We start from the raw sequence: 56,395 nt of genomic DNA, 5'->3' as shown, positions 1-56,395 counted from the left end.
GTGCCCGTGGCCGATGTCTCGTTGATCAGCGCCGAGGAATTCGCCGCGCTGCAGGCCCCTGCGCGCAGCCCGGAGCCGGACCCTGCCCCCGCACCGGCGCCCCCACCCCCGCCGGACCCCGAGCCCGAGCCCGAGGCCGCCGCCCCCGAACCCACGCCCGCGCCAGAACCCGCGCCTGAGCCTGAGCCAGAACCCGCGCCAGAGCCCGCCCCGCCTCCGACCCCGGAGCCGCAGGCCGAACCTGAACCGCAGCCCGAACCCGAAGCGCCCGCCCCGCCCGAAACCGGCGTGGTGCTTTCGCCCGCGCCTGCGCCCGGCAGCTCTACCCGCCCACGTCCGCGACCGGTGGACCGTGTCGCCCCCACACCAAGCGAAGCCCCCGACCCCGAGGCGCGTATCGACATCACCGAATCCGAGGCGATCACCCCCGATGCCGAGCGCGAGGCCGATGTGACCGAACCCGAGGCCGAGGCCACCGCCCTGCCCGAGGCCACGACCGAAATCGTGACCGAAGCCACCGAAACCGACACCGAATCGCTGGACCTGGCTGCCCGTGCGCCCCAGGTCAGCCCCCGCCCCGAAAGCCGCCCCACCCGCCCGCAGCCACCTGCGGCCGCACCAGAGCAACCCGCCCCGCAACAACAAGCGCAACAGCCCGCCGCCACCCCGGACCCGGAACCGGAACCCGAACCCGAGGCCCCCCGCGATGCCATTGCCGATGCCCTGGCTCAGGCGATGACCGGCGGCGCCACTGAAACCGGCCCCGCGCGCCCGGCCACCGGCGGGCTGACCCAGTCCGAAGCCGACGGTCTGCGCCTGGCCGTGCAGCAATGCTGGAACCTGGGCGCGCTGTCCACCGAAGCCATGGGCGTCACGGTGACGGTGGGCCTGTCCATGACCCCGTCCGCCCTGCCCGAGGTCGGCACCATCCGCATGGTCAGCGCCTCGGGCGGGTCGGACTCGGCGACATCACAGGCGTTCGAGGCCGCGCGCCGGGCAATCATCCGCTGCGCCGGTGACGGATATGGCCTCCCCCCCGAGAAATACGATCAATGGCGTGATATAGAGATCACGTTCAACCCCGAAGGGATGCGTATACGATGACAGATATTTCCATGCCCCCTGCCCTCCGGGTCCCGGTTATGGCGCGGCTGATACTGGCCCTGACCGCCGGGCTGGCGCTGATGCTTGGCGCGGCTGCGGCCTTCGCCCAATCCTCGGGGCCGCTCAGGATCGAGATCACCGAAGGCGTGATCGAACCCATGCCCTTTGCGGTTCCCGCCTTCGTGGCCGAAAACAGCGCCGGACAGCAATTCAGCGACCAGCTCTCCCGCGTGATCGCGGCCAACCTGAGCAACACGGGCCTGTTCCGCGAGATCCCGGCCTCAGCCCATATCGCGCGGATCACCAGCTTTGACGCGCCGGTGCAATATTCCGACTGGCGCGCGATCAACGCCCAGGCGCTGATCACCGGCGCGGTCTCGGTGCAGGGCAACCGCATGTCGGTCAAGTTCCGGCTGTTCGACATCGTATCAGGGCGGCAGATGGGGGACGGTCTGCAGTTTCAGGGCAGCACGGATGCCTGGCGGCGCATGGCGCACAAGGTCTCGGACGCGGTCTATAGCCGGATCACCGGCGAGGGCGGCTATTTCGACAGCCGGGTGGTGTTCGTGGCCGAATCCGGCCCGCGCGAAAACCGCGTGAAGCGGCTGGCGGTAATGGATCAGGACGGCGCCAATGTCGAATACCTGACCGACGGGCGCGCGCTGGTGATCGCACCGCGGTTTTCGCCCACCGGGGACCGTATCCTCTATACCAGCTATGAAACCGGCACGCCGCGCATCTATCTGATGGATATGGGCAACATGCGCCGGCAGGTGGTGGGCGACCAGCCCGGCACCATGACCTTCGCCCCGCGCTTTTCCCCCGACGGGGGCAGCATGGTCTATTCGCTGTCGGTCGGCGGGACCACGGACCTGTTCCGGCTGAACCTGTCCAACGGACAGCGCACGCAGCTGACCAACGCGCCTTCCATCGCCACCGCGCCCAGCTTCTCGCCCGATGGCAACCGGGTGGTGTTTGAATCCGACCGCTCGGGCACCTCGCAGCTTTACGTCATGCCGGCCAATGGCGGCGAGGCGCGGCGCATCAGCTTCGGCCAGGGCCGCTATGGCACGCCCGTCTGGTCCCCGCGCGGCGACCTGATCGCCTTTACCAAATCGCATCAGGGCCGGTTCCATATCGGCGTCATGCGCTCGGACGGGTCCGAGGAGCGCCTGCTCACGGCCTCGTTCCTTGACGAAGGCCCGACCTGGGCGCCCAATGGCCGAGTGATCATGTTCACCCGCGAAACCGCGGGGGGCGATCCGGCGCTGTGGTCGGTCGATATCTCGGGGCGCAACCTGCGCCGCATCCCCACACCCGGCCCGGCCTCGGACCCGGCCTGGTCGCCGCTCCGGCAATAACCAATGACAACGCGGTCAGGGCCGCCACCGAGCAGCCCGCCGCATCACGAGGGAAAGACAGAATGAACCTGACAACCAAAGTGCTGATGGTGGTGGCCGCACTGGCGCTTGCCGCCTGCAACAACCCCCGCGGCGGAAGCGGCCAGTGGGATGACGCCAACGGCTTCGGCCCCGGTGCCGGTGGCATCCAGAGCGGCGCGCTGGGCGATCCCAACGACCCCAGCTCGATCGCGCATTTCCAGCAGCGCGTGGGCGACCGGGTGTTCTTTGACACCGATGCCAGCACCCTCAACGACACTGCGCGCCAGACCCTGGCCGGGCAGGCGCGCTGGCTCAGCTCCAACCCGCAATACACCATTCTGGTCGAAGGCCATGCCGACGAACGCGGCACCCGCGAATACAACGTGGCCCTGGGCGCGCGCCGGGCGAATGCGGCCATGCAATACCTGGTCAGCCAGGGCATCAGCGCCAACCGTATCCGCACCGTAAGCTACGGCAAGGAACGCCCGGTCGAAGCCTGCCCCGAGCCGCGCTGCTGGAACCAGAACCGCCGGGCGGTGACCGTTGTGTCCACCGGTCTGGCGGGCTGAGGCTGCCATGCGCCGGGGCCTTGTGATCCTGCTGGCGGTGGCGGGGGTGGCACTGACCACCCCCGCGCGCGCTGACACCCTTGCCGACCTTCGGGTTGAGGTCGAGCGCCTGGCCACCGACATGGCCCGCCTGCGCGCCGAGCTTCTGCCGGGCGACGGCAGCAGCCCGCCCGCGGTCGATGGCGACACGCTGGAGCGGATCGACCGGATCGAAGCCGCGCTTTCGCGCCTGACCGGGCAGGCCGAGGAGCTGGATTTCCGCATCCGCCAGATCGTCCGGGATGCCACCAACCGCCTGGGCGATATCGAATTCCGGCTGGTGGAGCTTGAAGGCGGCGACCCCACGCAACTGGGCACCACCCCGCCGCTGGGCGGTGTGGACCTGTCGCTGCCGGGGCAGACCACCACCCCCGAAAGCGCCCCGGAAGCAGAGGCTGATGCGCCGCTGATGGCCGCCGACGAGCAGCGCACCTTTGACCAGGCGGTGGCCTTGCTGGAGGACGGCCGCGCCGATGAGGCCGCCGAGGCCCTGAAAGCCTTCCTTGAGGCCTATCCCGGCGGCCCCATGACAGAGCAGGCGCAACTGCGCCTGGGTGAGGCCCATCGCGCCCGTGGCGCCACAGGCGATGCCGCCCGGACCTATCTGAACCTCTTTACCGCCGCGCCCCAGGGCCGCCACGCCCCCGCCGCCCTGCTGGCCCTGGGCGAGGCGCTGGCCGAACTGGGCGAAACCGCCGAAGCCTGCGTGATGTTCGAAGAGCTCTCGGACAGGTTCCCCGGCAGTGACGAGGAGGCGCGCGGGCGCGAGGCCTTCGCGCGCCTGTCCTGCGGGTGAGCGCGCCCACCCGCCACCCGGGGGCGGCGGGCGGATGACCCCTGCAGACCCCAGCCCCCCGCAGGCCGCGCTGGAAACCGCGCTGCGCGCCGCGCTCGGCCCGCAGCCGGGTGGGCCGGTCGGCATTGCCGTCTCGGGCGGCGGGGACTCGATGGCGCTGATGGTGCTGATGGCCGAATGGGCCGCCCGGCACGGGATTGCCCTGGCCGCCGTCAGCGTGAACCACGGCCTGCGCCCCGAAAGCCGCGCCGAGATCGCCGCCGCGGCAGCCCTGGCCGCGCGCCTTGGACTGGCCCATGACACACTGCACTGGCAAGGCGCGCGCGCGCGCGGCAATCTCATGGATGCCGCCCGTCAGGCCCGGCGCAGCCTGATTGCGGCCTGGGCGCAAGAGCGTGGCGTGCAGGCGGTTGCGCTGGGCCACACATTGGAGGATCAGGCCGAAACCCTGCTGATGCGGATCGCGCGCGGATCTGGCGTGGACGGCCTGGCCGGCATGGCGCCCGCCCGCCGCTGGGGGGGCATCACCTGGCTGCGCCCCCTGCTGACCACCCGGCGCGAAGCCCTGAGGGAGGTGCTGCGCGGATGCGGTGCCGACTGGGCCGAAGACCCCACGAATGCCGATCCGCGCTTTGCCCGCGCACGCACGCGCCGCGCAATGGCCCAACTGGGGCTGGACCCCGCCCGGCTAGCCCGCAGCGCCGGGCAGATGGCCCAGGCGCGCGACGCGCTGTCGCAGGCCGCGCTGGATGCGGGCGGCGGCATCCTGCGCATGCAGGCGGGCGATGCGCTGCTGGACCGCGCCGGGCTGGAGGCCCTGCCCCAGGAGCTGCGCGAGCGGCTGGTGGCGCAGCTCCTCTGCGCGCTTTCGGGCCAGCCCTACCGCCCCCGTCTTCAGGCCCTGCGCCGCGCGCTGGCCGCCCCCACACGCGCCACACTCCATGGCTGCCTGCTCACCTGGCAGCCGCGAACCCTTCGCATTGCGCGGGAATGGAAAGCGGTTGCAGGGCTTTGCACCCCGGTCGATGCCCTCTGGGATGGACGCTGGCGGCTTCATCCGCCGCCCGGCACGCCTGCCACCGGCCACAGCATCCGCGCATTGGGCCGGGCCATCGACCGGCTGCCCGTGGCCGCCGCGCCAACTCTGCCGCAAAGCTCGCTCATGGCCTCACCGGCGGTCTGGCGCGGCACCGAACTGGTGGCCGCCCCCCTTGCCGATCCGGGGTCACGATGGCGTGCATCCTGCCGTCAGGGCCCGCTCGACCTTCTGCGCGGGGCATTATCGCATTGATCGCGGCGGCGTAATCTCTATGTTTGACACAACTGCCGGACCGCTCCGGCTTCCGCTCTTACAGGAGGCGCCCCGTGGGCAACGCGCGAAATTTCGCATTCTGGATCGTTCTGTTTCTGCTGATGGTCATGCTGTTCAACATGTTCAGCGGCGGCCAGGGCACCAATTCGGCCCGTTCGGTCACTTATTCCGACTTCATCGAACGCGTGCAGCAAGGCGATGTGAACCGCGTCACGCTCGATGGTGAGCAGGTGATCTTCGTTGGGGCTGACGGCCAGCAATACAGCACCATCAAGCCCGAGGACGCAGGCCTGACCCAGCGGCTTCTGGACAACAACATCCCCATCGAGGCCCGGCCCCAGCAGCAGTCCGGCTTCCTGTCGGCGCTGACCCTGTGGCTGCCCTTCCTGCTGCTGATCGGCATCTGGATCTTCTTCATGAACCGGATGCAGGGCGGCGGACGTGGCGGCGCCATGGGTTTCGGCAAGTCCAAGGCGAAACTGCTGACCGAAAAGCACGGACGCGTGACATTTGATGACGTGGCCGGCATCGACGAGGCCAAGGACGAGTTGGAAGAGATCGTCGAATTCCTGCGCAACCCGCAGAAATTCAGCCGCCTGGGCGGGAAAATCCCAAAGGGGGCGCTGCTGGTCGGCCCTCCGGGCACCGGCAAGACGCTGCTGGCCCGCGCTATTGCAGGCGAGGCCGGGGTGCCCTTCTTCACCATCTCGGGCTCGGATTTCGTGGAAATGTTCGTGGGTGTCGGTGCGTCCCGCGTGCGCGACATGTTCGAGCAGGCCAAGAAAAACGCCCCCTGCATCGTCTTCATCGATGAGATCGACGCCGTGGGCCGCTCGCGTGGCGTTGGCTATGGCGGCGGCAATGATGAGCGCGAACAGACGCTGAACCAGCTTCTGGTGGAAATGGACGGGTTCGAGGCCAACGAAGGCATCATCATCGTTGCGGCCACCAACCGCCCCGATGTGCTGGACCCGGCGCTGCTGCGCCCCGGCCGCTTCGACCGTCAGGTGCAGGTGCCCAACCCTGACATCAAGGGCCGTGAACGCATCCTGGGCGTGCACGCCCGCAAGGTGCCGCTGGGCCCCAACGTGGACCTGCGCATCATCGCGCGGGGCACTCCGGGCTTCTCGGGCGCGGATCTGGCCAACCTGGTGAACGAGGCCGCGCTTATGGCCGCCCGTGGCAACCGGCGCTTCGTGATCATGGAGGATTTCGAAAACGCCAAGGACAAGGTGATGATGGGGTCCGAACGCCGCTCCATGGTCATGTCCGAGGATGAGAAGAAGCTGACCGCCTATCACGAGGCCGGGCACGCGGTCGTGGGGCTGAACGTGCCCCAGCATGACCCGATCCACAAGGCGACCATCATCCCCCGCGGGCGCGCGCTGGGTCTGGTGCTGTCCTTGCCGGAACGTGACCAGCTTTCGGTGACCTACACCAAGTACAAGTCCAAGATCGCCATGGCCATGGGCGGCCGGGTGGCCGAGGAACTGGTCTTTGGCACTGAGAACGTGACCTCGGGCGCGGCCAGCGACATCCAGCAGGTGACCAAGATCGCCCGCGCCATGGTGACGCAATTCGGCTTTGACCCCGAACTGGGCCATGTGGATTACGCCAATGAACAGCAATCCTATCTGGGCGCCTATGGTGGCGGGTCCAACCACTCGGGCATGACGCAGAAGATGATCGACGACAAGGTGCGCGACATCATCAACGAGGGCTATGAGACCGCCAAGAAGATCCTCACCGAGAAGCGCGACGATCTGGAGCGTCTGGCGCAGGGGCTGCTGGAGTATGAGACCCTGACCGGCCCCGAGATTACCCGCGTGATGAGGGGGGAGCCTATCGGGCGCGATGATCAGGATGACGAACCCTCGGGCGGGACGCCATCGGTCGCATCCATCCCGAAGACCCGCCCGCGCAAGCGCGGCGAGGGTGACAGCGGCCTGGAACCCGAGCCGCAGAGCTGAGCGCCAGGATCATGAAAGACAGACAAACCCCGGATCGCAGCGATCCGGGGTTTTTTCGTCTCCGTTCGATCACTGACCGATGCCGATCCCGGCGGGCTTGAGCAGCATCCATACGGCCATGCCGATCATCATCAGGTTCTCGGTCAGGGATACGAACCCCAGCGGCACCTTGCTGTCGCCGCCGACACAGGCACATTTCAACGCGCGCCGGTCGATATAGACGGCCTTGACCACCGACACCGCGCCGATGGTGCCGATGAACAGCGCCACGGGCACCGATATCCACATCAACGCGCCCGCCGCCATCAGCACCCCGGCCAGCCCTTCGGCAAAAGGATAGACATGACCGTAGCGCACCCAGCGCTGCGCCAGCAGGTCGTAGTTGAGGAACATCGTGGCGAAGCCGTCGATATCCTTGAGTTTCTGGAGCGCAAGAAGGCACATGGAGAGGGCAATGAACCATTCGGCGGCGGCAATGGTGGCAAGCCGCCCCTGACTGGCCCAACTGACCGCCAGCGCCATGGCGCCGGCCATGGCAAAGAGCGCGATCACGGGCCGGTAGCTGACGGCCTCGGGGTCCGGGACGGGTTTGCCCAGATGGCGGAGGAGATCCTCGTATCCGCCGATCCGCTGGCCCTTGATGAAGACCTGCGGCGTGGTGTCGACATCATGACGGGCCTTGAAGGCATCGATCTCGGCGCGCGAAGTCAGCGGGTGGTCGGCCACCGAGAACCCCTCGCGGCGCAGCAGATCGAGGGTTTTCAGCCCGTGCGGGCAGAGATGATCCGACATTTTCATCCGGTAGAGCGTGGCTTCGGGAGCTGTTGCTGCTGGCACTGCTGTCTCCGATCATCGGTTGCGCAAGGAAAACGCAACGGCCACGTTGAGGTTCCAGCCCTGCCCTGTGCAAGGCAGCGACGCGCCCGTGGCAGGGGGCGCTCCCGCCCCCGGGCAGACGCGGCAAGCCGCGCAGCCCGGCGTTGGGCCGGGCGCGCTGGCGCGCGCGGTTGCCATATGCGGCAGGCGTGGCGCCCCGTTGCCAGGGTGCCGGGTTGCGCAGCGGCAACCGGCTGCGCTATCGCGGTGGCGTGACGAAGCCGGACACGGGGCTTCGGCGTTGTTGGGGACAAGATCAAGGAGAGATGCGATGCAGGATGACCTGAAGGAAACCGAACAGTTCGTGCTGACCCATACCATGCTGCGGATCAAGGAGCCGGTGCGGTCGCTGCAATTCTACGAGCAGGTGCTGGGGTTCCGGCTGATCACACGGCTGGATTTCGATGAGGCGCGGTTCTCGCTCTATTTCCTGCAGGCGCGGGGGCATTCCGAGCCTGCGGACGGGTCGGTGGCGGCGACATTCTCGCGCGCGGGGTTGCTGGAGCTGACCCATAACTGGGGCACCGAGGGCGATGACACCGAGATGCATTCGGGCAATTCCGACCCCAAGGGTTTCGGCCATATCTGTATTGCCGTGCCCGATATTGTCGCCGCCTGCGCGCGGTTCGAGCGCATGGGCGTGACCTTTCAGAAGAAGCTTGGCGAGGGCGGGATGAAGGAGATTGCCTTTATCAAGGACCCGGACGGCTACTGGATCGAGGTGGTGCAGCCGGATCTGATGGAGGAGCTGGTGGGAGACAGAAGACGCTGAACTGTCGCAGCGCGGCGGGGCTGCATTGGCGCCCGTGCTGCGCTATATGATCAGAACTGTCCACCACAGGTTCGCTGCCCATGACCCCGGAGACCTTCCGCAAGTTGAGCGCCGCGCTGCCCTTCTGGGTCAGCCTGGGGTTTCTGCCCCTGATCACGGCGGCCGCGCACTGGGGCGGCTGGTGGCTGCTGGCGATGCCGGTCTATGGCTGGGGCGTGTTCACGCTGATGGATTTCCTGACCGGGCTGAACGAGGACAACGCGGATGTGGAGACGCCGCTGTCGGATCTGTTCTGGTACCGGGCGATCACGCTGATCTGGTTTCCGGTGCAGTTTGTGGTGATCTTTGGCGCGCTGTGGTGGGTGTCGGTCACCGATCACCTGCACTGGTTCGAGGTGCTGGCGCTGTTCTTTGGCGTGGGGGTCATGTCCGGGGTGATCGGCATTGTGTATTCCCATGAGCTGCTGCACCAGCGCACCAGGCTGGAGCGCTGGCTGGGGGATTTGCTGCTGGCCTCGGTGCTCTACAGTCATTTCCGGTCCGAGCATCTGCTGGTGCATCATTCCTGGGTCGGCACCCCGCGCGATCCGGTGACGGCGCGTTTGGGCGAGGGGTTTCAGGCCTATTTCTGGCGGGTTTTGCGGGATTGCCCGCCTTCGGCCTGGCGGGCCGAGGCGGCAATGCTGGCGCGGCGCGGCCTTCCTGCCTGGCACGGGCGCAACCCGTTCTGGCGCTACGCCGCGCTGCAGGGCGGGTTTCTGGCGCTGGCGTTCTGGATCGGCGGCTGGGCGGGGCTGGGACTGTTTGTGTGGCAGGCCTTCATCGCCATCTGGCAGCTGGAGCTGACCAATTACATCGAGCATTACGGTCTGACCCGGCGGCATCTGGGCGACGGGCGCTATGAGCCTGTGCGTCCGCATCACAGCTGGAACGCGGCGCACCGGGCCTCGAACTGGCTGATGATCAACCTGCAGCGCCATTCGGACCATCATTACAAGCCCGAGCGCCGCTTCCCGCTGTTGCAGACCTATACCGAGGATGAGGCCCCGCAACTGCCCTATGGCTATCCCGCGCTGACCACACTGGCGATGATCCCGCCCCTGTGGCGGCGGTTCATGAACCCCAGGGTGCGGGCCTGGCGGCGGCGGTTCTATCCCGATATCGAGGATTGGTCAGACTATGACGCCCATGCCACGCCCCTGCCGCGCGGCGCGGCCTGAACGGGGATGTCGCAGGGGGCGCGCGCCCCGGCGCAAGGGTGGCGGGGGCGGGCTGGGGTCAGGGGCGCTTTCAGCCCTCCATGTCGAAGCCCAGGTGGCGGGCGACGGTGAAGATGTCCTTGTCGCCCCGCCCGCACATGTTCATCACCAGCAGGTGGTCGGCAGGGAGGGTGGGCGCGATCTTGATCACATGGGCCAGCGCGTGGCTGGGCTCCAGCGCCGGGATGATCCCTTCAAGCGCGCAGCAGCGCTGGAAGGCGGCCAGCGCCTCGTCATCGGTGATGGAGACATATTCGGCGCGGCCGGTTTCATGTAGCCAGGAATGTTCCGGGCCGATGCCGGGGTAATCCAGCCCCGCGCTGATGGAATGGCCTTCGAGGATCTGGCCGTCGGCGTCCTGCAACAGATAGGTGCGGTTGCCATGCAGCACGCCCGGGCGCCCACCGGTGAGCGAGGCGCAATGCTCCATGCGGTCGTCGACGCCCTTGCCCCCGGCCTCGACCCCGATGATGCGCACCGAAGGATCATCCAGGAACGGGTGAAACAGCCCCATGGCGTTTGAGCCACCGCCGATGGCGGCCACCAGCGAATCCGGCAGGCGGCCTTCGCGCTCCATCATCTGGGTGCGCACCTCCTTGCCGATGATCGACTGGAAATCCCGCACCATGGCCGGATAGGGGTGCGGACCGGCCACCGTGCCGATGCAGTAGAAGGTATCGCGGACATTGGTCACCCAGTCGCGCAGGGCGTCATTCATGGCGTCCTTCAGGGTGCCGCGGCCGCTGGTGACGGGCACAACCTCGGCCCCCAGCAGCTTCATGCGGAACACGTTGGGTTTCTGGCGCTCCACGTCATGGGCGCCCATGTAGACGATGCATTTCAGCCCGAAACGGGCGCAGACCGTGGCGGTGGCCACCCCATGCTGCCCGGCGCCGGTTTCGGCGATGATCCGGGTCTTGCCCATGCGCATGGCCAGCAGGATCTGACCCAGGACGTTGTTGATCTTGTGCGCGCCGGTGTGGTTCAGCTCATCGCGCTTCATGTAGATCTTCGCGCCGCCCAGATCCTCGGTCAGGCGTTCGGCGAAATAGAGCGGGCTGGGACGGCCGACGTAATGGGTCCACAGATCATCCATCTGCGCCCAGAAGCTGTCATCGGTCTTGGCGCGTTCGTATTCGGCCTCAAGCTCCAGGATCAGCGGCATGAGGGTTTCCGAGACGAAACGCCCGCCGAAGATGCCGAAGCGGCCCTTTTCATCGGGGCCGTTCATGAAGGAGTTGATCAGGTCATCGGGCATGGTGCGTCCTCCGCTGGGCTTATCTGGCGTTTAAAGCCGATATGGGTTGGGGTAAAGCCAAGGCGTTCGTAAAAGGCCCGCGCATCGGTGCGGGTGGCGTTTGTGGTCAGTTGCAGCAGCGCACAACCGGCAGCGCGGGCGCGGGTCTCGGCATCGGCAAACATGCGCGCTCCGATGCCCGCGCCGCGCATACTTGCTGCCACGCGCACGCTTTCGATCTGCGCACGACGGGTGGCGCCCAGCGACAGGCCGGTGATGAAGGTCAGCTGATAGGTCGCCACGGCCATGGCGTCGATCTCGCCCAGGATCAGATGGTTGTCGGGCTCATCCAGCAGCCGGGCGAAGGCGCGTTCATAGGCCGCGGAAGGCGCATTCTCCCGGCCCGCACCCAGCCGGTCATCGCGCAGAAGCGCCAGGATCGCGGGCAGATCGCCCTGCCCGGCCAGCCGGAATGTCAGATCGCCCAAGATGCGCGCCCCCGTGATGGTCTGGATCAGATGTAGCGGCGCCACCTGCGGGGGTAAAGCCGGGACCGGGCTCAGGCGCGGGTGGCGATGGTCAGCATGTAATCCGTCTGCATCCGTATGGTGCCATCCGAGGCCCGGTCATGCGCGGAAATCGCCGCAGCCAGATCCGCCTTCAAACCCGCGGTGCCTTCAGGGCCGACCACCTGCAGGGCCCGTATGGTCGGGCCGAAATACGTGGAAAACACGCTGATCGCATGATCGAGCGACCGGAAGAAAGCATAGCCGGTGCCGCGCTGGAAACGCAGCTCGCGGACACCATCGCCCAGCAGGTCGCGCACCCCGGCCTCGGTCCCCCAGACCAGCGGTGAGGGGGCGCCCTCGGGCGGGAGCGCGTGGCGGGCGTGGGCGCCGAAGAAATCCCGGCCGAAGCCTTCGGGCATCCAGTTTGCCAGCACAAGCCGCCCGCCGGAGCGGGTGACGCGCAGGGCCTCGGATGCGGCGCGGCGCTGATCGGGGGCGAACATGATCCCGAAGGCCGAGGTCACCAGATCGAAGGTGCCATCCTCGAACGCCAGGTTCTGCGCATCACCGGTACGGAAATCGATGTCGCTGCCTTCGGCCGCGGCGCGCCTGCGCGCGGTTTCGACAAGGTTTGCGGCAATGTCGATACCGGCGACAGTGCAATACCGGCGCGCGGCGATCAGTGCGATGTTGCCGCTGCCACAGGCAATGTCCAGGACCCGCGCGCCGGGGCGCGGGTCAGCGATGCGGACCAGGTCATCGGCAATCATCATCGTCTGGCGTGCGATCACGTTGAAATCGCCACTGGACCAGAGCGCGCGCCCGGCCTGTGTCATCTCCCGGAACTGCTCCTGCGAAACGTCCGCCATGGGTCTCCTCCTCCGCCGCACGTGAAAAGGCGCTATCATAGCATATCTGGGGGGTGTTGTGCGCCTGGCCGCTCCCGCGCGCGGCGCAGGGCGCATGGCGGCAGTTGACCCGGGCGCGGATTTGCTCAAATCACGTGTCATTCGCTCCGGAGGCCCCATGCAGCAGTCGCGCGCGCCCCTGATGACCCCCGTGCTGATCGGCGGCTGTGTCATCATCATGATCAGCTTTGCCATCCGTGCGAGTTTCGGCGTATTCCAGATCCCCATCGCCGAGGAATTCGGCTGGCTGCGGGCCGAGTTCTCCTTGGCCATCGCCATTCAGAACCTGGCCTGGGGAATCGGGCAGCCGATCTTCGGCGCGATTGCCGAGCGTTTCGGCGACCGCCGGGCCATTGTGCTGGGGGCGCTGGTCTATGCGGCTGGGCTGATTCTGTCAGCCTTTGCCGTCACGCCCGGGGCGCATCAGCTGCTGGAAATCCTTGTGGGATTCGGCATTGCGGGCACTGGCTTCGGCGTGATCCTCGCGGTGGTGGGGCGCACGGCATCGGACGAGAATCGCAGCCTTGCGCTGGGCATCGCCACGGCAGCGGGCAGCGCGGGCCAGGTGTTTGGCGCGCCGGTGGCGGAAATCCTGCTGGGGGTCTACAGCTGGCAGGTGGTGTTCATGATCTTTGCCGCGGCGGTGCTGCTGTCGCTGCTGGCGCTGCCGATGATGCGCAGCCCCGCCCCCGCCAGCCGCGGAGAGATCGAGCAAAGCATGGGCGCGGCGCTGAAACAGGCGTTCCGCGATCCCAGCTTCACGCTGATCTTTCTGGGCTTTTTTTCCTGCGGATACCAACTGGCGTTTGTCACGGCGCATTTCCCCGCGATGGTGACGGAAATGTGCGGCCCCATCGCGCCCGACGGCATGCTGGCGGGGTTCGGGATCACCACCACCTCGGCGCTGGGGGCGGTCGCGATCTCGCTCATCGGGCTGGCCAATATCGGCGGCACCATCACCGCGGCCTGGCTGGGCAAACGGTATTCGAAGAAATACCTTCTGGCATCGATCTACATGGCGCGCACGGTGGTGGCGGCGGCCTTCATCCTGGCGCCCATCACGCCGGGGTCGGTGCTGTTGTTCTCACTGCTGATGGGCGCGCTGTGGCTGGCGACGGTGCCGCTGACCTCGGGGTTGATCGCGCATATCTACAGGCTGCGTTACATGGGAACGCTCTATGGCATTGTCTTCTTCAGCCATCAGTTGGGCAGCTTTCTGGGCGTCTGGCTGGGGGGCGCGCTGCATGACATGTATGGCGACTACACGCTGGTCTGGTGGGTCGGTGTCGGCGTTGGGCTGTTTTCGGCCATCGTGCATCTGCCGGTGCGGGAGCGCGCGATGAACCTGCGCCCGGCCTGAGCGGGGCGCTTCCCGCGGGCGTGACGGCGCGGCGTCCGGTTGCGCTTGAACGTGCCCGGAAAAGCTGATTTTGTCCATCGGTCAAGACGCGCTTGCAGGCCCAGCATGACCAGACCTTCCACCCGACGCCCCCTGCCCGACCGCCGCGAGGACGCCGGCGCCCGGCAGTTTGTTTTCCTGCTGCTGGACCGGTTTTCGATGCTGGCCTTTGCCTCGGCGTTGGAGCCGCTGCGCCTGGCCAATCGCGCTGCGGGGCGCACGCTCTACACATGGCGGCTGGTGGGCGAATCGGGCGGCTTTGCCGAATGTTCCAACCGCACCCGCTTTGCGCTCGATCAGGGGCTGCAAGATGTGGACCATGACAGCATCATCGTTGTCTGCGGCGGGATCGATATCCAGCGCGCCACAACGCCCGCGATCATCAACTGGCTGCGCCGCCAGGCCCGGCACGGGGTCAGCATGGCGGGTATCTGCACCGGGGCCCATGCGCTGGCGCGCGCGGGGCTGCTGGACGGGCGTGAAGCGACCATCCATTGGGAAAACCATGACGGCTTTGCCGAGGAATTCGACGAGGTCGCCCTGAACAAGACCGTCTTTGTGATCGATGGCAACCGCATGACCAGCGCGGGGGGGACGGCCTCGCTGGACCTGATCCTGACCCTGATCGCCGATCACCATGGCAAGGACCTGGCAAACAGCGTGGCGGATCAGTTGATCTATTCGGCCATCCGCACCAACCGTGACACGCAGCGGCTGTCCATCCCCACGCGCATCGGCGTGCGCCACCCCAAGCTGGGCCGCGTGATCGAGATCATGGAATCCCATATCGAAGACCCGATCAGCCCCGCCGATCTGGCGCTGCAGGTCGGCATGTCCACCCGGCAACTGGAGCGCCTGTTCCGCCGCTATCTGAACCGCAGCCCCAAGCGGTATTACATGGAGTTGCGGCTGGCCCGCGCGCGCAATCTGCTGATGCAGACGGATATGAGCGTGATCAATGTGGCGCTGGCCTCGGGCTTCACCTCGCCGTCACATTTTTCCAAATGCTACCGCGCGCAATACAACACTACCCCCTACCGAGAGCGCGGCACCCACGATAGCAGCGCCGGAACCACCGCCCCCGGCGCCGGGCGCAGCCGCAAACCCGCGCCCGAGAACTGAGGCCCCGCGGCAGGCGCCGCCTCAGCCCCCTGCGCGGGGCTGCAGGGTCTCCACCATGCGCGCGAACCAGCTGGCCCCATAGGGCGTGGCATCATCATTGAAGTCGAATTTCGGGTGATGCACCGGCGGGCCGTCGCCTTGGCCCAGGAACAGATAGCTGCCGGGGCGCTTTTGCAGCATGTAGGAAAAATCCTCGGCCCCCATCACCGGTTCACAGGCATCGCTGTCGCCGCTGACGGCGCGGCCGGTGGCCAGCGCATGGGCGGTTGCATCGGGGTCGTTGACGGTGGCGGGGTAGCCGCGTTCATACTCCACATGCGCCTCTACCCCCATGGCGGCGGCAATGCCGGTGATGATCTCCTGCGCGCGGCGTTCGACCATGTCCTGCACGGCCGGGTCATAGGTGCGCACGGTGGCGCGGAACCAGCCGGTTTCGGGGATGATGTTGTCGGCACCATCGGCCCCGGCCTCCATCTGCGTGACCGACAGCACCAGCGCATCCGTCCCCTTGCGGTTGCGGCTGGCGATGGTCTGCAGCGCGCCGACCATGGCGACGATGGCCGCCACCGGATCGGCGCAATCTTCGGGGTGGGCGCCGTGCCCGCCGCGTCCGGTGATGCGCACGGTCAGCGTGTCCACCGCCGCCAGCATCGGCCCCGCGCAACCCATGAAGCGGCCCACCGGCGCCCCGGAAAAGGTGTGCAGCGCGTAGACCTGCGCAATGTCGAAACGCTCGATCATGCCTTCGTCGCACATGACGCCGGCACCGCCGCCGTCTTCCTCGGCCGGCTGGAAGATCAGGGCCACGCGGCCCGCGAAATTGCGCGTTTCGGCCAGGTAGCGCGCGGCGCCCAGCAGCATGGTGGTATGGCCGTCATGGCCGCAGGCATGCATCTTGCCCGGCACGGTCGAGGCATGGGGCGCGCCCGTGGCCTCGTGGATCGGCAGGGCGTCCATATCGGCGCGCAGCCCGATGGTGGGGCCATCCCCCTGCCCGTTGATGATCGCCACCAGCCCCGAGGTGGCGATCCCCTCGTGCAGCTCATCCACGCCAAATTCGCGCAGGAGCTCGGCCACGAAGGCCGCCGTCTGGTGGCAGTCAAAGGCCAGTTCCGGGTGCTGATGCAGGTGGCGGCGCCATTCGGCCATCTGGGGGGCAAATTCGGCAATGCGGTTGATCACGGGCATGGTGGACTCCGGGGCGGGCATGAAGGATACGGGGGGCAGTGTTGGACCTATCCGGGGGCAAGTTCAATGGAGGATGCAGGGATTTTCGCCGCCGACCCCATGACCCGGCTGCGCGCCATCATGCGCGCCCTGCGGGACCCGGAAACCGGCTGCCCCTGGGATATCGAACAGGATTTCGCCTCGATCGCGCCCTACACGATCGAGGAAGCCTACGAGGTCGCCGACGCGATCGAGCGCCAGGACTGGCCGGAGCTGCGCGCCGAGCTGGGCGATCTGCTGCTGCAGGTGGTCTATCATGCCCAGATGGCCGAGGACGCCGGGCATTTCGGCTTTGACGAGATCGCCCGCGGGATCGGTGACAAGATGGTTGCGCGCCACCCGCATGTGTTCGGCACCGAATCGCGCGACAAGAGCGCGGCGCAGCAGACCCGCGACTGGGAGCGGGTGAAGGAAACCGAGCGCGCCCGGCGCGGGGCGGGCGGCGTGCTGGATGATGTGGCGCTGGGCCTTCCGGCGCTGATGCGGGCGGTGAAGCTGCAGAAACGCGCGGCGCGGGTGGGGTTTGACTGGCCCGATGCGGGCCAGGTGCTGGACAAGATCGCCGAGGAAACGCGCGAGCTGGTCGAGGCGCGCGACAGCCTGCCCGCCGAGAAGGTGGCCGAGGAATTCGGCGATCTGCTGTTCGTCATGGCCAATCTGGCGCGGCATCTGGATGTGGACCCCGAAGCGGCCCTGCGCGGGGCCAATGCCAAGTTCACCCGCCGCTTCCGGTTCATCGAAGCGGCGCTGGCGGACGCGGGACGTCGCCCGCAGGACAGCGATCTGGCCGAAATGGATGCATTGTGGAATGCGGCGAAGGCTGCGGAGCGCAAGGCATGAGCATTGACGACAAGGTGCTGACGGAAACCGGGCTGGACGCGCGCGCGGGCGGGCGGGTTCTGCTGCTGGCCTGCGGCGCGCTGGCGCGCGAGATCCTGGCGCTGAAGGCCGCAAATGGCTGGGATCATATGGACCTGCATTGCCTGCCTGCGAACCTGCATCTGTGGCCGGAGCGCATCCCCGATGCCGTCGAGGCGGCGGTGGCGCGGTTCCGTGACCGCTATGCCCGCATTTTCGTCGTCTATGCCGATTGCGGCACCGGCGGGCTGTTGCAGGCCCGCTGCGCGGCGCTGGGGGTGGACATGGTGGCGGGGCCGCATTGCTATGCCTTCTTCGAGGGGGTGGAGCGGTTTGACGCCCATGCGGACTCGGAGATCACTGCCTTCTATCTGACCGATTTCCTGGTGCGGCAGTTCGATGCCTTTGTCTGGAAAGCCATGGGTTTCGACCGCCATCCCGAGCTGATCCCGATGATGTTCGGCAATTATGAAAAGCTGGTCTATCTGGCCCAGACCGATGATCCGGATCTGGACCGCCGCGCGCATGATTGCGCCGCGCGGCTGGGGCTGGCCTATGAGAGGCGCCTCACCGGATATGGCGATCTGGCAGGCGCACTGGCGGCGCAGGCCTGAGCGGGACCTGTGGCGGCGATAAAGCGCCCCCGAGCCGCGCCCACCCACCCACCCAACGCGCGCCTCGGGGGCGCTGCCCATGCAAAGGGCATGGGCAGGGGGAACCCTGGCGGCGGGTGCGTGTTGGCGATAAGCATGTGGCAGAAGGATGATGGCGATGATCTCTATGGCGTCCCTGCGCGCGGCACTAGTGCTGCTGGTGATACTGGCCTTCGTGGTCTCGCCCTATCTGACCGACGGGTTCAGCGGGTTCGACCCGGACCTGTTCCCCAACCCGCAGCGCAATCCGCCGGTGCAGCCTGCGGGCTATGCCTTTGGCATCTGGGGGTTGATCTATCTGTGGCTGATTGCGCTGGCGGTGACCGGCTTGCTGGCGCGGCGCGCGGACCCGGCATGGGACGCGCCGCGCGCAGCGTTGATCATCAGCCTGGGCGTGGGCAGCGGCTGGATCGCGGTGGCGAACGCATCGGCGGTCTGGGCCACGGTGCTGATCTGGATCATGCTGGCCGGTGCATTGGCCGCGCTGTGGCGGGTGCCGCAGGGCGACGGACTGGCGCGCTGGCTGGGCGCGGCGCCGGTGGCCATCTATGCGGGCTGGCTGACGGCGGCCAGCTGCGTCTCGGTTGGGTTGATGCTGGCGGGCTTTGGCGTGACCGGCCCGGTGGCAGCGGCGCTGCTGTCTCTGGCGCTGGCGCTGGCCATCGGGGTGGGCGTGCAGTTGCGGCTGGGACGCTCGGCGCTGTATGGGCTGACGGTGATCTGGGCCTTGGTGGGTGTGCTGGTGGCGAACCTGGGTGACACGCCTGTGGTCGCCCTGGCGGCGGGGGCGGGAACTCTGGCCATGGGCTGGGCCATCTGGCGCGCGGCACTGCCGGGGGGTTCCCTTGCCGGGGCGCGGTGGTAAAACGGCCGCATACCCCTTGTGCGGAGCCCAGCCCATGCCCACCGATTTTGATGCCACCCGCGCCCTGTTCGACCTGCCCGAGGGCGTGATCTATCTGGACGGCAACTCGCTTGGTCCGCTGCCCCGTGCCGCAAGCGCCCGTGTGGGCCAGGTGATGACCCAGGAATGGGGCAAGATGGTCATCACAGGCTGGAATCGCGCCGGGTGGATGGAGATGCCCAGCCGGATCGGCGACCGGATCGGGCAGCTGATCGGGGCCGAACCGGGGCATGTGGTGCTGGGCGACACGCTGTCGATCAAGGTCTATCAGGCGCTGGCCTCGGCGCTGGAGATGATGCCCGGGCGCCGCGTGATCCTGTCGGATACCGGCAACTTTCCCACCGACCTCTATATGGCCGAGGGGCTGTGCCGCACCCTGGGCGATGGATATGAGCTGCGCACCGTCCCGCCCGCCGATGTGGAAGAGGCCATTGACGGCTCGGTCGCGGTGCTGATGCTGACCGAGGTGGATTACCGCACGGGCCGGCGCCATGACATGGCCGCGCTGACCCGGCGCGCCCATGCCGCGGGGGCGCTGGTGGTCTGGGACCTGGCCCATTCCGCCGGGGCCTTTGCGGTGGATGTGGCAGGAACGGGCGCCGATTTCGCCGTGGGCTGCACCTACAAGTATCTGAACGCGGGCCCCGGCGGCCCGGCCTTCATCTATGTCGCCCCCCGCCATGCCGAGACCGCGCGCCCGGCCCTTTCGGGCTGGCTGGGGCATGAGGAACCCTTTGCCTTCGATCTGACCTATCGCCCGGCGCGCGGGGTGGAGCGGATGCGCGTGGGCACCCCGCCGGTGCTGCAGATGGCCGCGCTGGAGGCCGCTCTGGACGTATGGGACCATGTGGACATGGGCGAAGTGCGCGCGCGTTCGCTGGAGCTGCAGGACCGTTTCATCAGCGGCGTCGAGGCCGCCTGCCCCGATCTGGAGCTGGCCACCCCGCGCGACCCCGCAGAGCGCGGCAGCCAGGTCAGTTTCCGCCACCCTGAGGGGTATGCCATCATGCAGGCGCTGATCGCGCGCGGGGTGATCGGCGATTTTCGCGCGCCGGATATCCTGCGCTTCGGCTTCACGCCGCTCTATCTGCGCGCGCAGGATGTTGACGCGGCCATTGCGCATCTGGCCGCGGTGATGGACGGGCGCGAATGGGACCGGCCCGACTACCGCACCCGCGCCCGCGTGACCTGAGGTTCAGGCGTTCAGCAGCGCCATGGCCTCGGCGTGCAACTCGGGGCTGGAGGCCGCCAGCACCTGCCCCCCGGGAGCCGCATCGCCGCCCTGCCAATCGGTAACGATCCCTCCGGCGGCATGGATCACCGCCATGGGTGCGGCCACGTCATAGGGTTTCAGCCCGGCCTCGATCACCAGATCGATCTGCCCGGCGGCCAGCAGGGCATAGGCGTAGCAATCGGTGCCATAGCGGGTCAGCCGGGCCTGTGCGGCGACGCGGGCAAAGGCGGCGCCCTCGGCGGGGGTGCCGACCTCGGGGAAGGTGGAAAACAGCACCGCATCGGCCAGGGCGCGCGCGGGGCGGCAGCGCAGGGGCGCGGTGCCCATGGGGCCGGAGACCTGCGCCTGCCCCAGCCCGCCGATGAAACGCTCGCCGATATAGGGCTGGTCGATCACCCCCAGAAACGGCCCTTCGGCATCTGCCAGCGCGACCAGCACGCCCCAGGTTGGCGTGCCGCTCATGTAACCACGGGTGCCGTCGATGGGGTCGATGATCCAGGTCAGACCCGAGGTGCCGGAGGTCGGGGCAAATTCCTCGCCCAGGATGCCGTCTTCGGGGCGGGTGGCGGCCAGATGATCGCGGATCGCCGATTCTGCCGCGCGATCGGCGGCGGTCACAGGGTCGAACCGGCCCTGCGGATCGGCCTTGTCGTCGATACTGAGTGCCGAGGTGCGGAAATACTGCAAGGTCGGAGCCCGCGCCGCATCGGCCAGCGCCCCGGCAAGGTCGATCAACTGGCGGCGGATGGGCTCGGAAAGGTCATGGCGGGACAGGGGCATCCGGGACTCCGGTTACGGCAGGGAAAGCTCCCCCGCTGCCTAGCCGATCCGTCGCGCCACCGGAAGCCCCCGAAGCCGCATCCGGGCGTCAGGCCGCGTCAGTGCTGCCCAGCACCCGCGCCAGGTCCACCAGACGGCGACGCTGATGCTCGGGGATGGCATAGAACGCCCGGACCAGTTCCATGGCCTCCTTGCTTTCCAGCGCGATGCCGGCTGCGTTGGTCTTGCTGTGATCGCTCACCTCCAGACCATCGAAGAAAAAGGAGATCGGCACGCTCATGGCGTTGGAGATGTCCCAGAGCCGCGACGCGGACACGCGGTTGGTCCCGGTCTCGTATTTCTGGATCTGCTGAAACTTGATCCCGACAGCATCGGCAAGCTGCTGCTGGGTCATTCCCAGAACCCAGCGCTGCTGGCGGATACGCTTGCCAACGTGAATATCAACGGGATGCTTCATAACCTACCTCACCTTACCCTGCAACACATGCGCAGACACTGTACCGGCGCCGATTGGCGGTCATTGCCCACGAAACGGGAGCCACCATACCCAGCGCCATTGGGGCCCATGCAGCAGCATCGCCCAGTCGACTACACGGCCGACCGCATCGCCCCATCACTTCTCCAGCAATTTCCGTGCCAAAAGTAATTCGCCTCAACCGCTCTCCTGCACGTCAAGAAACCAAATTCCTGCGTTTACTGCAAGAATTTGCCATATTGACGTTACGGAACCCTGCGCCAAACCATGCACCAGGCCGCGCCTGCCCGCGAAGCCCTTTGCATTTTGCAAATACCGCCCCCCCCTGCACCGCATTTCGCTGCAAAATGCAATTGCGCCCCGCTCCGACTTGCCGAGCCACCCCCCTCGGCCCTAAACACATCTCCCGCCCCGAACGGAGAGACCGATGCGCGCCCTTGTCCTGTCCAGCCATGACACCACCCCGGAGCTTGATCAGGTTGCCCTGCCCCAGCCCGCCGCGCAGGAGGTGCGCATCCGCGTGGCCGCCTGCGGCCTGAACTTCGCCGATCTGCTGATGATCCGGGGCACCTATCAGGACACCCCTGCCCTGCCCTTTGTGCCGGGAATGGAGGTCGCCGGGGTAATCGATGCCTGCGGGCCGGATGTCACCGGCCTGGCCCCTGGCGCGCGGGTGGCCGCCTTTACCGGCGCGGGCGGATTGGCCGAATACGTAACCTGCCCCGCGGCCCATTGCCTGCCCCTGCCCGATGCCATGCCCATGGAGCAGGCCGCGGGGTTCCAGATTGCCTATGGCACCTCGCATCTGGCGCTGGATCACAAGGCCCGGCTGCAACCGGGCGAAACACTGCTGGTGCTGGGGGCTGCCGGGGGCGTGGGGCTGACGGCCGTGGAGATCGGCGCACAGATGGGCGCGCGGGTCATCGCCGTCGCCCGCGGGGCCGACCGTCTGGCCATCGCCCGCGCCGCCGGGGCCGAAATCACACTGGACAGCGACGGCCTTGATCTGCGCGCCGCCTGCCGGGAACTGGGCGGTGTCGATGTGGTCTATGACGCCATCGGCGAGCCGCTGGCCACACCGGCGCTGCGCGGGCTCAACCCCGAGGGCCGCTTCCTGACCATCGGTTTCGCCGGCGGTCAGGTGCCGCAATTTCCCGGCAACCTGCTGCTGGTCAAGAACATCTCGGTCCTGGGGCTGTATTGGGGCGGGTATCTGCGCTTTGCCCCGCAGGTGCTGACCGACAGCCTGCGCACCCTACTGGACTGGTATGCGGGGGGCCGGATCTCGCCCCATATCGGCGCGATCCTGCCGTTCGATCAGGTCGCCGAGGGGCTGGAGCTGCTGCGCAACCGCAAGGCCACAGGCAAGGTCGTCATCCGCATTGCGCCCTGATCACGCCCGCGAACGGGACATGAACCGGGCATCCGGTCAAGTTCACGGCGTTTTATGTAGCGCAGGTGCCGGATTTCCTTGAAACCTGCGGGAACACCAACAATATTACGTGCAACGGGGCGCTGACCCTGACACCGGAATTTACGGAGGATGCGAATGGCTGAATATCAAACGATGCGGACGGGTGCCGCCGGCGCACGCTCTGCCGCGATCGACGCGGGGCTGCGCGCCCACATGAACAAGGTCTACGGCACCATGTCCGTGGGCATGCTGATCACCGGCCTTGCAGCCTGGGCGATCGCCGGGCTGGCAACCACATCGGATCCGTCCATGGCGGCGGCTCAGCTTCCCAACGGAACCTACCTGAACGGACTGGGCGCGGCGATCTATGCCTCGCCGCTGCGCTGGGTGATCATGTTCGCACCGCTGGCCTTCATCCTGTTCGGCTGGGGCGCGCTGATGCGCAAGGCGTCGGCCGCCGGGGTGCAACTGGGCTTCTTCATCTTCGCCACCGCCATCGGCCTGTCGCTCAGCTCGATCTTCCTGGTGTTCACCTCCTACTCCATCGCCCAGACCTTCCTGGTGACCGCGATTGCGTTTGGCGGGCTCAGCCTCTGGGGCTACACCACGCAGCGGGACCTGTCGGGGATGGGCACCTTCCTGATCATGGGTGTCATCGGCCTGATCGTGGCGATCGTGATCAACATCTTCCTGCAGTCGCCCGCCATGATGTTCGCCATCTCGGCCATCGGCGTGCTGGTCTTTGCTGGCCTGACCGCCTTCTACACCCAGCAGATCAAGAGCGACTATGTCGCCCATGCTGCCGCGGGCGATCAGGAATGGCTGGACAAGGCCGCCATCGACGGCGCGCTCAGCCTCTACATCAGCTTCCTGAACATGTTCCAGTTCCTGCTGATGTTCCTGGGCCAGCAGGAATAACCCTGCCCCACAGCGGAATGACCACGCAGGGTCGGCGCCAGGCGCCGACCCTTTTTGTTTGTCCCGGAGGTCCGCCCCTGCGTCCGCCCGAAACGCCACCCGCGTGGAAACAGCCAGCGCTGTTGCAGATTTACCCCAGCCTTGGCCCCGGCGCCGAAGTGCCAGCTATCCAAACGTATCTCAATCGCGTAGAAATGAGGAACAAAAACGAGGCCAGAGCAGAAACGGTCGGACAAAATGAACAGATTTGCGATTACACTTCTGTGCTGCGCAGCCCTTGCGGCATGTGGCAGCAAAACCAGCGATACAGGCACCGGAGACAACGCAGCGCGGCCCATTGGCGGCGGCGGCGGCCTGAACCCGGCGCCTCCCGCGGATGACGACACCGGCGATCGGAATGGAGCAACCGCCGAGGACCTCGTCCGGGTCGGCGGCGACGTCATCTTGATGACCTATGATCCCGAAACCGATACATTGAATGTGCAGGGGGATCCCTTCGACTTCATAGGTGATTTCACCCGCGACCAGGGGTCGGACCTGCCGGGATTTGCAGCTTACGTCAGCCCGGACTCCAACGTGGACGTCCCCGGTGATGCCAGCGCCCGGCAGTACCTCGCCTTCGTCGGCATTGATTCCGAAAACGCTGTAAGCGCCGCAGTTGTTGCGACAGGGGTGCGGCTCGGAACCGAGTTCGGCGGCACCTATGTCGGACGCGACTCGATCCCGGACCTTCCGGTCAATACCCAGATGACCCATCGCGGCTCCTATGCCGGTCTGTTGACAAGAGGATCAAGCGTCACGCGAACACGAGGGCGAACGGAACTTTACTTGGACTTCTACGATGATCGGAACGGCGACATCGAAGGCTTCATCGACCGGGTTGATGTCGAAACCGGTGTTCGCACGGGCGAACGGATTGTCTTGGTAATCACGGACATTGACGAATTTGGCAGCTTCGAGGGCAGCGCGGTTGGTGTACTCGACGGTCTCGATGATCGTGACGGCTTGGATATTCGCGAAAGTCAAGGCACTTACACCGGTTTGATCGCAGGAGATCATGCGGCGGCGACAGGCGGAACTCTCGTGCTGGAGTTGGACGACCCATCATTGCCGCGCGTCATCGAACGCGGCGCTTTCCTCGCTCGGCGCGTGGACTGACCTGCCCTCCATGACGTGCCACCGCCTACTCCTGCCTCTGTTCCTTCTGGCCCTGGCAGTGGCGCTACCGCTGCCCGGATCACAAGCGCGGGCAGAACCACAAGAGATCACCCTGGGCCGCGACCAGTCGCTGAACTTCGGCCGCCAGCTTCTGGCCCAGGGGCGCCCGGATGTCGCAATGGCGATGGCCCGGGCGCTTGTCGCGGTTGACCCGCAGGACCCCGAAGCGCTGGTCCTGCTGGCCGCCGCGCTGCAACAGCAGGGCGATTACCCGGAATCGCGCCAGCACGCCCGCGCCGCCTATGCCACGGCCTCGAACGACATGCTGCGGTTCGAAGCCGCCATGCTTTCCGGCCGCGCCGATTTCCACCACGGCGCCCATACCCGCGCGCAATGGTGGCTGCGCCGCGCCGCCCACACCGCCCCCGATGCCGAAACGCGCGAGATCGCCGAACGCAATTTTCTGCAGGTGCGCCGTGCCAACCCGCTGGAGTTGCACTTCAACCTTGGCGTCACCGGATCTTCGAACGTCAATGACGGCAGCAGCTCCGAAACGATCGAGATTTTCGGCCTGCCCTTCCGCCTGGACGGGACCGCGCGCGCGCTCTCGGGCACCGAAATCGGGGTGGACATGGGGCTGCGCTACCGGCTCAGGGCATCGCGGCAAAGCGCCACCTTTGCCCTTGCCGCGCTGAGCACCCGCAACTATCGCCTGTCCAGCAAGGCGCGCGAGATCGCCCCCGACGCCCGCAACCGTGACTTCGCCCGCCAGACCATCGAGATCGGCCTCGCGCATCGTTTTGCCCTGTCCGAAGATGGCGCCGTCTATGAGATCACCGGGCGGCTGGGCCGGACCTGGTATGGCGGCGACCTGCTCAGCAACTCGGCCCGGCTGCAACTGTCGCGCAGCACCATGATCACCCCGCAGACCAACCTGCGCCTGACCCTCAGCACGCAGCGGCAGAACCGGCTGGACAGCGCGGCGCGGTCATCGACCAGCTACGGGCTGCAGGCCGATGTGGCCCATGCCTTCGACAGCGGCGCACGGCTCTTCGCTGCGGCCTCCTGGCGTGAGACTCAGGCCCAGGCGACCAATGTCCAGAACACCGCGCATCGCGCGCAGGTGACCTATGTCATGGCCGAACCCGTCATGGGGGTGCGCCTGTCCTCGACTCTGGATATCGAACAGCGCCGCTTTCCGGAAAACATCCTGCAACCGGACGGGCGGCGGGATCTGACCGGGCGGATCGGCCTGTCGGCCAGTCTGGAAGAGGTCGAATACATGGGGTTCTCACCCAGCTTGAACCTGCAATTCTCGCGCACACGCTCGAATGTCAGCCTGCATGAGAGCGAGTCGCTGGACATGTTCCTGGGCGTCAACTCCCGCTTCTGATCAGCGCGCCCCGCCCGCCATCCCGGCGCCACGCAGCGCCCACGAGGCACGCGGGTGGGTGGGTGGGGCGTGGCTCGTGGGCGCTCTGCCCGGCCGAACCCTGGGGTGCCACTGCCCGACGCGCAAGCGCCATAACGACAAAGGCCGCCCATGGGGCGGCCTGCGTGTCAGTCCCTCGCCGCAACTGCGGCTTACTTGATCTTGCCTTCCTTGTATTCGACATGCTTGCGCGCAACGGGGTCGAACTTGCGGATGGTCATCTTCTCGGTCATGGTGCGGGCGTTTTTCTTGGTCACATAGAAGTGGCCGGTGCCCGCCGTCGAATTCAGACGGATCTTGATCGTCGTCGGTTTTGCCATTGGTCTGCCTCCTGATACGGGCGACGGCGGGACGCCCGCGCAAATCTCGTGGCGCCTTTTACCCTGTCACACCCCGGTGTCAACCGCCCAGCCCACGGCAGCAGGGCATCACGGGCGATTTCATGCAGCCTTCGCCCGCGATGAGGCGCAATTGCATCGGCAAGCCCGGGCGCGCGGTCGAATCAGAGGCCCGGGCGACTACCCGCCCCCGGGGCGCCCGCGCCAGCGGCTGCGACCCTCGGTCAGGCGTTCCTCCAGCCGATCAGCATAGGCCGCACGCGCGGCAGGGTCCATTTCGGCCAGTTGCGCCACCAGCAGCGCCGCCCCCGCCCGCCCGGCGGCGACCGCGCGCGCCTGCGGGGCCTCCAGCGCCGCGCGCAGGGCGGTCTGGTCCAGATCATCGGCGCGCAGCAGGGCCAGCACATCGGCCACCGGCGGGGTTGCCGGGGCCTCTTGCCGCGCGGTTTGCATATCGGCCCGCCAGGACTGGCGCAATGCGCGCCGCTCTGCATCCGGCAGGGCGGCAACGGCGTGGCGCAGACTCAGCCCCTGCGGCGCAGCACCGCGCTGCAGGTCCGGCGGCGGGGCATCGGCCGCGTGGCGCAGGGCCAGACCGCCCAGAACCCCGGCGACGCCCAGGTTCAGCGCCAGCGATACCGCCAGCAGCAGCTTCATCCAGCCCGGATTACGCGGTGGCGATGGTGGCGGTGACGGCGGCGGGGTCATGGCAGATCTCCGAAATCAGGGGTCAGTTCGGCCAGCAGCAGCTCCAGTTCCGCGTCAGGCCCGGCGCTGCCCCAGAGCAACGCCTCTACCTGCCCCAGAGGCCCCGGCGCGGCAAAGCCCAGCCACAGCCCGCACAGCGCCACCCCCGCCATCCCCAGCCCCCCGGCCAGAGGGCGGCGCGGGGCCAGCGGCACAAGGGCGGCGGACAGCCGGGCCAGGACCCCGGCGCGCGGCTGACCCGCGCCAATGCGCCCCTGCTGCACGGCCGCGGCATCCGCCATGACCCGCGCCATCAATTCGTCCGAAGGCGCCGGGGCCTTGGCACGGGCGGCGGCGAAATACGGGGCCAGCGTGTCGGCGGGATCCTGTTCAGGTGTCTTCATCGTCATCATACCCCAATTCCGGGCGCTTTCCGGCCAGCCGGGCCTGCAGCGCGCGTTTGCCCCTTGCCAGCAGACTTTCGACCGCCTCGACCCCGGTGTCCATGATCTGCGCAATCTCCGGGTTGGCCAGACCCTCGATGTGACGCAGGATGACCGCCTGCCGCTGGCGTTCGGGCAGGCTGGCCAATGCGGCTTCCAATGCGGCGGCGCGGGTGGCGTCCATGATCTGCGCGGCGGCACTGGAGCCGGGGTCCGGCGGGTCGGCCGCAGCCTCCAGCGGCAAATGCCGACGCCGGGCGCGGCGGCGCAGCCGGTCGGTGCACAGATTGGCCGCCACCCGATACACCCATGTCGCAGGTTTCGCCGCGCCATCGGCCTGCCACTGCGGGGCCTGGCGCCACAGGCGCAACATGGCCTCCTGGGTAACATCCTCGGCCTCGGCGCGGTCGCCGCCCAGCATGCGCGTGGCAAAGCGCAGCACCATCGGCGCCAGGCGTTCGGCCAGCAACCGGGCGGCGGCGGCATCGCCGCGGGCGTAGCGCGCCAGCAATGCGGCATCCGGCTCGGCGCCGGTTGATGTGGTCAACGGGTCCATGCCGCCCCTGCGCTAGGTCAGGCCGCGCCGAAGCGCAAGCGCACATCCGCGCGGCCATGCCAAGGGTCAGTCTGCGGCGCCGTCGCGCCCGGCGCCACGCCGGGCCGCGCGTTCGGCCATGCGTTCCACCGCCGCGTCATATTCGGCGGGCGAGATCACCCCGTCACCATCCGAATCGATCCGGTCGAACATCCGCTCATTGGCGCGCGCAGGATCGCGCGAACCCTCGGACCGGTGCCAGCCGCGGCGCGGCATCTGCCCGGCACGCTCACCACGGGTTCCGCCTTCGGCACGGGCCGCGCGCCGGGTCTCCATCTGCGCGCGCTGATCGGCCATCCAGCTTTCCAGCCCTGCGCGCAGGGCCTCGGCATCCAGCGTGCCGTCTTCGGCCTCCTGCATCAGGTGATCAACCATGGCGTCCAGCCGCGCGTCGCGGGCGCGCTCCATCCGTGCCGCGCGGTTTTCCTGACGCTCGGCCATGCGGCTTTCGATGAACTCGCCGAATTCCGCGCGGCTGATGACACCGTCGCCTGCGGCATCGAGCTCTTCGAAGGCGGGCCAGTCGGCGCCCGATTGCCAGCCATGGCTGCGGGCCTCGGCCATGGCCGTGCCCAGCCCCAGCGCCAGAGCGCCAAGCGCCAGCATCCGAAACGCGCGGGTGTTGGAGGTGATCATCGCAGCTTCCTTTCCGTAGGGTCTGCCCGGCGCGCTTTTGCGCCGGGTTATTGGGACACACGCCCCGCCCCCCCGGTTCCGTCGCGCCCTGGCCGTTCACGAAAGCGCGCGCCTGCCACCCTGACATTTGCCACGCCGCATGCTACATCCCTGACCAAACACAGGAGCCGACATGAGCCTTGCCGAATCCCCTGCCCCGCAGCCCGAAGACGACCGCCCCGTATGGCCCGCGATCCGCCGCGGCATGGCGCTGCGTTGCCCCGCCTGTGGCGAAGGGGCGATGCTGCACCGTTACCTGAAGGTCCGGGACAATTGCCCCCATTGCCATGAGGAACTCCACCACCAGCGCGCCGATGACGGCCCCGCCTATCTGACGCTGACCGTCACCGGCAAGGTGGCGGTCTCGCTCATGGTGTGGCTGCTGTTCACCTATGATCCGAACCCGGTGCTGCTCTTTGCCTTCATCGCAACCCTGGTGGTGGCGATGTCGCTTTACCTGCTGCCGCGTTTCAAGGGGATGATGGTGGCGATCCAGTGGTCCCGCCGGATGCACGGCTTCGGAGGCAGCAACAGGTGAGCACGGCCCCCGCCATCGACAAGACCGCCATCCGCCATGCCGCCACGATCATGCTGGTGCGTGACCATGCCGATGGCCCGCAGGTGCTGATGGGCCAGCGCGGGGCCAGCGCGGCCTTCATGCCGGACAAGTTCGTCTTTCCCGGCGGCGCCGTGGACCCTGATGACGCACAGGTGCCGCTGGGCACCGACCTGTCGCCGCTCTGCACCGCGCGGCTGGAGGCCGAAGGCGGCATGCGCGCCGCCACCCTGGCCGCCGCCGCCATCCGCGAGTTGTGGGAGGAAACCGGCCTGATGCTGGGCACGCCCGGGGTCTGGCCCGGCCCCCCGCACCCGGACTGGGCACAGTTCGCCGCGCGCGGAATGCTGCCCGCCGCCGATGCGCTGACATTCGTGTTTCGCGCCATCACGCCGCCGGGCCGCCCGCGCCGTTTCGATGCGCGCTTCTTTCTGGCCGATGCCACGCGGGTGCAGGGCGATCCGACCGATTTCTCCGCCGCCTGCGAGGAGCTGAGCCATCTGCAATGGGTGCCCTTTTCCACGGCGCGGCATCTGAACCTGCCCTTCATCACCGAAGTTGTCCTGGCCGAGGCCGAGGCCTGCCTGCGCGATGGCGGCAAGCCGGACTCGGTCCCTTTCTTCGACAATGCGCAGGAGCGTTCGGAGTTCCGGCGCATTGCCTGAGACGCCGCGCCGCGCCGGGCGCTCTTGAAGCCCCCGCAGCCGCGGTCTAGCTATCGCCGCACAAAGGCGCATCGCCGCTTACGGAGCCTGACACCATGCCACAGAACAAGCGCTCGATCTTCGAGGAGGTCGCCAGCCCCACAGCCGCGAAACCGTCCCCCGCCGCCCCGGCCCGGTCGCGCGCGCGCGCCATGATCCGCGGCTGGCTGGTGGTGCTGTTTGCACTGGTGGCGGTGATGATCGTTGTGGGCGGCATGACGCGGCTGACGGACTCCGGCCTGTCGATCACCGAATGGCGCCCGGTCACCGGCGCGCTCCCGCCGCTGAACGAGGCCATGTGGCAGGAGGAATTCGAGAAATACCGCCAGATCGATCAATACGCGCTGATGAACCGCGGCATGACCATGGAGGAGTTCAAGATCATCTACTGGTGGGAATGGGGGCACCGGCAACTGGGGCGGCTGATCGGGCTGGTCTGGGGGTTGGGCTTTGCGTTCTTCTGGCTGACAAAACGCATCCCCAGCGGCTGGACCCCGCGCCTGCTGGCGCTGGGCGCGCTGGGGGGCGTTCAGGGAGCGATCGGATGGTGGATGGTGGCTTCGGGGCTGACCGAAGGCATGATCGCCGTGGCATCGTATCGGCTGGCAGTGCATCTGGGGCTGGCCTTTGTGATCCTGGGCATGATCGCCTGGTATGTGTTCGCGCTGGGCCGGTCCGAAGCTGACCTCATGCAGGCCCGCCGCGCGCGCGAGGGGCGGCTTTACTCCATGTCCACCGGGCTGATGCATTTCGCCTTTCTGCAGATCATCCTGGGCGCGCTGGTGGCAGGCATCCGCGCCGGCGCAGGCTATACCGACTGGCCGCTGATGCATGGCGTCTTCATCCCGCCCGAGCTGTTCGAGATGACCCCCCTGTGGGTCAATTTCTTCGAAAACCCGGCGACCACGCAATTCATCCACCGCAAGGCGGGGTATCTGCTGGCGCTCTTTGGCGTGATCGTCTGGCTGCGCGGGCGCCGCTCACCCCACCCGGCCACGCGGGCGGCCTTCAACACCATGTTCGCCGTTCTGGCCGCGCAGGTCGCCCTGGGCATCGCCACGGTGATGCAGGCCGCGCCCTGGCATCTGGCCATCGCCCATCAGGGCACGGCGATCATGCTGTTCGTGCTTATCATCCGCGCCCGGCATCTGGCGCAATACCCCCGCATGGCCAGCCTGCGCGGCTGAACGGGCGTCAGGGCAGCACCACCGGTTTTGACGCGGACCCGGCAACCGTGGTATCCTTCCGGCTTTCGTGAAAAACGGAGGGCTGACGATGGTGCATTCCCGACCGTTCGTTCCCGCGCAGGCAGGCCTTCAGTACCTGACCGAAGGCGGCACTGAGACCGAGATCATGTTTCGCTACGGCCACGAACTGCGTGATTTCGCCATGTTCGAACTGATGGACAACGCCGATGCGGTATCGCAGCTGCGCGGCATGTATCACAAGGTTCTGGACACGGCGGCCGCGCACGGCTTCGGCGCCATGCTGGCCGGCTTCGACTATCGCGCCAGCCCTGACTGGGGCGCCAAGCTGGGCTACAGTGCCGAAGCGCTGGCCGACATGCAGGCGCGCTGCATCGGTTTCCTGCGCGAGGTCTCGGCGCCCTATGCGGGTGAGCTGCCGCATATCGTCATCTGCGGAATCGTCGGCCCGCGCGGCGATGCCTATGCGCTGAACCAGGACATCACCGAAACCGCAGCCGAGGAGTACCACGCGATCCAGCTTGAAACCCTGCGCGCGCTTGGGGTCGATCTGGTCTGGGCCGCAACCTTCAACAACATCCCCGAGGCCGTGGGCGTCAGCCGCGCCGCCGCGCGGGCCGGATTGCCGCTGAACCTGCATTTCACCCTGACCGGCGATCACCGGCTGCGCTCGGGGCCGACGCTGCGCGAAGCGATCGAGGCCACCGATGCGCAAGCAGGCGCGGCGCGCCCGGACTCCTATGGCATCAACTGCTCCCATCCGCTGGAGTTCGAACCCGCGCTCGAACCCGGCGACTGGACACGGCGCCTGCGCGCATTTCGCCCCAATGCGGCCCGGATGGACAAGATCGCCCTGTGCAAGCTCAATCACATCGAAGAAGGCGACCCCGACGAACTGGCGGTGATGATGGGCGATCTGGCGCGCCGGTTTCCCCATGTCGATATCTGGGGCGGATGCTGCGGCACTTGGGACGGGCATCTGGCGCGGATAGCACAGGCCGTGCGGGCCGCCCGGGACGATGTCCCCCCGACGGCGCACAGCGTGTTTCCCGCCGCGCAACCGGGCTGAACCGGGGCGCTGGGCACCTTGCCGCGCGCCGCAACGCGCCCTAGGGTGCTGCCGAAAGTCTCGCTTTCTGGCAGGAAGGACCCTGGATGACCGCCTTCGAGAATCTGATGGCCCATGCGCGCGATACGGCGGCGCTGGACAATGTGATGACGCGCCTTGGCTGGGACCAGCGCACCATGATGCCCCATGGCGCCGCCCATCTGCGGTCCGAGGAACTGGCCGCGCTGGAAACCGTGCTGCACCAGCGCCGCACCGACCCGCGCATTGGTGAATGGCTGGAGGCGGCCGAGGCCCCGGACGACGCCGGCACCGCCGCCCTGCGTGAGCTGCGCCGCGCCTACGCCCGCAACACCCGCGTGCCGGACCGTCTGGCCGCCGAACTCGCCCGCGTCACCGCCATGGGCCAGGAAATCTGGGCCGAGGCGCGCCGCAACGATGACGTGGCCGCCTTCCTGCCCATCCTGCGCCAGGTCATCGCCCTGCGGCGCGAGGAAGCCGCCGCCATCGCCGATGGGGGGGATCTTTATGACGCGCTGATGCAGGATTACGAACCCGGCGCCTCGGGCGCTGAAACGGCCGCCATGTTCGACCGGATGCGCCCGCGCCTTGTGGCCCTGCGCGAAAAGATCTTGAACCGGCCCGCCCCCGAACCCCTGCGCGGCACCTTCCCCCAGGACGGCCAACTGCGTCTGGCCCGCAAACTGGCCGAGGCCTTCGGCTATGACTTCGCCCATGGCCGGCTGGACCTGACCGTGCATCCGTTCTGCGCCGGCCATGGCGAGGATGTCCGCATCACCACCCGCGTCGTTGAAACCGAACCCTTCAACTGCTTTTACTCCACCATCCATGAGGTCGGCCACGCCGCCTATGAACAGGGGGTGGACCCGGCCTATGCGCTCTCGCCGCTGGGGCGCGGGGTGTCCATGGGGGTGCATGAAAGCCAAAGCCGGATCTATGAAAACCAGCTTGGCCGCTCGCGGGCCTTCACCGGCTGGGTGTTCGATCAGATGCAGGCCGAATTCGGCCCGCTGAACCTGCAGGACGCCGAGGCCTTCCACGCCGCCGTCAACCGCGTGCACGCCGGATACATCCGCACCGAGGCTGACGAGATCCACTACAATCTGCACATCATGATGCGCTTCGACCTGGAACGCGATCTGCTGCGCGGCGAGATCGAGGCCGAAGACCTCGAAGACGCCTGGAACCTGCGGTTCGAGGCCGATTTCAGCGTGGCCGTGGACCGCCCCGCCAATGGGCTCTTGCAGGATGTCCACTGGTCGGCGGGGCTGTTCGGCTATTTCCCCACCTATACGCTGGGCAATGTCTACGCGGGCTGCCTGTTCAAGGCCCTCGCCGCCGAAATGCCGGATCTGGACGCAGGGCTGGCGCGCGGCGACCTCGGCACCCCCACCGCCTGGCTGCGCGAAAAGCTCCAGCGCCACGGCGCCCTGCGTGAGCCGCGCGCCACCATCGAAGCCGCCTGCGGCTTCACCCCGGACGAAGGCCCGCTGCTGGAGTATCTCGAGGCAAAATTCGGCGCGCTCTACGGGCTCTGAACGCCCCCCGGGCGCGCCCGGGACGCAACAGGCGCAACGCAAATCCGCGCGCAGCGCCAGAAGGCGTGCGCGCATCGCGCGCTCCACTGGATCACCGCCCGCCAGCCTTGGCGGATGTCGCCTCCTGTGCCGCAAGATCGGCCAGGATCGGGCAATCCGGGCGGTGGTCCCCGGCGCAGCTTTCGATCAGCTCGGCCAGGGTGCGCCGCATCTGGGCCAACTCCTCCAGCTTGGCATCGATCCGCGCCAGATGCTCCTGCGCCAGTGCCTTCACATCAGCACTCGCCCGGCCCTGATCCTCATAGAGCGCCAGCAGATGACGGCACTCCTCCACCGAAAATCCCAGTGCCCGCGCCCGCTTCAGGAAGGCCAGCTTGTGCAGGTCCCGCGCAGAAAAGCGGCGATACCCATTCTCCGCCCGCGCAGGCGTGATCAGCCCGATCTCCTCGTAATACCGGATCGTCTTGGCCGGCAATCCGGCACGGTCGGCCACATCGCCAATGTTCATGCCACCGCCTCCTGCGCGCGCCGCGTGCCCACCGGGTCATGCTGCGGCACGATGAACCGCAACCGCAGCGCATTCGACAGCACAAAGACACTGGACAGCGCCATGGCCCCCGCCGCCAGCGCCGGGCTCAACAGCAGCCCCGTCAGCGGATACAGGACCCCCGCCGCCACCGGGATCAGCGCGGTGTTATAGGCAAAAGCCCAGAACAGGTTCTGCCGGATGTTGCGCATGGTCAGCCTTGACACCGCCACCGCCGTCGCCACCCGCGCCGGATCGCCCGAGGCCAGCACCACATCCGCCGTCTCCACCGCCACATCGGTGCCGGTTCCAATGGCAATCCCGGCATCGGCTTCGGCCAGGGCGGGGGCGTCATTGATCCCGTCGCCGACAAAGGCCACCGGCCCATGCGTCGCCCGCAACTCGGCCAGCGCTGCAACCTTGCCCTCGGGCAGCACCTCGGCCACCACATGCGCGATGCCCAGCTCGCGCGCCACCGACCGCGCCACCGCCTCCGCATCGCCCGAGATCATGGCACATTCCAATCCCATGCCCTGCAACGCGGCCACCGCAGCGGCGGCCTCCGGCTTGACACGGTCGGCCACAGCGATGAGCGCCACAGCGCGCCCGTCCAGCGCCAGCCAGAGCGGGCTGCGCCCATCTGCGGCCAGCGCCTCGGCCCGGCGCGCCAGCGCGCCCGTCTCAACCTCCTCGCGCACCATCAGCCGAGTGGCGCCCACCAGCACCGACCGCCCGCCAACCGCGCCCCTGATCCCGAAACCGGTGATGCTCTCGAACCCCTCCACCGCAGGCAACTCCAGACCCCGTTCCTGCGCCGCCTGCACCACCGCCCGGGCGATCGGATGCTCGGAGCGCGCCTCCAGCGCCGCCGCCATGGCCAGAGCCTCCCCCTCATCCTGCCCCTCGACCACCATCAGATCGGTCAGCACCGGCCGCCCTTCGGTCAAGGTCCCGGTCTTGTCAAAGGCCACCACGCGCACCTTCTCCAACCCCTGCAGGGCGGTGCCCTTCCGGAACAGAACCCCCAGCTCGGCGGCACGGCCCGTCCCCACCATGACCGAGGTCGGCGTCGCCAGCCCCATGGCGCAGGGACAGGCGATGATCAGCACCGACACCCCCGCCACCAATGCAAAGGTCAGATCCGGACCAAAGGTCAACCAGCCCGCCACGGCGACCAGCGCCACCACCATGACTGCAGGGACAAACCACAGCGTCACCCGGTCCACCAGCGCCTGAATAGGCAGCTTGGCCCCCTGCGCTGCCTCGACCATGCGGATGATCTGCGCCAGCACTGTATCGGCACCCACATGGGTCGCGCGCATCACCACGCTGCCGGTGCCATTCACCGTGCCGCCCACCAGCGATGCGCCCGCACCCTTCTCCACGGGCACCGGCTCGCCGGTGATCATGCTTTCGTCGACAAAGCTGGACCCGTCGATGACCTCACCATCCACCGGCACCCGCTCGCCAGGCCGGATACGGATGCTGTCCCCGGGGCGCAGGGCCGACAGCGCCACCTCCTCCTCGGCCCCGTCGCGCAGAACCCGCGCCGTGCGCGGTTGCAATCCGATCAACCGCGCGATCGCCGCGCCGGTGCGCCCCTTGGCCCGCGCCTCCAGCCAGCGCCCCAACAGGATCAGCGTGACAATCACCGCAGCCGCCTCGAAATACACCGCCCGCGTGCCCTCGGGCAGCACCCCGGGCGCAAACAGCGCCACCACCGAATAGACCCAGGCCGCCGAGGTCCCCAGCGCCACCAGACTGTTCATGTCCGGCGCCCGCCGCCACAGTGCCGGAAAGCCGCGCAGATAGAACATCCGCCCCGGCCAGGCCAACACCAGAGAGGTCAGCACGAACTGGATCATCCAGCTTGCCTGCATGCCGATCGTGTGATGCACCCAATGATGAAAGGCCGGCACCATGTGCCCCCCCATCTCCAGCACGAAGACCGGCACGGTCAGGACACCCGCCACCAGGAAATCGCGCCGGATGCGTGCTGCCTCGGCGTCATGGCGGGCACTGGCCGATGCCCCGCCCCCGTCCGCCTCAACCGGATGCCCCGGATAGCCCGCAGCCGCCGTCGCCCGCGCCAGCGCCTCGGGCGCAACCGCGCCCTCGAACACGGCCACATGCGCCCGCTCACTGGCCAGGTTCACCTCGGCCCGCACCACACCCGGAACCGACAGCAACGCAGTCTCCACGCGCCCGACACAAGACGCGCAATTCATCCCCTCCAGCGCAAGCATGACATCCTGCTGCCGCGCGGGATACCCCGCTTGCGCCAGACCGGCTTCGATGGCGCCGGCCTCGGCATCCGGCGCAAGCTCCACATCTGCCGTCGCATTGGCCAGATTGACCGACGCCCCCACAACCCCCGGAACCGCCTGCAAGGCCGCCTCGGCCCGGCGCACACATCCCGCACAATTGAGGTTCTGAAGCTGCACCCGCAGCAGGCTCGTCTCGGCTTCGGCCAATGGCATGTCAATCGTCCCTGAATCGCTCATGCCCCGGACATAATCCCTCCCGCAACTGGAAGGTCAAGACCAGCATGCACCCCACCCCGGCTTCATCTTACAAAAATGCTCACGGGGATGCCCAAGGGGGACGTGCCCCCCCTTGGGGCGGGTGTGGGCAGGCCCGCCCACGCGCGCGAAGGGGGCTCGATGCCCCCGCCGCGCGCGCCCCTTCAAAGGTGCCCGCCATCGACCTGCGCCAACCGGTCCACCGCAACCAGAGGCGACACCTCCTCGCCCTCTCCCGACCGCGGGCAACGCAGCCCACCACCCCCTTGGCCACCCCCCGCGGCCCCACGGCACACCGCCACAACAGGCCGACCAGCCCCATGGTCGCGCATTTCGCGCCCGCGCGCGGCCAGACCCACAGGCGCGGGCCCCGGCGCGCAAGCCGCTTCGCCGTTCTTGCCAGCGCCCCGCCGGTCGGTCAGAGTGACGCGGGCGGTGACCGGGGCTTGTGCGGATGGTGTTCCTCGAATGGTTGGGTGACAATTCTGGTGTGCTCGGGGCGGCGGCCGCGCTGGTGACGATCTAAGGTGCTGCCTGGGCGATCCTGTCCGGGGCGGCGGCGCGGTTTGTGGCGCGCTGGCGCACGCCTGCGCCGCTTCAGGTCGAACTGACCAACCCTGACTCCCAGACCCGGCTGACCATCCCCGATTTCATCCGCATCCGGCGCGCGTTGAAGGCCGGGATTCTGGCCGAACTCGACCGCACCGATGTGGTGGAGGAACGCGCCCGGCTGCAGGCCCGCATCGACGAACTGACCCGCCAGATCAATGACCCCGAAGGCGCCTTCGAGGCCGAGCGCCAGCGCCTGGCCGATCTGGAGGAAAAGCTGATCCACGAGGGGGACGACCTGGGTGCAGAACGCCTGCAATCGGCCATCGACGCCCTGCGCCGGGGCGAGACCGATCAGGCCGAGGCGATCTTCGCCGAGATCGTGGCCCGCGAGGCGCTCGCCGTCCAGCGCGCGGCCCGCGCTGAATACGGCCTGGGCGAGATCGCCGAGGGGCGGGTGGACTGGGCCGACGCCGCGCGCCACTACGCTCGGGCGGCTGAGCTGGATCCAAGTTTCGACCACCTGCTCAAGGCCTCGGAATTCGTCTGGCGCGCGGGGGATTTTGGCGCGGCGCTGCGCTACAGCGAAGACTTGCTGGGCCTCGCCCGCAACGGCAACGACCAGCTTCAACTTGGCGCGGCGCTGAATGCACACGCGATAACCTTGCAGGCAGAGGGTCGCTTCGCCGAGGCCGAACCGCTCTACCGGCATGCCGTGGAGATTAGCCGCGAGACACTGGACCCGCGCCACCGAGATTTGGCGGTTCGGCTCAGCAACCTCGCTGGGCTGTTGGTGGCGACGGGGCGGTATGATGAGGCCGAATCACTTTCCCGCGAGGCGCTTGAGATCGACCGCGAGAGGCTCGGTTCGCGACACGTTAATGTGTGGAGAAGCCTAGCTAATCTTGCTGTGTTACTGAGGGCGACGGGGCAATTGGACGAGGCAAAACCTCTCTTACGCGAGGCGCTGGAGATTGGCCGCGAGACGCTCGGTCCAGGCCACCCGGATGTGGCGCACACCCTCAATAACCTCGCCGCTTTGCTGGAGGACATGAGTCGCATTGCCGAGGCAGAACCGCTCTACCGCGAGGCGCTGGAGATCAGGCGCGAGGCACTGGGCCCCCGCCACCCGGCTGTGGCGGCCACCCTCCACAACCTCGCCGGGCTGCTGGAGGCGACGGGGCGGGCGGGGGAGGCAACGCCGCTCTATCCGGAGGCGCTGGGGATTTTTTGCGAGACGCTGGGCGATGCCCACCCGAACACCCGCATCGCGGCCGGGAACACCCTGCGACACCTGCGTGAACATGCCCCCGATCACCCGGACCTGCCCGGTCTGGCCGAGGCCTTCCCCGACCTGTGACCGCCCTCAGGGGTGGGCGGCGTAGACCTGCGCCAGCCGGTCCACCGCGGCCTCGGGCGAGAGCTCCTCGCTCTCGCCCGTCCGGCGGCTGGTCAGTTCCACCACGCCCTTGGCCAGCCCGCGCGGCCCCACGGTGATCCGCCACGGCAGGCCGATCAGGTCCATGGTGGCGAATTTCGCGCCCGCGCGCTCCTCTCGGTCATCATAGAGCGGCTCCAGCCCTTTCGCGCGCAGCGCCGCATACAGCCCCTCACAGGCCGCATCCGCCGCCGCGTCGCCCTGTTTCAGGTTCACGATCCCGGCGTGGAAGGGTGTCACGCCCTCGGGCCAGATGATGCCCTTGTCATCGTGGCTCGCCTCGATGATCGCGCCCAGCAGGCGGCTGACGCCGATCCCGTGGCTGCCCATATGCACCGGCACGCGCTGGCCGTCAGGGTTGACCACCGTGGCGCCCATGGCGTCGGAATACTTGGTGCCGAAATAGAAGATCTGCCCCACTTCGATCCCGCGCGCACTGCGGCGGCGATCCTCGGGGACCTGGGCGTGAAACACGCCCTCATCATGGGTTTCATCGGTGCGGGCGTAGCGGCTGGTGAACTCCTCCAGCACCGCCTGACATTCGGCCACACTATCGAAATCCACCGCGCGGTCGCCGAACCGCAGATCGGTGATGGCGCTGTCATAGAAGACCTCGGACTCGCCCGTCTCGGCCAGCACCAGGAATTCATGCGTGTAATCCCCGCCGATCGGCCCGCCATCGGCGCGCATGGGGATCGCCTGCAGGCCCATCCGCTCATAGGTCCGCAGGTAGCTCACCAGATGCCGGTTATAGGCGTGCAGTGCTGCGTCCTTGTCCACGTCAAAATTATAGCCGTCCTTCATCAGGAACTCGCGCCCGCGCATGACGCCGAAACGGGGGCGGATCTCATCGCGGAACTTCCACTGGATGTGATAGAGCGTCAGCGGCAGGTCGCGGTAGCTGCCCACATGGGCGCGGAAGATATCGGTGATCAGCTCCTCATTCGTCGGCCCATAGAGGATGTCGCGCCCGTGGCGGTCCTTGATGCGCAGCATCTCCTCGCCATAATCGTCATAGCGCCCGCTTTCGCGCCACAGATCGGCCGATTGCAGGGTCGGCATCAGCATGGGGATATGGCCCGCGCGGGTCTGCTCCTGATGGACGATCTCCTCGATCCGGCGCAGCACGCGATAGCCCAGCGGCAGCCAGGAATAGATCCCCGCCGAGGCCTGCTTGATCATCCCCGCCCGCAGCATCAGCCGGTGGCTGACGATCTGCGCCTCGGCGGGCGTTTCCTTGAGCACGGGCAGGAAGTATCGGGTCAGGCGCATCTTTCACCCCATTGGTGGCACTGCGCCCGGGTTTAGGCGAGAGCGCGCCCCGGGGCAAGGCGGGTCTGCATGGACAAGCCGTTGCCCGGCGGGGGTCTTTGGGCCTAGGCTGGCGCGCAGGTATTTATTGAGGGACATATGCATGGGCGACGAGCGGATAACACTCACCCTGCCGATGACGCAGCAGGGGCTCGGCGTGCTGGCGCTGGCACTCCTCATCGCGGTGCTGACCGGCGTGATGTTCCTGATCCTCGATGGTGCGGAGCGGAAAACCGACCGCGACCCGCTGTCCCGCGCCTTGCAGGCCTTCGGCTGGGTCTATGCGCCGATCTGGCTGCTGATCCTGAGTGGCACGCTCTGGGCGCTGTGGCTGGTGTTCTCGGGGACCGAGTCGCCCATCGCGCTGGAGGGGTATAGCTCGCTCGGCCTCGGCGCGCTGATCGCGGCGCTGCTGGGTGCGCCTTTCGTGATCTGGGGGACGGTGCTGCGGCATCAGACCGTGACCTTCCAGAAGGAAGGCCACATGACCGACCGGATCACGGCGGCAGTGGAGCAGCTGGGGGCCGAGAAGGTCGTCAGGAAGATCGTGGAGGGCGAGACGCAGGAGACCTCGGAACCCAATATCGAGGTCCGCATCGGCGCGATCCTGTCGCTGGAACGCATCGCGCAGGACAGCACCCGCCATGACAACGGCCGCGACCATGTTCGGGTGATGGAAATCCTCTGCGCCTATATCCGCGAGAACTCGAATGCGCGAAAGCCGGTGGATTTCCCGCTGGCTGACTGGCAGCCACTGAAGGACGACGCGAGTGAGGAAGAACGCGCGGCGTATCTGGAACTGCGGAAGGCGCGGTTCAAGGCTGAAGGTGGCCCGCTGGCGCGGCAATGGGCGGAAAGCCTGCCCAAGCCCCGCGCCGATGTGCAATTGGCGCTGACCGTGATCGGGCGGCGCAGCGCCGACCAGCGGCGGGTCGAGGCTGCATGGCCCGACGCCCCGACATCAGCCACGGCCTGGCCCTTTGATGCGGATTTCAAGCGCCTGCCCGATGATCCCGGCGAAGACCCGCTGGGTCCGGAAACGCTGGAGGCGTTCAAGGCCGGTCTGGACGCGTGGAAATCCACGCTCCGGGCCTATCGTGGCTATCGGCTGGACCTGCGCGGCGCCAATCTGCAAGGCGCGGATATGGCCGCAAAACAGCCCGACGGGTCGGACGCGGTGTTTTCCGGTGCACGGCTTGACGGCACGCGGATGGAGGGGGCGGACCTCTCGCAGGCGCGGATGGAGGGGGCGGACCTCACGCTGGCGCGGATGGAGGGGGCGGACCTCTCGCACGCGCGGATGGAGGGGGCGGGCCTCAGGGGGGCGCGGATGGAGGGTGCGAGCCTCAGGGGGGCGCGGATGGAGGGGGCGGACCTCGAGTGGGCGCGGATGGAGGGGGCGGGCCTCGAGTGGGCGCGGATGGAGGGGGCGGTCCTTCTGTTGGCGCGGATGGAGGGAGCGCTCCTCGGGATGGCGCGGATGGAGGGGGCGGACCTCAGCGGGGCGCGGATGGAGGGGGCGGACCTCAAGCGGGCGCGGATGGAGGGGGCGGTCCTCTGGGGGGCGCGGATGGACAGTTCCACCTCTCTCAGCGCGGCTACTCTCAGAGGTGCTGCTTTGAGATGGGTGGATTATTCGTCAGTGCCCTTGTCCGAGGAACAGGTCAGATCATGCTTCGGCGATGCCAGCGTGATCCGGCCCGAGGGCATCGCCAAGCCCGACCACTGGCCCGACTGGGAATTGCCGGACTTCGAAGACCACGACTTCGACACCGAATGGCGCAACTGGCAGGACAACCCCGACAGCTACACCCCGCCCCCCAACCCCGACCCCTGAGCGCGCCTGACCTTGCCCCTGCCCCCGGATTGGTGAATATGTGAAGCGAGTCACCGATCCGACCAGAGGGGCCCTGTTGTGACCGTGCCGCGACCCTGGCCGCCTGCCGTGCCATGAGCGACTGGCTGCTCTCCATCGCCGGAACGCCCGAGGGCGCGGCGCTGGCCACGGTGCTGGCGCTGATCTCGGCCTTTGCCCATGCGGTGTTCGGGGCCATGCAGAAGGGCGCGCATGATCCTTGGCTGTCACGCGGGGCGATGGACCTGTGGTTCGCCATCTACTCGGCCCCGATCGCGCTGTTGCTGCTGCCCTGGCCCTCGGGCGAGATGTGGCTGTGGCTGCTGGGCGCGCTGGCGCTGCATTTCAGCTACAAGGTCTCCATCGCGCTGGCCTATGAGCGCGCGGCCTTTACCGTGGTCTATCCGGTGGTGCGCGGGATCGGGCCGCTGATCACCGTGCTGGCGGCCATGGTCATCTTTGCCGAACGCTACAGCGCGCTGCAATGGCTGGGGCTGGCGTGCCTTTCGGGGGGGATCCTGCTGCTGGCCCTGCGCAACCTGGCCGAGGAAAAGCTGGACCTGCGCGCGCTCAAGATCGGGCTGGCCTGGGCGGTGGCGGGGGGTGTGATGGTGGCCGCCTACACCACATTCGACGCCGCCGCGATCCGCCGCGCGCCGGACCCGCTGCATTTCCTGGTGTGGTTCTTCTTCATCACCTCGCTGGATTTTCCGATTCTGGCCTGGCTGCGCTACCGGCGCATGACGCACAAGCCCGCGCCGGGTCCGCTGATGATCCGGGGCGCGGTGGGCGCGGTGGTGGGCTATGTCAGCTTTGGCGGCATCATGCTGGCCACGCTGGTCGGCAAGGTCGGCGAGGCCGCGGCCCTGCGCGAGACCTCTACCGTGTTTGCCGCGCTCATCGGCTGGTTCATCCTGCGCGATAAGGTCGGCTCGCGCAGGCTGGTGCTGATGTCTATGATCGCCGCCGGGGCGGTGCTGATCGAACTGGGCGCGGTGCGCTGAGCCCGGCTCAGCCGCGCAGCACACCCCCCGTGGCCTTTTGCACCTTTGCCACGATCTTGTCGCTGACGGCTTCGATCTCGGCCTCGGTCAGGGTGCGTTGGCGGGGTTGCAGGCGCACGGTAATGGCCAGCGACTTGCGCCCCTCGCCCATCTGGGCGCTGGCGGCCTCGCCGGTGAACTCATCGAACACGCGCACCCCGTCGATCAGCGCCTTGTCGGCCCCGGCAGCAGCATTGACCACCGCCGCGGCTTCAACCTGCGCATCCAGCACAAAGGCGAAATCCCGCTCCACCGGTTGCAGGTCGCTGGCCTGCAGCGCCGGGCGCGCCAGGCTGCGCTTGCGCGGCTGGGGCGGGTTCTCCAGCCAGACCGAAAACGCCACCGCCGGCCCCTTCACATCCATGGCGCGCAGCACCTTGGGGTGCAATTCACCAAAGACCGCCAACCCCAGCTTTGGTCCCAGACCGATCCGCCCGGACCGGCCCGGATGGAACCAGCCCGGCACATCGCGGGTGATCTGCAGCTTTTCAGGCGCGCCGATGGCGGCCAGAACAGCCTCGGCATCGGCCTTGGCATCATAAAGATCGGCCCTGCGCAGGCTGCCATGGGGGTCGCGCCCTGCCGCCGCACCCACCAGCAGCCCGGTGGCGTGGATCGCCTGCTCGCCGGGTTCACCGCCCGAGAACGCGGGGCCGACCTCGAACAGGGCCAGATCCTTGGCGCCGCGCGCCTGGTTGCGCGCCGCCGCTTGCAACAGGCCGGGCAGCAGGTCCGGGCGCATGTGGCTCATCTCGGACGAGATCGGATTTTGCAGCATCACGCTGTCATCCCCGCCGCCAAACAGCGCGGCCGAGGCCTGGTCGATGAAGCTGTAGGTCACGCATTCATTATACCCCAGCGCCGCCAACTGCCGCCGCGCCGCGCCTTCGCGCTTTTGCAGCGGCGTCAGGATGGGGCGCGGCACGCCCGGCGCCACGCGCGGCAAGGGCGCCCCCTGCAGGCGCGAGAGCGAGGCGATGCGGGCGATTTCCTCGACCAGATCGGCGCTGCCCAGGATATCGGGGCGCCAGCTGGGCGGATGGGCCTGATCGCCCTCCAGCCGGAAGCCCAGCGCGTCCAGGGTGGCGCGCTGTTCGGCCTCGGGGATGTCCATGCCGACGATCCGCCCCACATCCGCCGGGTCAAAGCGGTAGCTGCGGGCATGATCGGGCACCGCGCCATCCATCACCACGCCCGAGGCCTCCCCCCCGCATATATCCAGCACCATGCGCGTGGCCAGCTCCAACCCCGGCAGGGTGAACTCCGGGTCCACCCCGCGTTCAAACCGATACCGCGCGTCCGAATTGATCTTCAGCGCGCGGCCCGTGGCGGCGATGGTGATCGGGTCCCAGAAGGCGGATTCCAGGAACACGTTCACCGTATCCTCGGTGCAGCCCGAATGCTCGCCGCCCATGATCCCGGCGATGCTTTCAGGGCCGGTGTCGTCGGAAATCACCATCTGCCCGGGCGCCAGCGCATAGGTCTTTTCATCCAGCGCCAGCAGCTCCTCGCCCCCTTGGGCGGGATGGATGCGCAACCCGCCCTGCACCTTGTCAGCATCGAACACATGCAGGGGGCGGTTCAGATCAAAGGTGAAGAAATTGGTGATATCCACCAGCGCCGAGATGGGCCGCAGCCCGATCGCGCGAAGCCGCTTTTGCAGCCAATCCGGCGAGGGTCCGTTCTTCACCCCCCGGATCACCCGCCCGGCAAAGAGCGGGCAGCCCTTGTCCTTCAACGCAGGGTCGATGCTCACGCCGATGGGGCTGTCGAAGCTGCCCGGCACGGGGGCGATGTCCAGCGGCTTCAGCCGCCCCAGCCCGCGCGCCGCCAGATCCCGCGCCACCCCGCGCACACCCAGCGCATCGGGGCGGTTCGGCGTGATCTTGATATAGATCATCGGGTCATTCAGGCCCGCATAGTCGATATACCGCACCCCCAGCGGCGCATCCTGCGGCAGGTCGATGATGCCCTCATGGTCGTCCGAGAGCATCAGCTCGCGCTCCGAACACAGCATCCCGTTGCTTTCCTGGCCGCGGATCACGCCGGGCTTCAGGTCCACCCCGGTGCCGGGCACATGGGTGCCCACGGGGGCAAAGACGCCCAGCATCCCGGTGCGCGCATTGGGGGCGCCGCAGACCACCTGCACCTCCTCTGGCGGCGCATCCGGCCCGTCGCGCACCTCCACCCGGCACAGGCGCAGGCGGTCGGCATCGGGGTGCGGCGCGGCCTCGATCACGCGGGCGATGCGAAAGGCGCCCAGGGTGGCGGCGGGGTCGCTGACCTCCTCGACCTCCAGCCCCAGATCGGTCAGCGCCTCCAGGATCGCCTCCAAGGAGGCCTCGGTTTCCAGATGATCCTTCAGCCAGGACAGGGTGAATTTCATGTCTCGCTTCCTTGCCTAACCCGTGCGCCCTGCGGCTCAGCGGCGGTCGTCCTCGTCCTCGTCCTCGTCGTCTTCGCCCTCGGGCAGGTTGAAGAAACTGTCGGCATCCGCGTAATCCGAGGCCGGACGCTCGCGCTCTTCCTCCTCCTCGGTAGCCTTTGTCAGGCTGAAATTCTCCAGCCCCGCGATCGAGGCCGGGATCTTCGGCTCGGCCGGCATGTCCAGCGATTGCTCGGTCGAAACCAGCTTGCGCCGCTCGTCATCGGACATGACCTCACCCTCGGCAGCCTTCTTGCGGGCGGCCTTCTGGACCTCCGCATCCAGTTCGGACTGCCGGCACAGGCCCAGCGCCACCGGATCGATGGGCTGGATATTGGCGATATTCCAGTGCGTACGCTCACGGATCGCCTGGATGGTGGTGTTGGTGGTGCCCACCAGCTTGCGGATCTGCGCATCGGCCAGTTCCGGGTGGAACTTGACCAGCCACAGGATCGAGGCCGGCCGGTCCTGACGCTTGGACAGCGGCGTGTAGCGCGGCCCGCGGCGCTTTTCCTCGCCTTGGGCGGCGGGGTTGTATTTCAGCTTCAGCTTGCGCGCCGGATCAGCCTCGGCGCGCTTGATCTCCACTTCATCCAGCTGATTGTTGGCCACAGGGTCGAACCCCTTGACGCCGGTGGCCACATCGCCATCGGCGATGCCCTGCACCTCCAGCTCATGCAGGCCGCAGAAATCGGCGATCTGGTTGAAGCTCAGCGTGGTATTGTCCACCAGCCAGACGGCGGTCGCCTTGGGCATCAGCGGTTTCGACATCGGATCACTCCTGCTCTCTCGGGGCCCGGATGGGGCGTGTGCATATCCTTCTTCCGCCGGGAAAACGGCTGCGGGGGGCCCGCGGATCCTCGCTTTCGGGGAATGGGCGGGTTATACGCGGATGATCGGCAAAGGAAAAGCGAAAATGCGTGATCTGCGGGCAGCGGCGCTGGCGGCCCTGTTGATCCTGGTGGCCCCCGGCGGCGCGCAGGGCGGCAGCTTCGACTATTACGTGCTGGCGCTCAGCTGGACCCCGTCCTGGTGCGCGCGCGAGGGCGACGCGCGGGACGCCCCCACCTGCGCCCCCGGCGCGGGCGTGGGGTGGAGCGTGCACGGGCTCTGGCCGCAGAATGACGACGGCACCTGGCCCGAATACTGCCCGACCCCGCACCGAAACCCCTCGCGCGCGCAGACCGCCGCCCAGGCCGGGCTCTTCGGCTCGGGCGGCGCGGCCTGGCATCAGTGGAACAAGCACGGGCGCTGCAGCGGGCTCAGCGCGCCCGACTATTACGCGCTGACCGCCCGCGCGCGCGACCCTGTCGCCCTGCCCCCGCTAAAGGACCTGCCGCGCATCGCCACCGAAACCCTGCGCAAGACCATCCTTGCGGCCAACGCCACCCTCGCCGAGGACAGCTTCGTGCTCACCTGCCGCCAAGGCGCGCTGGACGAGCTGCGCCTGTGCCTGACCCGCGACCTGACCCCGCGCCCCTGCGACGCGCGCCTCGCCGCCCGCGCCTGCGACCGCCACACCTTGCGCGTGCCGCCGCCCCGCTGAGCTGTCGCGTCAAGGCGCCTGATCCTGCATTTTCTTGCTGAAAATACTCCGGGGGGAGTCGCGCTTGCGCGACGGGGGGCAGCGCCCCCTGCTTCGCGCTACAGGCAGCTTTCGAACAGCGCCCGGGTGCTCTCCGCCGTCAGCGCCACCGGGTTCCCGCCACAGGAGGGATCCTCCAGCGCCATGGCGGTCAACTCATCCAGCCGTGCGGCCTCGACCCCCATCTCCCCCAGCGAGGCCGGGATGCCGAACGCTTCGCGCAGCGCCATGATCCGGTCGCGGAACCCGTCAAACCCACCGTCAATCCCCAGATAGGCCGCCGCCCGCACGATCCGCGCTTCGATGGCCGTGCGGTTGAAGTCCAGCACCATGGGCATCACCACGGCATTGGTGGTGCCATGATGCGTGTTATAGACCGCGCCCACGGGATGGCTCAGCGCATGGATGGCCCCCAGCCCCTTCTGAAACGCCACCGCCCCCATGGCCGCCGCCGACATCATCTCCGCGCGTGCCTCCAGATCCCCGGGGGTCGCATAGGCGCGCGGCAGATACTCCAGCACCAGCCGCATCCCCTCCAGCGCGATCCCCTGGCTCATGGGGTGGTAATGCGGGCTGCAATAGGCCTCCAGGCAATGGGCCAGCGCATCCATCCCCGTCCCGGCAGTGATCGCCGCAGGCATCCCCACCGTCAATTCCGGGTCGCAGATGGTCACGGCGGGCATCAGCTTGGGATGAAAGATGATCTTCTTGCGATGCGTCGCGCTGTCGGTCAGCACGCCTGCGCGCCCGACCTCGGACCCCGTCCCGGCAGTGGTGGGCACGGCGATGATCGGCGCGATGGTATCGGGCTTGGCCCGCGTCCACCAGTCGCCGATATCCTCCAGTTCCCAGACGCTGACCGGCTGATCCACCATCAGCGCAATCATCTTGCCCAGATCCAGCGCCGAGCCGCCGCCAAAGGCCACAACCCCGTCATGCCCGCCGGCGCGATAGACCTCCAGCCCGGCCTGCATGTTGGCCTCGGTCGGGTTGGGGTCCACCTGGTCGAACATGCCACGGCCCAGACCGCCCGCCTCCAGCACATCCAGCGCCTGCGCGGTGATGGGAAGCGCCGACAGCGCGCGATCCGTCACCAGCAAAGGCCGCGCCATGCCCACGGCCCGGCACTGTTCGGCCAGTTCGGAAATCCGGCCGCAGCCGAATTTGATGGCGGTCGGATAAGACCAGTTCGCACTGGGAACGCTCATGAGGTCACCTTTTTCAGATGGTAGGATTTCGGCCGCGTCACGGCGTGATAGCCCAGCACGGATAGCGCCGCACCGCGCCCGGTGTCCTTGCACCCGCTCCAGCACAGGGCCGGGTCCAGATAGTCGCAGCGGTTCATCAGCACCGTGCCGGTTTCGATCTGCGCGCCGATCTCGGCCGCCGCCTCAGGGTCCGCCGTCCAGATCGAGGCCGTCAGCCCATAGGGCGAATCGTTCATCAGGCGCAGCGCCTCGGCATCGTTCTTGACCGGCATGATCCCGGCCACGGGGCCAAAGCTTTCCTCGTGCATCACCCGCATGGAATGATCCACATTCACCAGCAATTGCGGCGCCAGATAGGCGCCCCCGTCATCGCCCGGAAACAGCGCCGGATCGATCAGCGGCACCGCGCCCGCCGCCACCGCCTCGGCCACCTGTTCGCGCACCACCCGGGCAAAGCGCACATTGGCCATGGGGCCCAGGGTTGTCTCGGGGTCAAAAGGGTTGCCCAGCTTCAGGCGACCAACCCAGGCCACCGCCTTGCGAACGAAGGCCTCATAAAGGCTCTCATGCACATAGATGCGTTCGATCCCGCAGCAGCATTGGCCGGCGTTGAACATGGCGCCATCCATCAGCCCTTCGACCGCCGCATCCAGATCGGCATCGGCGCGCACATAGCCCGGATCCTTGCCGCCAAGCTCCAGCCCCACGGCGGTGAACGTCCCCGCCGCCGCGCGTTCGATCGCCTTCCCGCCACCGACCGAGCCGGTGAAATTCACGAAGCCGAAATCGCGCCCGGCGATCAGATGCTCGGTCGTGGCGTGATCCAGCACCACATTGCGGAAGACATCCGCCGGCACCCCGCCCTTGTGCATGGCCGCTTCCAGCCGCTCGCCTACCAGCAGCGTCTGGCTGGCATGTTTGAGCACCACCGCATTCCCGGCGATCAGCGCCGGAACGATTGTGTTGATCGCCGTCAGATACGGATAGTTCCAGGGCGCGATGATGAAGACAACGCCCACCGGCTCGCGCGCCAGCACCCGGCGCACCTGGGCGCCATCTTCCACCACCTGCGGCGCCAGGGCCTCGGCGGCGATCCCCGCCATATACTCGGCCCGCTCGCGCACACCCCCGAATTCGCCGCCATAGCGCACCGGGCGGCCCATCTGCCAGGCCAGCTCGGGCACGATCACCTCGGCCTCGGCCTCCAGCGCCGCTATGCCCGCCATGACCTTTGCCACCCGCTCCTCCAGCGGCAGCGCGGCCCAGTCCTTCTGCGCTGCACGCGCGCGCGCCACCACGGCCTCGGCCGCCTCATGGCCCAGCGCCTCCCGCTCGGCATGGACGGCCCCGTCCACCGGCGAAATCAGCTTGATCGTTGTCATCCCCGCTCCTGCATTCTGCTTCATCTTGCGTCAAACACCCAAGGCCCCCGACAAGGACCAACGCCCGGCATGGGCCCGCGCTCAGGCCCGCTCCAGCCCGCGCATCCGCTCCCAGTCGGTCACCACGCGGTCATGCTCCTCCACCTCCCAGCGCGCGGCGCGGGTGTAGTGATCCACCACATCATCCCCAAGGGCCGCGCGCAACATGGCCGAGCCCTCCAGCAGATCCGCCGCCTCGCGCAGGGTCTTGGGAATTTCGCGCGCATCGGCAGCGCCATACATGTCGCCGCGCATTTCGGGCTCCAGCTCCATCCCCTGCTCGATCCCCGCCAGACCCGCCGCCAGCAACGCCGCGCAGGCCAGATAGGGGTTCAGATCCGCCCCGCCGATCCGGCACTCGACCCGCAGCGCCTTGGTCCCCTCGCCACAGACCCGGAACCCGGCGGTGCGATTGTCCAGCGACCAGACCGCTTTGGTCGGCGCGAACATGCCGACACAGAACCGCTTGTAACTGTTGACATAGGGCGCCAGGAAAGCCGTGATCTCGCGCGCATGGGCCAGTTGCCCGGCCATGAACTGGCGCATCAGGGGCGACATGCCGTATTCCGCCCCCTCCTCCAGAAACGCCGCCTTCCCGTCGGCTGTCCAGAGCGACTGGTGCACATGGCTCGATGATCCCGCGCGGGCATGGTCATATTTCGCCATGAAGGTCACGGACTTGCCCAAAGCGTGCGCAATCTCCTTGGTGGCCTGCTTGGTGATCACATGGAAATCCGCCGTCTCCAGCATGTCCGAATAGCGGATGTTGATCTCCTCCTGCCCGGCCTCAGCCTCACCCTTGGAGTTCTCCACCGGCACCCCGGCGCCATAAAGCCCGTTGCGCAAAGCCCGCATCAATGGCTCTTCCTTGGTGGTTTGGAAGATGTGGTAATCCTCGTTATACCCGGAAATCGCGCGCAGGTCATTCACGCCCCGGTCGCGCAGATCCTCATAGCTGTTGTCAAAGACAAAGAACTCCAGCTCGGTCGCCGCCATGGGCGCATAGCCCAACGCCCGCGCCCGCGCCACCTGCCGCTTCAGGATCGCGCGGGGCGAGATCGGCACATCCGCATGGGTGTGATGGTCCTGCAGATCGCACAACACCAGCGCCGTGCCCGGCAGCCATGGCACCCGCCGCAGGGTCGAAAGGTCCGGCACCATGGTGTAATCCCCATAGCCCGCCTCCCAGCTGGTGGATTTGTAGCCGGGAACCGTGATCATCTCCATGTCGGTGGCCAGCAGATAGTTGCAGCAATGCGTCTCCTTCCAGCCGCTGTCCAGGAAATGCGCCGCATGAAAGCGCTTGCCCATCAGGCGCCCCTGCATGTCTGGCGCGGCCACCAGCACCGTATCGATCTCGCCCGCCTCGAATGCAGCGCGCAGCGTTTCCAGGTTCAACAGCCCCGACATGGAAGCCTCCGCTCAATTTGGTCCGGCAGGTTCATTTTCTTGCCGGAAATACTCTCAGGGGGGTCCGGGGGGCAGAATGCCCCCCGGCCTTGCGTCAGGAATAGCGATAGGGCCGACCGGCCTTGTCCATCGCTGCATTGTAGTCGCGGAAGATCTGCACCACCTTCGCCTTGGTCTCGGACTCGTCCGCAACCTCCTGCCAGAACTCGCGCGCGGCGGCCTCCACCCTGGCCCATTCCTCATCGGGGATCGAGGTCAGCTCCAGCTTGTCGCCCTCGGTGCGCAGCCGCGCCTCACCGGCCCAGTACCAGTGCTGGCGATAGTAATGCGACTGCTCGAAACAGGTGGCCATCAGCTTCTGCAGATGCTCGGGCAGTTCGTTCCAGCGGTCCATATTGGCAAAGAAATGCCCGATCCATGCGCCCGAGATGTTGTTGGTCAGGAAATAGTCGCAGATATCGGCCCAGCCGACCTCATAGGCTTCGGTGATCCCGCACCAGGCCACGCCGTCGATCTCGCGCGTCTGCATGGCGATCTCCACATCCTCCCAGGGGACCGTCACCGGCACCACGCCGAATTGCGACAGGAAGCGCCCGGCGGTGGGGAAGGTGAAGACCCGCTTGCCCTGCAGATCATCGAGGCTGCGGATTTCCGAGGTGGTGATGAAATGGCACGGATCCCAGGCCCCGGCCGAGATATGCTTCACGCCGACGCGGGAATATTCCTCGTCCCAGATCTCGTTCAGGCCCCAGTCGTTGAAGAGCGCGGGCACATCCAGCGAATAGCGGCTGGCAAAGGGGAAGTAGCCGCCGAAGACCGTGACCTCGGTCGGAGACATCATGCTGTCATCATCCGATTGCACCGCGTCGATGGTGCCGCGCTGCATGGCCTGAAACAGCTCTTCGGTGGGCACCAGCTGGTCGGCATAGAAGAGGTCGATCTGCATTTCATCGCCGGCGATGGCGTTGAACATGTCGATCGCGGGCTTGGCCACCTGCGCACCCAGGGACGCCCCTGCATAGGTCTGCAACCGCCAGCGGATGGTCGATTGCGCGCGCGCCACATTGGGGGCCGCCAGCGCCGCCGCGCCGCCCAGGGCGCTGGTGGTCAGGAACTTGCGTCTTGTCGTCGTCATGGGTCTTACCTCCTTTGGGTTGGAAAACGGGCGCGTTGCATCGCGCCTTCTTCAGCGGTTGAAGACAAGATCGGGCAGCCACAGGGCGATCTGCGGAAAGATCATCACCAGCGCAAGCCCCAGGATCATCACCCCCACGAAGGGAATGATCGAACGGTAGATATCCATCAGCGTCACATCCTTTGGCGCCATGGCCCGCATCAGGAACAGGTTGTAACCAAAGGGAGGCGTCATATAGGCGATCTGGCAGGTGATGGTGTAGAGCACGCCATACCAGATCAGATCGAATTCGAGCATCCGCACGATGGGCACGTACAGCGGCGCCACGATCACCAGCATGGCCGTGTCATCCAGAAACGTGCCCATGATGATGAAGGAAAGCTGCATCAGGATCAGGATTTCCCACCGGCCCAGGCCCAGGTTCTCCATGAACAGGGCACGGACGAAATCCACCGCGCGCAGGCCATCGAAGACCGCGCCAAAGGCCAGAGCCGCCAGGATGATCCACAGGAACATGCAGGAAATCGCCAGCGTGCGCTTGGTGCAGACCTCCAGCACCGCCCAGGTCATCCGCCCCTTGGCAATCGACGCCGCCAGCGCCGCCAGCGCCCCGATGACCGAGCTTTCCACCAGCCGCGTGTAGCCCATGACAAAGGGCACCATCATCACCGCAAAGATCCCCAGCGGCAGCAGGCCCGCCAGCAGCAGCCGGTATTTCTCGCCCCGGCTGACCTGGGCAAGGTCATCTTCGGAAATCGCCGGGCCCAGCGCGGGGTTGAAGCGGCAGCGCAGCCAGATATAGGTCATGAACAGCGAGGCCAGCATCAGCCCCGGCAGGATCCCCGCCAGCCACAACTGCCCCACCGGCTGGCGCGCGATCATCGCATAAAGCACCATCACCACCGAGGGCGGCACCAGAATCCCCAGACTGGCCCCCGCCTGGATCACCCCCGTCACCATGCGCTTGTCATAAGCGCGCTTCAGCAACTCCGGCAGCGCGATGGTGGCGCCAATGGCCATGCCTGCCACGCTCAGCCCATTCATGGCCGAAATCAGCACCATCAGCATGATCGTGCCGATGGCCAGCCCCCCCGGCACGCGGCCGAACCAGACGTGGAACATGCGGTACAGGTCATCGGCCAGGCGGCTTTCGCTCAACACATAGCCCATGAAGATGAACATCGGCAGGGTCAGCAGCGGAAACCAGTTCATCAGCTTGATGGTCTGGGCAAAGGCCAGGTCATGCCCGCCCCGATCCCCCCACAGAAAGATCGCCGAGACCACGGCCACAAAGCCGATCACCCCGAACATGCGCTGCCCGGTCAGCATCATCATCAGCATGGAGCCGAACATCAGCGCGGCGATCATCTCATAGGGCATCAGGTGGCGCGCTCCTTGATCTCGATCCCCCGCAGCCGCGCAACATCGCGGATCAGAAACGCGGTGCATTGCAGCAGCATCAGCACGATGCCGATGCACATGATGATCTTGATCGGCGCCATATAGGGCCGCCACAGCCCGCGCCGCCGTTCGTTGTACTCCAGGGCGAACTGGGTGCTTTCGATCCCGCCCCACAGCAGCACGCCCAGATAGATCAGAAGCGTGAAGATGGTGACGGCATCCACCGCGGCGCGGGTGCGGTCCGACCAGCGCGTGTACAGAAGGTCCATGCGCACCGCCGATCCCATCTGCAGCGCATAGGCCCCGCCCAGCATGAAATAGCCCATCAGGATGAACTGGGCCATTTCATCGGTCCAGATCTGCGGGTGAAAGAAGCCGCGCGCAATGGCGCCCCACAGCAACACCCCCATGAGCGCGAACAGGGTCCACATGATGATCCGGCCAACGCGATGATTCAGCGCCTCGACCCAATGAACATAGGTGATCAGGACGCCCGGCATGCGCCCTCCGTTTCTGCACGCCGGGCCATGGCTGCAGCCAGCACCGGGGCAAGATGCGCGGCCATGTCGGCCTGCGCCTGCGGGGTGGCGATCAGATCGTTGCGCAGCTCCAGCATGGCGTTGGCCAGGCCGTAGGGCGTGGCCTGCAGGCGCAGCGTATGGGTCACATGGTCCGCGGCCGAATAGGGTTCGTTCAGGCGCGTCTCCAGCCCGCACCCCGGCGCCGCCTGAACAATGGCCTGCGCCAGGTCCGGGTCGGCATCATGGATCACGCCGAATTCGACCGCGCGCTTCTGCCCGTGCCAGATGGGGGTGAAGGAATGGATGGTCAGCATCACCGGGCGCCGCCCCATGGCCAGTTGCCGGGCAATCCGGGCATGCAGCGTGGTGTGAAAGGGCAGATAAAGCGCCTCGACCCGCTGTTGCCGGGCCGCCGCATCCAGCCCGCGGTTGCCGGGAATGGCGTGCACCTCCGATGCCTCGGGCATGGCGCCGGGGCGGTCGGGGCTGCGGTTGAGGTCATGGATCAGGCGCGACAGCGGCGCGTGCACCAGTTCGACCCCGCCGCAAGAGGGGGCAAGCGCAGCGCCCAGCGCACGTGCCAGCCCAAGCGCACCCGGATCCCAGGCCACATGCGCCTCCAGAACCGCCGGCGACACGCCCAGATCGCCCCAGGGCGCCGCCGTGGCGTTCGAGGCATGTTCGCAGACCAGAATCAGCCCGGCCGCGCCCCCGGGCGCCACCTCCTGCCCGGCACTGTTCCAGGCCTGAACCAGCCCCGGCCAACGGCCATCGGACTGGGGCGCGGTCTGCGGCGGTATCGGCTGGACGGACGTCATGCGGGAGCGAGCTTTCGCGGATTCAGATGCCGTCAGCCTGGGCCACGGAACCGGATTTTGTCAAGAATTTTTCTTTTGCTGATTTTCTGTTACAAATCGCACATTATCCGGCTCAACCCATCCGCCAGAGGGATCGCGCTTGCCCATGGATCAGACCCCCAGCCTCGACTCCCGTCTGCGCGAAGCCCTGCCCACCCTGACCCGCGCCGAACGGCAACTGGCCGCACATATCCTGGGCAATTTTCCGGTGTCGGTGCTGGGATCGGTGGCCGCGGTGGCCCGCGCCGCCGGGGTGTCGGCGCCAACCGTGGTGCGGCTGGTCCAGAAGCTGGGCTTCTCGGGCTACCCCGAGTTTCAGGCGCAACTGCATGACGAACTGGGCGAGAAGCTGGCCTCTCCCATTGCCAAGCGCGAAAAATGGGCGGGCACGGCGCCGCAGGACCATATCCTTGGCAGCTTTGCGGAACAGGTCATCAACAATCTGAATGCCACCCTCGGCCAGCTTGACCCGCAGGAGTTCGATGCGGTCACCACCCTGCTGGCAGACGGGGACCGCCACATCCACATGCTGGGCGGTCGGCTGTCCCATGCCATGGCCATGTACCTGGCCACTGCGCTGAAGGTCATGCGCGGCGATGTCACGCTGCTGTCAAGCCTGCCCAACACCTGGCCCCCGGCGCTGCTGGACATGCGCGCGGGCGATGTTCTGGTGGTGTTTGACGTGCGCCGCTATGAACCGGCCATGCAGGATGCGGCCGAACTGGCACGCGAACAGGGCGCGGTGGTGGTGCTGATCACGGATCGCTGGATGTCGCCCGCGGCGGGTGTGGCCGATCACATCATCGCCTGCCACACCGAGGCGCCCTCGGCCTGGGATTCGCTGACCCCGCTGCTGGGGGTTGTCGAGGCTTTGCTCGCCGCCATGCAGACGCGGCACTGGCAGGATACGAGCGCCCGTCTGACGCGGCTGGAAACGCTCTATGAGCGGATGCGGGTCTTCAAGCGCGGGCGCTAGTGTTCGTCACCTGACGCAAGATTCCCAACGGCTGCAGGGTGTGTCATACCTTGGGCATGAGACGCTCCGACATCTGC

General features: G+C 67.4%; 52 protein-coding genes (1 of these 52 cut by a window edge). 28 read left to right on the top strand and 24 right to left on the bottom strand.

Going from position 1 to position 56,395, the window contains the following annotated elements; all coding sequences use genetic code 11:
* The 6 genes from HUK65_RS03460 to ftsH all read left to right on the top strand — a co-directional run.
* A protein-coding gene (locus HUK65_RS03460; protein ID WP_179904739.1) for a hypothetical protein crosses the window boundary here: on the top strand, window positions 1-1,104 show its 3' portion. It extends 99 nt beyond the left edge of the window; 1,104 of the gene's 1,203 nt are visible here — the last part of the coding sequence; the start codon falls outside the window, past its left edge; the stop codon is at window positions 1,102-1,104.
* A 38-nt stretch (window positions 1,105-1,142) separates the two neighbouring features.
* The gene (gene tolB / locus HUK65_RS03455; protein ID WP_179904825.1) at window positions 1,143-2,465 is read left to right on the top strand and encodes a Tol-Pal system beta propeller repeat protein TolB; all 1,323 of its coding nucleotides are present in this window, start codon (window positions 1,143-1,145) and stop codon (window positions 2,463-2,465) included.
* A gap of 62 nt (window positions 2,466-2,527) precedes the next feature.
* Window positions 2,528-3,055 carry a peptidoglycan-associated lipoprotein Pal gene (gene pal, locus HUK65_RS03450; protein WP_179904738.1) on the top strand — a complete coding sequence of 176 codons (528 nt, stop codon included), beginning with the start codon at window positions 2,528-2,530 and terminating at the stop codon, window positions 3,053-3,055.
* A 7-nt stretch (window positions 3,056-3,062) separates the two neighbouring features.
* Window positions 3,063-3,890 carry a tol-pal system protein YbgF gene (gene ybgF, locus HUK65_RS03445; protein WP_179904737.1) on the top strand — a complete coding sequence of 276 codons (828 nt, stop codon included), beginning with the start codon at window positions 3,063-3,065 and terminating at the stop codon, window positions 3,888-3,890.
* A 34-nt stretch (window positions 3,891-3,924) separates the two neighbouring features.
* On the top strand, window positions 3,925-5,181 hold the full coding sequence (tilS, locus tag HUK65_RS03440; RefSeq protein WP_179904736.1) for a tRNA lysidine(34) synthetase TilS: 1,257 nt from the start codon (window positions 3,925-3,927) through the stop codon (window positions 5,179-5,181).
* 74 nt (window positions 5,182-5,255) lie between these two features.
* Window positions 5,256-7,172, top strand: a complete 1,917-nt coding sequence (gene ftsH, locus HUK65_RS03435) for an ATP-dependent zinc metalloprotease FtsH (RefSeq protein ID WP_179904735.1) — start codon at window positions 5,256-5,258, stop codon at window positions 7,170-7,172.
* Between the two features lie 69 nt (window positions 7,173-7,241).
* Here the strand turns inward: ftsH and HUK65_RS03430 are convergent, their stop codons facing one another.
* Entirely contained in the window at window positions 7,242-8,009 is a 768-nt protein-coding gene (locus HUK65_RS03430; RefSeq protein WP_327787026.1) for a MauE/DoxX family redox-associated membrane protein, read from the bottom strand.
* Window positions 8,010-8,319: 310 nt separating this feature from the next.
* On the opposite strand from HUK65_RS03430, the gene gloA reads away from it, so the two are divergent.
* Together gloA and HUK65_RS03420 are read left to right on the top strand one after the other, a co-directional pair.
* Window positions 8,320-8,820, top strand: coding sequence for a lactoylglutathione lyase (gloA, locus tag HUK65_RS03425; protein ID WP_179904734.1), 501 nt, complete (start codon window positions 8,320-8,322; stop codon window positions 8,818-8,820).
* Between the two features lie 80 nt (window positions 8,821-8,900).
* Window positions 8,901-10,040, top strand: coding sequence for an alkane 1-monooxygenase (locus tag HUK65_RS03420; protein WP_179904733.1), 1,140 nt, complete (start codon window positions 8,901-8,903; stop codon window positions 10,038-10,040).
* 70 nt (window positions 10,041-10,110) lie between these two features.
* Here the strand turns inward: HUK65_RS03420 and trpB are convergent, their stop codons facing one another.
* The 3 genes from trpB to HUK65_RS03405 are packed head-to-tail and all read right to left on the bottom strand — an operon-like array spanning window position 10,111 to window position 12,694.
* Window positions 10,111-11,337 (bottom strand): tryptophan synthase subunit beta, encoded by a 1,227-nt coding sequence (trpB, locus tag HUK65_RS03415; protein ID WP_179904732.1) that lies wholly within the window; start codon window positions 11,335-11,337, stop codon window positions 10,111-10,113.
* The gene (locus tag HUK65_RS03410) at window positions 11,322-11,849 is read right to left on the bottom strand and encodes a GNAT family N-acetyltransferase (RefSeq protein WP_327787025.1); all 528 of its coding nucleotides are present in this window, start codon (window positions 11,847-11,849) and stop codon (window positions 11,322-11,324) included. The genes trpB and HUK65_RS03410 overlap by 16 nt, the downstream gene beginning before the upstream one ends.
* Window positions 11,850-11,875: 26 nt before the next feature.
* Window positions 11,876-12,694 carry a class I SAM-dependent methyltransferase gene (locus HUK65_RS03405; RefSeq protein ID WP_179904731.1) on the bottom strand — a complete coding sequence of 273 codons (819 nt, stop codon included), beginning with the start codon at window positions 12,692-12,694 and terminating at the stop codon, window positions 11,876-11,878.
* A 157-nt stretch (window positions 12,695-12,851) separates the two neighbouring features.
* Here HUK65_RS03405 and HUK65_RS03400 point away from each other — a divergent pair, with 157 nt between their 5' ends.
* Together HUK65_RS03400 and HUK65_RS03395 are read left to right on the top strand one after the other, a co-directional pair.
* Window positions 12,852-14,093 (top strand): MFS transporter, encoded by a 1,242-nt coding sequence (locus tag HUK65_RS03400; RefSeq protein WP_179904730.1) that lies wholly within the window; start codon window positions 12,852-12,854, stop codon window positions 14,091-14,093.
* A gap of 105 nt (window positions 14,094-14,198) precedes the next feature.
* Window positions 14,199-15,254, top strand: coding sequence for a GlxA family transcriptional regulator (locus HUK65_RS03395; RefSeq protein WP_179904729.1), 1,056 nt, complete (start codon window positions 14,199-14,201; stop codon window positions 15,252-15,254).
* Between the two features lie 21 nt (window positions 15,255-15,275).
* Here HUK65_RS03395 and HUK65_RS03390 read toward each other — a convergent pair whose 3' ends face one another.
* Window positions 15,276-16,442, bottom strand: coding sequence for a M20 aminoacylase family protein (locus HUK65_RS03390; protein ID WP_179904822.1), 1,167 nt, complete (start codon window positions 16,440-16,442; stop codon window positions 15,276-15,278).
* A 66-nt stretch (window positions 16,443-16,508) separates the two neighbouring features.
* Between HUK65_RS03390 and mazG the strand changes: the two genes are divergently transcribed.
* The 4 genes from mazG (at window position 16,509) to kynU (ending at window position 20,088) form a co-directional block, all read left to right on the top strand.
* On the top strand, window positions 16,509-17,321 hold the full coding sequence (mazG, locus tag HUK65_RS03385) for a nucleoside triphosphate pyrophosphohydrolase (protein ID WP_179904728.1): 813 nt from the start codon (window positions 16,509-16,511) through the stop codon (window positions 17,319-17,321).
* Window positions 17,318-17,953: a DUF1638 domain-containing protein gene (locus HUK65_RS03380; RefSeq protein WP_179904727.1), complete on the top strand. Its 636-nt coding sequence runs from the start codon at window positions 17,318-17,320 to the stop codon at window positions 17,951-17,953. The genes mazG and HUK65_RS03380 overlap by 4 nt, the downstream gene beginning before the upstream one ends.
* 157 nt (window positions 17,954-18,110) lie before the next feature.
* Window positions 18,111-18,857 carry a hypothetical protein gene (locus tag HUK65_RS03375; protein ID WP_179904726.1) on the top strand — a complete coding sequence of 249 codons (747 nt, stop codon included), beginning with the start codon at window positions 18,111-18,113 and terminating at the stop codon, window positions 18,855-18,857.
* Between the two features lie 34 nt (window positions 18,858-18,891).
* Window positions 18,892-20,088, top strand: a complete 1,197-nt coding sequence (gene kynU, locus HUK65_RS03370) for a kynureninase (protein ID WP_179904725.1) — start codon at window positions 18,892-18,894, stop codon at window positions 20,086-20,088.
* 3 nt (window positions 20,089-20,091) lie between these two features.
* Here kynU and hisN read toward each other — a convergent pair whose 3' ends face one another.
* Window positions 20,092-20,910, bottom strand: a complete 819-nt coding sequence (gene hisN / locus HUK65_RS03365) for a histidinol-phosphatase (RefSeq protein WP_179904724.1) — start codon at window positions 20,908-20,910, stop codon at window positions 20,092-20,094.
* An 88-nt stretch (window positions 20,911-20,998) separates the two neighbouring features.
* Window positions 20,999-21,367 (bottom strand): helix-turn-helix domain-containing protein, encoded by a 369-nt coding sequence (locus tag HUK65_RS03360; protein WP_179904723.1) that lies wholly within the window; start codon window positions 21,365-21,367, stop codon window positions 20,999-21,001.
* A gap of 445 nt (window positions 21,368-21,812) precedes the next feature.
* Between HUK65_RS03360 and HUK65_RS03355 the strand changes: the two genes are divergently transcribed.
* The 4 genes from HUK65_RS03355 (at window position 21,813) to HUK65_RS03340 (ending at window position 26,268) form a co-directional block, all read left to right on the top strand.
* Entirely contained in the window at window positions 21,813-22,778 is a 966-nt protein-coding gene (locus tag HUK65_RS03355) for an NADPH:quinone oxidoreductase family protein (RefSeq protein ID WP_179904722.1), read from the top strand.
* 156 nt (window positions 22,779-22,934) lie between these two features.
* A complete protein-coding gene (locus tag HUK65_RS03350; protein WP_179904721.1) occupies window positions 22,935-23,717 on the top strand; it encodes a Bax inhibitor-1/YccA family protein in 783 nt (260 codons plus the stop codon).
* A gap of 237 nt (window positions 23,718-23,954) precedes the next feature.
* Complete coding sequence (locus HUK65_RS03345) at window positions 23,955-24,875, top strand: hypothetical protein (RefSeq protein ID WP_179904720.1); 921 nt, start codon at window positions 23,955-23,957, stop codon at window positions 24,873-24,875.
* A 10-nt stretch (window positions 24,876-24,885) separates the two neighbouring features.
* Entirely contained in the window at window positions 24,886-26,268 is a 1,383-nt protein-coding gene (locus HUK65_RS03340) for a surface lipoprotein assembly modifier (RefSeq protein WP_179904719.1), read from the top strand.
* Window positions 26,269-26,459: 191 nt separating this feature from the next.
* Here HUK65_RS03340 and rpmG read toward each other — a convergent pair whose 3' ends face one another.
* The 5 genes from rpmG to HUK65_RS03315 form a co-directional block, all read right to left on the bottom strand.
* Entirely contained in the window at window positions 26,460-26,627 is a 168-nt protein-coding gene (gene rpmG, locus HUK65_RS03335) for a 50S ribosomal protein L33 (protein WP_005856346.1), read from the bottom strand.
* A gap of 198 nt (window positions 26,628-26,825) precedes the next feature.
* Complete coding sequence (locus tag HUK65_RS03330; protein ID WP_179904718.1) at window positions 26,826-27,353, bottom strand: periplasmic heavy metal sensor; 528 nt, start codon at window positions 27,351-27,353, stop codon at window positions 26,826-26,828.
* A complete protein-coding gene (locus tag HUK65_RS03325) occupies window positions 27,350-27,736 on the bottom strand; it encodes a hypothetical protein (protein WP_179904717.1) in 387 nt (128 codons plus the stop codon). Before HUK65_RS03325 ends, HUK65_RS03330 begins: the two co-directional genes overlap by 4 nt.
* Window positions 27,723-28,331 carry an RNA polymerase sigma factor gene (locus HUK65_RS03320; protein ID WP_179904716.1) on the bottom strand — a complete coding sequence of 203 codons (609 nt, stop codon included), beginning with the start codon at window positions 28,329-28,331 and terminating at the stop codon, window positions 27,723-27,725. The genes HUK65_RS03325 and HUK65_RS03320 overlap by 14 nt, the downstream gene beginning before the upstream one ends.
* A gap of 66 nt (window positions 28,332-28,397) precedes the next feature.
* Window positions 28,398-29,006, bottom strand: coding sequence for an EF-hand domain-containing protein (locus tag HUK65_RS03315; protein ID WP_179904715.1), 609 nt, complete (start codon window positions 29,004-29,006; stop codon window positions 28,398-28,400).
* 172 nt (window positions 29,007-29,178) lie between these two features.
* Here HUK65_RS03315 and HUK65_RS03310 point away from each other — a divergent pair, with 172 nt between their 5' ends.
* The 5 genes from HUK65_RS03310 (at window position 29,179) to HUK65_RS03290 (ending at window position 34,135) form a co-directional block, all read left to right on the top strand.
* A complete protein-coding gene (locus HUK65_RS03310; RefSeq protein ID WP_179904714.1) occupies window positions 29,179-29,583 on the top strand; it encodes a DUF983 domain-containing protein in 405 nt (134 codons plus the stop codon).
* Window positions 29,580-30,266 carry an NUDIX hydrolase gene (locus HUK65_RS03305; RefSeq protein WP_407692409.1) on the top strand — a complete coding sequence of 229 codons (687 nt, stop codon included), beginning with the start codon at window positions 29,580-29,582 and terminating at the stop codon, window positions 30,264-30,266. Before HUK65_RS03310 ends, HUK65_RS03305 begins: the two co-directional genes overlap by 4 nt.
* 95 nt (window positions 30,267-30,361) lie before the next feature.
* The gene (gene ctaA / locus HUK65_RS03300; RefSeq protein WP_179904713.1) at window positions 30,362-31,492 is read left to right on the top strand and encodes a heme A synthase; all 1,131 of its coding nucleotides are present in this window, start codon (window positions 30,362-30,364) and stop codon (window positions 31,490-31,492) included.
* An 88-nt stretch (window positions 31,493-31,580) separates the two neighbouring features.
* Window positions 31,581-32,579, top strand: a complete 999-nt coding sequence (locus tag HUK65_RS03295; RefSeq protein WP_179904712.1) for a homocysteine S-methyltransferase family protein — start codon at window positions 31,581-31,583, stop codon at window positions 32,577-32,579.
* A gap of 86 nt (window positions 32,580-32,665) precedes the next feature.
* Window positions 32,666-34,135 (top strand): carboxypeptidase M32, encoded by a 1,470-nt coding sequence (locus HUK65_RS03290; RefSeq protein ID WP_179904711.1) that lies wholly within the window; start codon window positions 32,666-32,668, stop codon window positions 34,133-34,135.
* 91 nt (window positions 34,136-34,226) lie between these two features.
* On the opposite strand, the gene cueR is transcribed toward HUK65_RS03290, so the two are convergent.
* The gene (cueR, locus tag HUK65_RS03285) at window positions 34,227-34,643 is read right to left on the bottom strand and encodes a Cu(I)-responsive transcriptional regulator (RefSeq protein ID WP_179904710.1); all 417 of its coding nucleotides are present in this window, start codon (window positions 34,641-34,643) and stop codon (window positions 34,227-34,229) included.
* A complete protein-coding gene (locus HUK65_RS03280) occupies window positions 34,640-37,141 on the bottom strand; it encodes a heavy metal translocating P-type ATPase (RefSeq protein ID WP_179904709.1) in 2,502 nt (833 codons plus the stop codon). Before HUK65_RS03280 ends, cueR begins: the two co-directional genes overlap by 4 nt.
* Before the next feature lie 610 nt (window positions 37,142-37,751).
* Here HUK65_RS03280 and HUK65_RS03275 point away from each other — a divergent pair.
* Window positions 37,752-39,092: a tetratricopeptide repeat protein gene (locus HUK65_RS03275; RefSeq protein WP_179904708.1), complete on the top strand. Its 1,341-nt coding sequence runs from the start codon at window positions 37,752-37,754 to the stop codon at window positions 39,090-39,092.
* A 6-nt stretch (window positions 39,093-39,098) separates the two neighbouring features.
* Here HUK65_RS03275 and proS read toward each other — a convergent pair whose 3' ends face one another.
* Entirely contained in the window at window positions 39,099-40,442 is a 1,344-nt protein-coding gene (proS, locus tag HUK65_RS03270; protein ID WP_179904707.1) for a proline--tRNA ligase, read from the bottom strand.
* Window positions 40,443-40,584: 142 nt separating this feature from the next.
* Here proS and HUK65_RS03265 point away from each other — a divergent pair, with 142 nt between their 5' ends.
* Entirely contained in the window at window positions 40,585-42,318 is a 1,734-nt protein-coding gene (locus HUK65_RS03265; protein WP_179904706.1) for a pentapeptide repeat-containing protein, read from the top strand.
* A 113-nt stretch (window positions 42,319-42,431) separates the two neighbouring features.
* Window positions 42,432-43,340: a DMT family transporter gene (locus HUK65_RS03260; RefSeq protein WP_179904705.1), complete on the top strand. Its 909-nt coding sequence runs from the start codon at window positions 42,432-42,434 to the stop codon at window positions 43,338-43,340.
* A gap of 7 nt (window positions 43,341-43,347) precedes the next feature.
* Here the strand turns inward: HUK65_RS03260 and pheT are convergent, their stop codons facing one another.
* Window positions 43,348-45,765: a phenylalanine--tRNA ligase subunit beta gene (gene pheT, locus HUK65_RS03255; protein ID WP_179904704.1), complete on the bottom strand. Its 2,418-nt coding sequence runs from the start codon at window positions 45,763-45,765 to the stop codon at window positions 43,348-43,350.
* Between the two features lie 36 nt (window positions 45,766-45,801).
* A complete protein-coding gene (locus HUK65_RS03250) occupies window positions 45,802-46,575 on the bottom strand; it encodes a DUF1013 domain-containing protein (protein ID WP_179904703.1) in 774 nt (257 codons plus the stop codon).
* Window positions 46,576-46,720: 145 nt separating this feature from the next.
* On the opposite strand from HUK65_RS03250, the gene HUK65_RS03245 reads away from it, so the two are divergent.
* Entirely contained in the window at window positions 46,721-47,350 is a 630-nt protein-coding gene (locus HUK65_RS03245; RefSeq protein ID WP_179904702.1) for a ribonuclease T2 family protein, read from the top strand.
* A gap of 98 nt (window positions 47,351-47,448) precedes the next feature.
* Here HUK65_RS03245 and HUK65_RS03240 read toward each other — a convergent pair whose 3' ends face one another.
* From HUK65_RS03240 to HUK65_RS03210, 7 genes are all read right to left on the bottom strand, one after another.
* A complete protein-coding gene (locus HUK65_RS03240; RefSeq protein WP_179904701.1) occupies window positions 47,449-48,597 on the bottom strand; it encodes an iron-containing alcohol dehydrogenase in 1,149 nt (382 codons plus the stop codon).
* A complete protein-coding gene (locus tag HUK65_RS03235; protein ID WP_179904700.1) occupies window positions 48,594-49,979 on the bottom strand; it encodes an aldehyde dehydrogenase family protein in 1,386 nt (461 codons plus the stop codon). Before HUK65_RS03235 ends, HUK65_RS03240 begins: the two co-directional genes overlap by 4 nt.
* Before the next feature lie 81 nt (window positions 49,980-50,060).
* Complete coding sequence (locus HUK65_RS03230) at window positions 50,061-51,428, bottom strand: glutamine synthetase family protein (RefSeq protein ID WP_179904699.1); 1,368 nt, start codon at window positions 51,426-51,428, stop codon at window positions 50,061-50,063.
* 94 nt (window positions 51,429-51,522) lie between these two features.
* Window positions 51,523-52,563, bottom strand: a complete 1,041-nt coding sequence (locus tag HUK65_RS03225) for a TRAP transporter substrate-binding protein (protein ID WP_179904698.1) — start codon at window positions 52,561-52,563, stop codon at window positions 51,523-51,525.
* A gap of 51 nt (window positions 52,564-52,614) precedes the next feature.
* The gene (locus HUK65_RS03220; protein WP_179904697.1) at window positions 52,615-53,943 is read right to left on the bottom strand and encodes a TRAP transporter large permease; all 1,329 of its coding nucleotides are present in this window, start codon (window positions 53,941-53,943) and stop codon (window positions 52,615-52,617) included.
* The gene (locus HUK65_RS03215; protein ID WP_179904696.1) at window positions 53,943-54,464 is read right to left on the bottom strand and encodes a TRAP transporter small permease subunit; all 522 of its coding nucleotides are present in this window, start codon (window positions 54,462-54,464) and stop codon (window positions 53,943-53,945) included. Before HUK65_RS03215 ends, HUK65_RS03220 begins: the two co-directional genes overlap by 1 nt.
* Window positions 54,449-55,303, bottom strand: coding sequence for an N-formylglutamate amidohydrolase (locus tag HUK65_RS03210; RefSeq protein ID WP_179904695.1), 855 nt, complete (start codon window positions 55,301-55,303; stop codon window positions 54,449-54,451). The genes HUK65_RS03215 and HUK65_RS03210 overlap by 16 nt, the downstream gene beginning before the upstream one ends.
* Before the next feature lie 145 nt (window positions 55,304-55,448).
* On the opposite strand from HUK65_RS03210, the gene HUK65_RS03205 reads away from it, so the two are divergent.
* Window positions 55,449-56,318, top strand: coding sequence for a MurR/RpiR family transcriptional regulator (locus HUK65_RS03205; protein ID WP_179904694.1), 870 nt, complete (start codon window positions 55,449-55,451; stop codon window positions 56,316-56,318).
* Window positions 56,319-56,395: the final 77 nt, after the last annotated feature.

The sequence above is a fragment of the Rhabdonatronobacter sediminivivens genome, assembly GCF_013415485.1.
Lineage (GTDB): Bacteria > Pseudomonadota > Alphaproteobacteria > Rhodobacterales > Rhodobacteraceae > Rhabdonatronobacter > Rhabdonatronobacter sediminivivens.
Note: the sequence above shows the minus strand (reverse complement) of the source record. Positions and strands in the feature narration are given on the sequence as shown.

Coding starts and splice junctions, on each gene's coding strand:
- HUK65_RS03355 (WP_179904722.1), top strand. CDS start 21,813: ATGCGCGCCCTTGTCCTGTCCAGCCATGACACCACCCCGGAGCTTGAT.
- HUK65_RS03210 (WP_179904695.1), bottom strand. CDS start 55,303: ATGACGTCCGTCCAGCCGATACCGCCGCAGACCGCGCCCCAGTCCGAT.
- HUK65_RS03240 (WP_179904701.1), bottom strand. CDS start 48,597: ATGAGCGTTCCCAGTGCGAACTGGTCTTATCCGACCGCCATCAAATTC.
- HUK65_RS03325 (WP_179904717.1), bottom strand. CDS start 27,736: ATGAAGACACCTGAACAGGATCCCGCCGACACGCTGGCCCCGTATTTC.
- gloA (WP_179904734.1), top strand. CDS start 8,320: ATGCAGGATGACCTGAAGGAAACCGAACAGTTCGTGCTGACCCATACC.
- pal (WP_179904738.1), top strand. CDS start 2,528: ATGAACCTGACAACCAAAGTGCTGATGGTGGTGGCCGCACTGGCGCTT.
- cueR (WP_179904710.1), bottom strand. CDS start 34,643: ATGAACATTGGCGATGTGGCCGACCGTGCCGGATTGCCGGCCAAGACG.
- HUK65_RS03380 (WP_179904727.1), top strand. CDS start 17,318: ATGAGCATTGACGACAAGGTGCTGACGGAAACCGGGCTGGACGCGCGC.
- ctaA (WP_179904713.1), top strand. CDS start 30,362: ATGCCACAGAACAAGCGCTCGATCTTCGAGGAGGTCGCCAGCCCCACA.
- HUK65_RS03320 (WP_179904716.1), bottom strand. CDS start 28,331: ATGGACCCGTTGACCACATCAACCGGCGCCGAGCCGGATGCCGCATTG.
- pheT (WP_179904704.1), bottom strand. CDS start 45,765: ATGAAATTCACCCTGTCCTGGCTGAAGGATCATCTGGAAACCGAGGCC.
- HUK65_RS03310 (WP_179904714.1), top strand. CDS start 29,179: ATGAGCCTTGCCGAATCCCCTGCCCCGCAGCCCGAAGACGACCGCCCC.
- HUK65_RS03295 (WP_179904712.1), top strand. CDS start 31,581: ATGGTGCATTCCCGACCGTTCGTTCCCGCGCAGGCAGGCCTTCAGTAC.
- HUK65_RS03265 (WP_179904706.1), top strand. CDS start 40,585: ATGGGCGACGAGCGGATAACACTCACCCTGCCGATGACGCAGCAGGGG.
- HUK65_RS03220 (WP_179904697.1), bottom strand. CDS start 53,943: ATGCCCTATGAGATGATCGCCGCGCTGATGTTCGGCTCCATGCTGATG.
- HUK65_RS03375 (WP_179904726.1), top strand. CDS start 18,111: ATGATCTCTATGGCGTCCCTGCGCGCGGCACTAGTGCTGCTGGTGATA.
- HUK65_RS03215 (WP_179904696.1), bottom strand. CDS start 54,464: ATGCCGGGCGTCCTGATCACCTATGTTCATTGGGTCGAGGCGCTGAAT.
- rpmG (WP_005856346.1), bottom strand. CDS start 26,627: ATGGCAAAACCGACGACGATCAAGATCCGTCTGAATTCGACGGCGGGC.
- HUK65_RS03250 (WP_179904703.1), bottom strand. CDS start 46,575: ATGTCGAAACCGCTGATGCCCAAGGCGACCGCCGTCTGGCTGGTGGAC.
- HUK65_RS03235 (WP_179904700.1), bottom strand. CDS start 49,979: ATGACAACGATCAAGCTGATTTCGCCGGTGGACGGGGCCGTCCATGCC.
- trpB (WP_179904732.1), bottom strand. CDS start 11,337: ATGCCCGATGACCTGATCAACTCCTTCATGAACGGCCCCGATGAAAAG.
- HUK65_RS03205 (WP_179904694.1), top strand. CDS start 55,449: ATGGATCAGACCCCCAGCCTCGACTCCCGTCTGCGCGAAGCCCTGCCC.
- HUK65_RS03405 (WP_179904731.1), bottom strand. CDS start 12,694: ATGGCGGACGTTTCGCAGGAGCAGTTCCGGGAGATGACACAGGCCGGG.
- HUK65_RS03345 (WP_179904720.1), top strand. CDS start 23,955: ATGAACAGATTTGCGATTACACTTCTGTGCTGCGCAGCCCTTGCGGCA.
- proS (WP_179904707.1), bottom strand. CDS start 40,442: ATGCGCCTGACCCGATACTTCCTGCCCGTGCTCAAGGAAACGCCCGCC.
- kynU (WP_179904725.1), top strand. CDS start 18,892: ATGCCCACCGATTTTGATGCCACCCGCGCCCTGTTCGACCTGCCCGAG.
- HUK65_RS03260 (WP_179904705.1), top strand. CDS start 42,432: ATGAGCGACTGGCTGCTCTCCATCGCCGGAACGCCCGAGGGCGCGGCG.
- hisN (WP_179904724.1), bottom strand. CDS start 20,910: ATGCCCCTGTCCCGCCATGACCTTTCCGAGCCCATCCGCCGCCAGTTG.
- tolB (WP_179904825.1), top strand. CDS start 1,143: ATGGCGCGGCTGATACTGGCCCTGACCGCCGGGCTGGCGCTGATGCTT.
- HUK65_RS03290 (WP_179904711.1), top strand. CDS start 32,666: ATGACCGCCTTCGAGAATCTGATGGCCCATGCGCGCGATACGGCGGCG.
- HUK65_RS03390 (WP_179904822.1), bottom strand. CDS start 16,442: ATGCCCGTGATCAACCGCATTGCCGAATTTGCCCCCCAGATGGCCGAA.
- HUK65_RS03245 (WP_179904702.1), top strand. CDS start 46,721: ATGCGTGATCTGCGGGCAGCGGCGCTGGCGGCCCTGTTGATCCTGGTG.
- HUK65_RS03225 (WP_179904698.1), bottom strand. CDS start 52,563: ATGACGACGACAAGACGCAAGTTCCTGACCACCAGCGCCCTGGGCGGC.
- HUK65_RS03330 (WP_179904718.1), bottom strand. CDS start 27,353: ATGACCCCGCCGCCGTCACCGCCACCATCGCCACCGCGTAATCCGGGC.
- ybgF (WP_179904737.1), top strand. CDS start 3,063: ATGCGCCGGGGCCTTGTGATCCTGCTGGCGGTGGCGGGGGTGGCACTG.
- HUK65_RS03395 (WP_179904729.1), top strand. CDS start 14,199: ATGACCAGACCTTCCACCCGACGCCCCCTGCCCGACCGCCGCGAGGAC.
- HUK65_RS03400 (WP_179904730.1), top strand. CDS start 12,852: ATGCAGCAGTCGCGCGCGCCCCTGATGACCCCCGTGCTGATCGGCGGC.
- HUK65_RS03340 (WP_179904719.1), top strand. CDS start 24,886: ATGACGTGCCACCGCCTACTCCTGCCTCTGTTCCTTCTGGCCCTGGCA.
- HUK65_RS03315 (WP_179904715.1), bottom strand. CDS start 29,006: ATGATCACCTCCAACACCCGCGCGTTTCGGATGCTGGCGCTTGGCGCT.
- HUK65_RS03420 (WP_179904733.1), top strand. CDS start 8,901: ATGACCCCGGAGACCTTCCGCAAGTTGAGCGCCGCGCTGCCCTTCTGG.
- HUK65_RS03230 (WP_179904699.1), bottom strand. CDS start 51,428: ATGTCGGGGCTGTTGAACCTGGAAACGCTGCGCGCTGCATTCGAGGCG.
- HUK65_RS03280 (WP_179904709.1), bottom strand. CDS start 37,141: ATGCCATTGGCCGAAGCCGAGACGAGCCTGCTGCGGGTGCAGCTTCAG.
- mazG (WP_179904728.1), top strand. CDS start 16,509: ATGGAGGATGCAGGGATTTTCGCCGCCGACCCCATGACCCGGCTGCGC.
- HUK65_RS03350 (WP_179904721.1), top strand. CDS start 22,935: ATGGCTGAATATCAAACGATGCGGACGGGTGCCGCCGGCGCACGCTCT.
- HUK65_RS03360 (WP_179904723.1), bottom strand. CDS start 21,367: ATGAAGCATCCCGTTGATATTCACGTTGGCAAGCGTATCCGCCAGCAG.
- tilS (WP_179904736.1), top strand. CDS start 3,925: ATGACCCCTGCAGACCCCAGCCCCCCGCAGGCCGCGCTGGAAACCGCG.